This is a genomic window from Massilia psychrophila (assembly GCF_002760665.1).
Lineage (GTDB): Bacteria > Pseudomonadota > Gammaproteobacteria > Burkholderiales > Burkholderiaceae_D > JAFCUW01.
In genome coordinates this window covers 1-57,671 of record NZ_PDOB01000001.1, presented here as the reverse complement: position 1 = coordinate 57,671, position 57,671 = coordinate 1, and the positions used below count along the sequence as shown (strand labels likewise).

The following is a 57,671-nucleotide window of genomic DNA, read 5'->3' as shown; positions in this document are numbered from 1 at the left end:
GCCGCCGATGCCGGCGCCGATGCCGGCGCCTTCGGCGGCTTTGCTGCCCAGTTCGGTATCGGTATCGGCGAAATGGCTCTTGCGGGTGTCGTCCGACATCATCAAGGTGACGTCATCCTTGGTGTAGCCGCGGTCGGACAAGGAACTGTAAGCACGTTCAGCGCTGTCGCGGTCGCGAAACAGGCCGGTGACCATGCGGGAGTCTTTGGTTGGTGTTGTATTGTCGTAGTTGCTCATATCAATTTCCTTTCAAATTTTTTAATCTGCGGAACCCGTAACGTCCTGGGAATGATTGCCAGTGGAGCAACGATAAAGTGCCCCCGGAAGACGCTCTGTACGTTCGCGCACGGTATTGACAACATTCCGAATCGCAATTTTCCAGTGGCGTGCAATCGTGCGCGTACGTTCGTTGTCGCACCGACCAAGCCCATTGCAGTGACTAGACTTTTTCATAAGGTCAGCGATATTCATTGGCCTAGGGGCAATTTCAACTTAAGGAGAATCACCATGAATTTCATCATTTGGATCGTTATAGGCGGAATTTTGGGTTGGCTCGCCAGCCTTGTCATGAAAACGGACGCAGAGCAAGGCATGATCCTCAACATCGTCGTCGGGATCGTCGGTTCCTTCCTCGGTGGCTGGTTGCTTGCTCCGCTGTTCGGTACCGGCACCATCAACTCGGACGACTTCAGCGTCACTTCACTGCTGGTGTCTTTCCTTGGCGCAGTCATCTTGCTGGCAATCGTCAATCTGTTCCGCCGCGGCCGGACGCGCTGACTTATTTCACCAAATAACCAACGCTTCGGCGTTGGTTACTTTTGCCCCGAGAATCGCTGATGAGAACCAAACCAGTGAGAAGAAAATCGAGCAACAACTGGCGCGTAAATACGACCTCGAGGATCCGCAATTTCGCCGCTCCATGGATTTGCTGCCGGGACCGCCTGTCGTCAACGGCAACAAGGTACAAATCCTGCTGAACGGCGACCAGATCTTCCCGCCGATGCGAGGCGTCGGCAGCTCGCCGAGCGCCATACAATCGAGCTGTCGAATGCTCATTTCGTCCCTGGTGCGCTGACCGTCAGGGCATTGGTCGCCGCCACCAAACGTGGCGTTGCCGTGCAGATCATCACCCCGGGCGCCGACATCGACTCGGATGTGGTGCGCGCCGCACCAAGCCAGTTACCCTGGCGGCCTGGAAAGCACGGCCGTGGAGCGACAAAATCATGGGCAAGCTGGCATTGCTGATCGGCGCCCAGCTGCAAGTGCCAGCGGGCGCGGCCAGGAGGGCGCTGCGCCGGCCAAATTCCGGTTGACTATTAACGGGGCGATACGGATACTCTAGGGCGCTCCGTACGACGGAGCTTGTCCGATCACCCATCCTGAGACCCATGCGAATGAAAAAAACTCTCCTGACGCTCGCCATCCTGAGCACCTCCGCCGCTTACGCCGACGAAGGCATGTGGATGCCGCAGCAGCTGCCACAAGTAGCGAAGCAATTAAAGGCTGCCGGCCTCAAGCTGGACCCGGCAAGCCTGACCAAACTGACCGAATTCCCGATGGGCGCGATCGTCAGCCTGGGCGGCTGCTCGGCGTCGTTCGTTTCGCCTCAGGGTCTGGTTGCGACCAACCACCACTGTATTTATGGCAGCGTGGCCGTCAATTCGACGCCAGAGCGCGACCTGCTGGAAAATGGCTTCCTGGCCAAGACGTTCGCTGAGGAACTGCCGGCGTCGCCAGGCAGCCGCGTCTTCGTCACCAAGGAAGTGACGAACGTCAGCAACAATGTCATCAGCGCCGACGTGGCAAAGCTGAACGGCAAGGCCCGCATCGACGGCATCGAAAAAAATGAAAAATCCCTGGTTGCCGAGTGCGAAAAAGATCTTGGCCACCGTTGCACCGTGGCCAGCTATTACGGCGGCCTCGAGTTTTACCTGATCAAGCAGCTGGAAATTCGCGACGTGCGCCTGGTGCACGCGCCGCCGTCGGGCGTCGGCAAGTTCGGCGGCGACACCGACAACTGGATGTGGCCGCGCCACACCGGCGACTACGGCTTTTACCGCGCCTACGTCAGCCCCGATGGCAAGGCTGCCGACTTCTCGAAAGACAACGTGCCGTACGCGCCGAAGCATTTCCTGAAAATGGCCAAGGAAGGCGTCAAGGAAGGCGATTTCATCATGGCGCTGGGCTATCCGGGCCGCACCAACCGTCACCGCCTGCCGTCGGAAGTGGCGTCGACCTTCGAATGGAACTATCCGGCCTTCGTCAAGACGTCCGCTGAAACCCTGGCCATCATCGAGCGCGAGACCAAGAACGATCCGGCGCTCAAGCTGAAGTACGCAGGCCAGGTCGCCAACGTGAACAATTACTACAAGAACCGCAAGGGCATGCTTAACAGCTACGAAGGCAGCGACTTCCTGGCCCGCAAGACGCGCGAACAAGCTGAGCTGAAAGCCTGGGTCAACGCCAATCCGGCCCGCCAGAAGGAATACGCCAGCGACATCGAGCAGGTCGAAAAACTGATCGCCGAGCGCGACGCGCAAATGAAGCGCGATTTCTACTACAGCTCGTCGTCGCCGCGCCTGCTGAGCACTGCCCGTTCGCTGTACCGCCTGGCCAATGAAACCACCAAGCCTGACCCCGAGCGCAAGTCGGGCTACCAGGAACGTGACCTGAAGCGTTTCCAGTCGAGCGTGGCGGCCATCGACCGCACCTACGACGCCAAAGTCGACAAGGCGCTGGTCATGAATGGCCTGGTCAAGTACGCCGCCCAGCCGGCAGCGATGCGCAATGCCAACTTCGACGCCGCCATGGGCATCAAGGACGGCATGTCGCAAGCCGACCTGGCCGCCATGCTCGAGCGCATGTACGCCGGCACCACCCTCGGCGACGCCGCCCAGCGCAGCGCCTGGCTGAAGAAGAGCCCGGCCGACTTCAAGGCCAGCAACGACCCGTTCATCAAGGCCGCGGTCGCCATGTACGACGGCAGCCTGAAGCGCGAAGCGGAAGACGAAGAGCTGGGCGGCAAGGTGCAGCAAGCCTACGCCAACTACATGAAAGCGAAGATTGCTTACATGAACAGCAAAGGCCAGGCGGTCTACCCTGACGCCAACGGCACCTTGCGCGTCACGTTCGGCCGCATCGCCGGGCGCGACCATGGCGCCGACGGCACCGGCGCCTGGAGCGCGTTCACGACCGTCAAGGGCGTGGTGGCGAAAGCCACCGGCGAAGGCGAGTTCAACGCACCGGCGACGCAACTGGCGGCGATCAAGGCCAAGGACTTCGGCAAGTATGTCGATCCGAAGCTCAAGACGGTGCCGGTCAACTATCTCGCCACGCTCGACATCACCGGCGGCAATTCGGGTTCGGCTGCGCTCAACAGCCGAGGCGAGTTCATCGGCCTGGCCTTCGACGGCACGCTCGACTCGATCATCTCCGACTGGGATTTCAACAAGGCCAACACGCGCGACATCCAGGTCGACGTGCGCTACATCCTGTGGAACATGAAGCACGTGGACAAGGCTGACAATCTGCTCAAGGAAATGAGCGTCGAGTAATCGACGCTGTGGTGGCCTTCGGGACGCCACTGCTTGAATAAAAAAGCCACGCAACCGGAACGTTGCGTGGCTTTTTGTTTGAACGGGATATGCGCCGCGAAATCACCGCTAACCTCAGCACGTCATCCTCGCGCAAGCGGGGATCCAATGCCGTCGCTGGGCCACCGACCGTGACTGCGGGGTCTGACGGCGCCGCCGAGGACAATCGGTCAGACCCCTGCGGTCAGACCGCTGCAGAAACCTTGTTCAGCCGCGAATTGCGGATGCCGTAAATAAAATACGTCAGCACCGCCACCGTCATCCAGATGGCGAACACGCGGTAGGTCGTGATCGACAGCCCGTACATCAGGTACAGGCAGGCGGCGATGCTCAGGCCCGGCACCAGGTAGGGCCCGAACGGCACCCGAAAACCTTTGGCGGCCGACACGCCCTCTTTCTTGCGCATCACCGGCACGGCGATCGACACCACCATGAAGGCGGTCAGCGTGCCCATGCTGACCATGTCCCACAGGAAGCTCGAGTCGACCAGGCCAGCCACGACGCCGACGATGATGCAGACGATGATGGTGTTGCTGACCGGCGCCAGCGTGCGCGGGTGAACCTTCTGGAACGTCTTCGGAATCAGGCCGTCGCGGCTGATCGCGTACAGGATGCGGGTCTGGCCGTAGATCGTCACCAGGGTCACGCTGAACACCGAGATCACGGCGCCGGCCGACAGCACCAGCGCCGGCCACGCCTTGCCGGTGACGTTTTGCAGGATCACCGACAGGCCGGCTTCCTGGCCTTCGAACATGCTGGCCGGCTGGGCGCCGATCGCCGCTACCGCCACCAGCATATAGAACACGGTGACGATCACCAGCGCCGCCAGGATCGCTTTTGGCACATTGCGGGTCGGGTCGCGCACCTCTTCCCCCGCCGTGGCGACCGTATCGAGGCCGATGAAAGAGAAGAACACCGTGCCGGCCGCCGCCGTCACGCCGACCAGGCCGCCCGGTCCGTGGCTGCTGGGGCCGTTGAAGAAGGGATGAAAATTGTCGATGTCGAAGCCCCAGAACGCGATCGCCACAAAAAAGACCAGGATCGCCAGCTTGATGAGGACCATGATGGCGTTGGCGGTGGCCGACTCGCGGGTGCCGCGGATCAGCAAGGCGCCGCACAATACCACCAGCAGGATCGGCGGCAGGTTAATGTGGCCGGCGCGCAGTTCGACCCCGTGCGCGCCGGACACGATCATCGGCGAGCGCAGCGCTTCGGGGATCTTCCAGCCGATCGCATTCGACAGGAAATTGTTCAGGTAGTCGGACCAGCCGATCGCCGTCGCGCTGGCCGCCAGCCCGTATTCGAGCAGCAGGCAGAAGGCCATGATGAAGGCGGCAAATTCGCCCACCGTGGCATAGGCGAACGAGTAGGACGAGCCGGCCGCAGGAATGCGGAACGACAACTCGGCGTAGCACAGCGCGGTCAGGCCGGCGGTGATGGCGGCCATCATGAACGACAAAATCACCGACGGCCCCGCCTTCGGCACCGCTTCGACCATGGTGAAAAAGATGCCGGTACCGATGGTGGCGCCGACGCCGATCATGGTCAGCGGGAACAGGCCGATGCTGCGTCCGAGTCGGCCGGCGCCAGGGGCATGCGTGTGCTCGGCGCCGCGGTCGGTCGGCTTGGTGCGGATCAACTTCTGGCCCAATGTCAGGTTCACGGATTTTCCCTTGTGTCACACACGATAGATTCGGCAACCTGCCGTCAAAAACCTAGCGATTATATGACCATATGGTTTTACTTAACTACATCTTTTATTGCACCGTGTGTCCGTAAGCGTCGTGCCGCCGACACCGTTTTAGAGATGAATGTAAAATCCTGACATTATAGAAAGCTCGCTGAGGTGGCCGCAAACCGTCCGGTCCACCCCTGCAGCACCAGCCCGGGTCGACGGGCTTTTTTAAGTTTTTAAACATGCATATTAAATATATCAATAAATCGAGAGGAACCCCCATGATCTCAGCCGCTTCCCGCCCCTACATCGACGCCAGCGTGCCCGTGCTGCGCAAGCATGGCCTGGCCATTACCACCACGTTTTACCGCAACCTGTTCGCCGCCCATCCGGAACTGAGCAACCTGTTCAACATGGGCAACCAGGCCAGCGGCGCGCAGCAGCAGTCGCTCGCTTCCGCCGTGTTCGCGTACGCCGCCAACATCGGCGACCCGGCCGCGCTGGGCCCGGTAATTAACCGCATCGTCCACAAGCACGTCTCGATCGGCATTCGCGCCGAGCACTATCCGATCGTCGGCCAGTACCTGCTTGGCGCGATTGCCGATACGCTGGGCGAGGCCGCCACCCCACCGCTGCTGGCTGCCTGGGACGAGGCGTACACTGCGCTCGCCACGCTGTTCATCGACGCCGAAAAGACCATGTATGCCAACGCCGGCATCGAACCGGGCCAGACCCGCGCCATGCGGGTAACCGAGATCGTCCAGCAAGGCGTCGACATCGAATCGATCCGCTTGGTCCCCGTCGATGGCGCGCCGCTACCTGCGTTCGAGGCTGGCCAGTACGTCAGCGTCACGATCGACTTCGCCGACGGTCACACCCAGCTGCGCCAATACAGCCTGTCGGACGCGCCCGGCGACAGCATGCGTATTTCAGTCAAGCGCGAAGCGGCCGGCGTGAAAACCCCGGCCGGTGAAGTATCGAACTGGATCCACGATCACGTTGTAGTCGGCAGCCTGCTGCAGGTGTCGCCGCCGTTCGGCGAGTTCGCCATCGACACCGAATCGGACGCGCCGCTGGTGCTGCTGTCGGCCGGCGTCGGCATCACGCCGATGGTCGCCGCGCTGAATATAATCGCGCGTCACCGGCCGCAACGCAGCGTGATCTTCGGCCACGCCGCACGCGATGCGGCGTACCAGGCGCACGGCGCCGATATCGCCGCCGCCCAAGCGCTCATGCCGAACCTGCAGGTGGTGACGTTTCACGAAACGGTGAGCGCCGGCAGTGCGGCGCAGCAGGGCTATATGAATGTGGCGGCGCTGCCGTCGTGGCCGCGCGTTGAAGCGAATGTGTATATGTGCGGCCCGCTGCCGTTCATGCAGGCCCAGTGGCTGGCACTGCTTGGCGCCGGCGTACCGGTCACCCGGCTGCACCGCGAAGTGTTCGGACCGGACATGCTGGACCATTTGCTGTAAGCGCTGGTCGCCTGCAACTATCGCTTGCCGGCGCGCCTGGATCTGCGGCGCGCCAGTGCAATAGCGGCAAAGGCGGATCCCGACAGCAGGACCGTGCCCGGTTCCGGGATCTCCGCGGTCAGGGGCTGGTAGGTGATCAGCAGGCCTAACTCGGCCAAGGTGACACCGGACTCGAAATCACGGTAATTCATGCCCTTGGTCAATTCGCCGCCCTTGATGCCGCCAACGCTGGCGAAATGCAGGAGCGAGTTCAATTCGGCGTACTGGAACTCGATGCTGTTGCTGCCTTCATGCAGGATCGCCTGGAGCCGGTTCGCCGCACCAAGGAAGGTCGGCGGCGCATTCCGATCATACTCGTTCGACTCCCAGGTGACTATGAACTCTTGGTTGCCAGCCGTGCCTTTGGTCTGCGTATAAACGGTGCCGAACATATCGAACCAGCCTGCCACGACGGTTTGGGTAGGCGAAAACTGGTGATATGTAGCATTGCAGCAGTAAGCATCGCGTTCGTCTTCTGGATCATCTTTATCTGGCTCATCCATACTGTGGATATCAAGACCGAGCAGTCCATTGCCCGAGATCCATCCATTGCTGCCGCTGATAAATTGCTTGCCAAAAAAGGTAAATGCAAACGGAAGGGTGAACGTAAGATTTTTATCGTCCAGTTCAACACCAACCAATCCTGTGGTGCTGCGGAAGTTATAAGTGGTCGTAGCGCCGACGTACCCATCAGCTGAAATGTAGCCTGCATACGCGTTCGATGTCATCGAGAGCGCGAGGGCCGCCATTGCCGAGCACACCAGTTTTTTCATGCTGTTCATTCCGGCCACCTTGTCATGATCGTTTTATTTTAACGAGCAATTATTGCGCCTGAAAGTAAAACAATATGAAAATCAATAGCTTACCGACAGTCACATCGCCAAGGCGCCTGCAACTGTAAGCTTTTTCGACAAATGTCCCGATTGCCGGCGCCGCTGGTCAGTTCAGCACCACCACGTGCTTGCCGCTGACGCTGCGCTGGCCCGGATTGCCGTACACGGTGATCTGGCCCGAGCCAGTGCTCTGTGCGACCAGCGCGCGCTTGACCTGTGCGCTAATGTCGCCCGAGCCGCTGGTGGCTAGGTCGGCTTGCTCGCTGACCAGTGCACTGAGATCGGCGCTGCCCGAGCCATGCACGCGGGCGTTAAGGGACGTCACAACGCCACTGGCGTGCAGCGAACCGGAGCCGCTCAGGTTGACGGTCAACGCGCTGCCCTGCACCGGCCCCAGGCTCGTGCGGCCCGAGCCGCTCAGCGCCAGGTTGGCCTCGCCCGTGCGCAGCGCGCCGGCGTGGATGGCGCCGGAGCCGGAATGACGCACGTCGAGCCGGCTGACGCGGCCCGACAGGTTGGCCGCGCCCGAACCGCTTTTGGTAAAGCTGAACGGCGCGCCGTTCAATTCACTGATGGTAAGGCGGCCCGAACCGGCGGCGCTGGCCTGGGTAAGCGAAGGCACGCTGTAATTGACGCGCAGGCTGTTGGCGCTACGCACGCTGCCCTCGACCCACATGCGCAGCACGCCACCGCTGATTTCGGTGCGGATCATCGGCAGCAGGTTGCTGTCGGCGTCGACCTCCAGTGAAGCTGCGGGGCCGACCCGGACGGTCACTTCCAGCGGGCCGCTGACATCGATCGCGCTGACGCTGCCGACGACGCGCACGTCGTGCGCCAGGCGGCCGTCGCCGACCACCGCGTTGCCGATGAAGACAGACTTGACTTGCACGTCGTCGTTGCCGTTGACAATGATGGCGCAGCCGGACAGGGCCAGGAAACAGCCGATGCTGAGGATTGAACGCATGATGGACCTTTTCAATGTGGGGAAGGTGGCGCCGCGGCACCAGCGTCCGAACATTATCAAAAGGCTATCCGCGCCGCCCGCCGTATGCGACGAACTGCACGAATCGCGGTACAGGATGCCGGCGCCCGACAGCGCCAGGTGGCCGGGGTGGATCGTCCTCCGGCTCAGGAAACCCGCATCACCATCAGGGCGGCGCGCAGGCCAACCCGCACCTCGGGGTTTGGAAACACCACCAGCTCTTGGGCCGCGCCGACGCGGTAGACCGTCGCGCCGTCGGTGGCAATCACCGCGCCGGCGGCCAGGGCAGTAAAATTGTGGGTGTCGCGGCCGAACGCCATCGAAAAACCGTCGCTCAGCTTGATGATTTCCTGGGCCACCCGGAACACGTGCGGCGGTTCCTTGACGCTCGATGCTGCCACCCCGCGCAGAAGGTCGTCGAGCGCGCTGGCGGCGCCGGCAAACAGGCTCAGGTCGTTTTGCCCGAGCGCGCCGACCTGCCCCAGTTCCACCGTCGCGGCGGCGGCGCCGTGGTGCTCGGCCGAGTGATAACTGTAGGTGCCGGCCGATTGCGGGTTCATGATGATGGCGCCGATGGCAGCCTGGCCGAGCCAGCCGGCCAGCGCCGTCTTCGGTTCGTCGGCAATCAGGTCGGGCACCACGGCGAAGGTCGGATAGCTCGATGGCCGGATCGCGGTGTGCAGGTCGAGGTGCCAGCGCACGCGGCCGGCGCCGTCAAAAAAACCCGCCGTGGCGTCGATGATGGCATCGGCGCGCGCCGCTTCCGCCGTCGTCGCCAGCGCCCCGCGCCGGGGCCTGAACATGCGGTTCAGGTCAGCGTCGATGAAACGCTGGCCGGCGGCGATGGCGTCGATGTTGCCGACGCAGACCATCAGGTCCACCGCCAGCTTCGACGGCTGGTGCGACAGCGCGTCCAGCAGCTGGGCCAGCATGTCGATCGGTCCGGTCTCGTCGCCATGCACGCCGACCGACACCAGCACGCTGGCGCGGGTGGCATGGCTGGCGTGGTGCGTCAACTTGATCGTGACGATGCCGGCGGCCGGCAGCGACACGTCGAAGCCGGCCGGTTCGAAGCGAGCGGCCAGCGCGCCGAAATCGCCCGCCGCCAGCTGGCGCAGCGCCAGCGTCAAAGGCGTTGCCATCAGGCGGCCGTGGCCGTCGCTGTAGCGTCGGCGCTGCTCGCTTCCGACAACGCCCAGACGTCGAGCATCGCCTGGTCAAGGTCGGCCGGCGCCGCATGGTCGGCCCGCTTCATCGGGCCGGTCACGTCATCGACCGCTTCGAGCAGCCTGGCGCCGCCGTTCGAACGCGCCAGCACCTGCATCAGCAGGCGCTGCTGGGTGCGGCGCAGGACCTGCATCGCGTAGCTGCGCAGCTGTTCCTGCGACTTGCTGGTCGCCGTCAGTTTCAGGCCGCGCTCGAGCGTGTCGATACCGGCCTGGCCGCGCAGCGCCATCCCCACTTGCAAAAATTGCGCCAGCGACATGCTGGCAGGACGCTGCACCGACACCGCCGCGAACAGGAATGTGGCCACCGATTCGAGCGCATCGACCGCGTTCCAGGCGCAGCTGAACGCCGCCGTCAGCTCCGGATGCGCATCCGCCTCGGGGTTGACCGGTGTCAAGCGGCCCAGCATGTCGGGGGCGGCGAACAGGCGCGTGAGTTCTTCCATGCCGCCGGATTGGCCGGCGGCCACCGACAGCACGCCTTCGAGCAGCGCCTTGAACAGCACGCGGGTGCGATGGTCGACCTTGATCGACACGGCGCACGGCACGTGCAGCGCGTCGACGTCGAGCGCGTCGAAGATCGGCGCCAGGTGCAAGGCCGACCATGCCTGGCCCCACGCCTTGACGACTTCAAGGTCGTCGATTGCGTGCTCCAGCGCGACGTCGCATATCATCAACGGACCGCAGCGGTTGACCGCTTCGTTGGCCAGCACGGTGGCCAGGATTGCATTGGCCAGCGGGTGCGCCAGGGCGCTGCGGGTGGCCACCAGCTGGGCCGGGAAATAGGGCTTGAGCACCGATTCGGCCCAAGGCAGCTCAAGCAACGGCAGCGCCGCCAGCAGGCGCTTGTAACGGTTCTTGACGTTGGCGATGACCACCGCCAGTTCCGGCGCGGTGAGGCCGATGCCATTGGCCTTGCGGCGCGCAAGTTCGGCGTCGGTCGGCAGTTGTTCGAGTTCGCGCGACAGCGCGCCTTCGAGTTCGAGGCTGGTGATCAGGGCCGCGTAGCCGTCGACCACGGTGGCGTCGAGCTGGGCCTGCGCTTCGCGCACCAGCAGGTGGGTTTGCAGCATGTTGTCGCGCAGGACCAGGCGCTCGATATCGCCGGTCATCTCGCCGAGGATGCGGTTGCGGTCAAGCTCCGAAAGGGCGCCGGCATTGACTTCGGTGTCGAGCCAGATCTTGACGTTGACTTCATGGTCGGAGCAATCCACGCCGGCCGAGTTGTCGATCGCATCGGTGAAGATGCGTCCGCCAGCGAGCGCAAATTCGATGCGCCCGTTCTGGGTCGCGCCCAGGTTGCCGCCCTCGGACACCACCTTGCAGCGCAGCTGATTGCCGTCGACGCGAATGTTGTCGTTGGCGCGGTCCTTGACCTGGGCGTGGGTCTCGGTCGACGCCTTGATGTAGGTGCCGATGCCGCCGTTATAGAACAGGTCGACCGGCGCCAGCAGGATACGGTGCATCAGTTCTTCAGGCGCGAGCTGCGTCTCGGTGATGTCGAGCGCCTCGCGCACTTGCAGCGACAGCGCGATCGAGCGGGCGTGGCGCGAAAACACGCCGCCGCCAACCGAAATGAGGCGCTTGTCGTAGTCTTCCCACGACGAGCGCGGCAGCGCGAACATGCGCTCGCGTTCGGCGAACGACGCGGCCACATCCGGTTGCGGATCGAGGAAAATGTGGCGATGGTCGAACGCTGCCAGCACTTTAAGCTGACGCGACAGCAGCACGCCGTTGCCGAACACGTCGCCCGACATGTCGCCCACGCCGACCATGGTGATCGGGGTAGTGTTCATGTCGTGGTCCATTTCGTAGAAGTGGCGCTTGACCGCTTCGAACGCGCCCTTGGCGGTGATGCCCATCTTCTTGTGATCGTAGCCGTTCGAGCCGCCCGACGCAAAGGCGTCTCCCAGCCAGAAGCCGCGCTGCACGGCGATGCCGTTGGCGATGTCGGAAAACGTCGCGGTGCCCTTGTCGGCGGCGACCACCAGGTACGGGTCGTCCTGGTCGTAGCGCACGGTGTCGTTCGGCGGCACGATGGTGCCGCGCACGCGGTTGTCCGTCACTTCCAGCAGGCTGGCGATGAACAGGCGGTAGACTGCCTCGCCTTCAGCGGCAACCGTCTCGCGCACGGCGTCCTTCGGCATCTGCTTGCACACGAAACCGCCTTTCGAGCCGGCCGGCACGATGACGGCGTTTTTCACCATCTGCGCCTTGACCAGGCCGAGCACTTCGGTGCGGTAGTCTTCCATCCGGTCCGACCAGCGCAGGCCGCCGCGGGCGACCGGGCCGCCGCGCAGGTGCACGCCTTCGAAACGGCGCGAGAACACGAAGATCTCGCGGTACGGGCGCGGCTCCGGCACCAGCGCCAGTTGGCTGGTGTCGAATTTAAAAATGATCTTGTCGCCCTGTTGACCGTTCTGGAAGTAATTGGTGCGCACGGTGGCCAGCACCAGCTCGGCCAGGGCGGCGAGGATTTCCTCGGTGTCGGCGTGGTTGACGCCGGCCAGGCCCGCCTTGAGCGCGGCAATTTTTTCCAGCGCGGCCTCGTGTTCGGTCGACCCCAGCGCAGGGTCGAAGCGCTGCAAGAAAGCGTCGACCAGTTGCCTGACCAGCACCGGCTGACGGCGCAAGGTGTCGGCAATGTAGCGCACCGAAAACTTGCTGCCGGTCTGGCGCCAGTAGCTGATATAGGCGCGCACCAGCTGCACTTCGCGCATCGAGAGGCCGCCTTCGATGGACAGCCCGTTCAGGCGGCCGTCTTCGGCTTCGTCGTTGAACAGCGACTCGAACAGTTCTTCGGCAACGGCGACGATGTTCGGTTTCGCCAGTTTCGCCGCGCTGTCGGCGTCGACCGCGAGGCTGGTGACGAAATGACGGCTGCTGTCGGCCATCGTGATGGCGAACGTCTGCTCGCGGTCGATGGCGACGCCGGCGTTGTGCAGCGCCGGCAGGATGCGCGAGAGCGACGGCACGCGCCCGGCCGAATACAGGCGGATCGAGGCGCCTTTGTCGTCGCCGGAACCGTCGGCCTGGTCCACTTCAACGCGCACCGACACGTGGCCGGCCTGGCCGTTCGACAGCAGCTCGCCGAGGTCGCGCAAAGCGACCGCCGGCGCCGTGGCGGCGACGTAATTGACCGGCAGCGTGGCGCACAGCTTGCGCAGGCTGCTGCGCTGGGGCACGTTGGCGATGCTGTCGGTCAGCGCGGCGAAAGTGTCGTGCCAGCCGTCGAGCACTGCCAGCAGCGGGCGCTGAATATCGGACTCGAGATCGAGCGGGTTGCGCGCGGCATGCGCAATCAGGTAGACGCGCGCCAGCGGGCCGTCGGCCACCAGCGTCTGCGAACGCACTTCGAGCGCGCCCGAGCTTTGCCTAAGTGCGCCGGCCAGGCTGGCGGCCACGCTGGCGCTGTAGCGCTCGCGCGGCATGTAGACCAGCACGTTGAGGTGGCGCGCGTAGACGTCGCGGCGGGCGAACACGCGGGCGCGCGGCTGCTTGTAGAGCGACACCACCGAGCTGCACACGGCCGACAGCCATTCCGGCTCGGCTTCCAGCGTTTCGGTGCGCGGCAGCGACTCGAGGATCTCGAGGAATTTCTCGGCGCGGAAACCTTCCTGGCGCACGCCGGCCAGCGACAAGACCTTGGCAACGCGCCCGCGCGCGTACGGCAGGCGCGCCAGCGGGGTGGCGGTGGCGGCGCGGGTAAACAGGCCGACAAAGCAGTGCTCGCCGAGGATGTTCTGCTGCAGATCGGTATTGCGAATGCCGATGAAGTCGAGCGGCTGGTCGCGGTGCAGCGTGCCTTCGACGTCGGCCTTGACGATCGACAGCGTGTCAAAGCGGCGCGACAGGGTGTCGAAGTCGCCCGGGATGTTCGCCAGGCAGGTGCCGTAGACTGGATGCGAGGTGTCCTGCAGCACGCCGATGCGGCTCGGGAGGTCGCGTTCGAGTTCGCGCACGCCTGGCTTGGCGACGTAATAGGCATAGCCGAACGGCTCGAACCCTTCGTTCCTGGCCCATTCGAGGAAGGCGGCCACTTCCTGGCCGGTGCCGCCATGCGCGGCGGCTTGGGCGGCGACAAGGCTCAGGCGCTCGGCCATCGCTGGCGAATCGCGGCGCACCACGGCGGCGTCGCGCGCCACCATCTGCAGCCTGGCGGTGAGCGCATCCAATTCGTCAGCGGCCAGGTCTTCCGACAGCAGGCACAGGACGTACGATTCGAGCGGAGTATCGGCTGCGGCAGCGGCTTCGCCGACCGCCAGCGCGTGGCCGCCGGCGTCGCGCCGCACCGCCAGCACCGCGTTCATCACGCCGGCCACGGCCACGCGCTGCTTGCGCATCGCCATCACGATCGAATCGACCAGGTAAGGCATGTCGTCATTCGAGATGAACAGCGCGGTGGCCATGCCGCCGCGGCCGTCGCAGTAGCGCAGCCGGGCGATCTCGCAGCCGGGCGCCGGGCGCGTGGCGGCCTGGGTGAACCCGTCCCACAAGACCGGCGCAAGGCTGGCAGGCGAGGTACCGGCGAGGTCTTCTTCATCCAGCGAGCCGAGCCAGGCGCTGATCAGCGCGGCGACCTGGCTGGCGGCGGTGGACGGCTGGTTCGCATTGACCAGGTCGAGTGTCTGCGTACGCAGATCCTGTGGCATGTGCTTCATCGTAGCTTCTCCAATACGTTGTTGTTGCTATCGCCCCCGCCGCGGCTTGTGGCCATGCGAAAGCGATCTACAGGCAGACCGGGGTGGCCGGTCCAAAAATATGGTCAATAACTAAAGTTAAGAGCTAGGGTCAATCGACACTGCCGGTATTAAAACAGCTAACGGCGGCAGAATCAAACCGCCCGGGCCACGGTCACGACAAATCGTACAGCGTCGGCAAATCGAGTATGCGCATCAGTTCTTCCAGCGCCAGCGCGCATTCGATCGCCAGCTGCGGGTCGGCCAGGTCTTTCGGCTCGAGGCGGTCGCGGTAATGGCGGTCGACCCAGTCGACCAGCCGCGCGTACAAGGCCTCGGTCATGATCACGCCCTGGTGCATCGCGTTGGCCTCGGCGGCGCTCAAGGCCACGCGCAGGCGCAGGCAGGCCGGGCCGCCACCGTTGCGCATGCTCTGGTGCAGGTCGAATTCGATCAGCTCGTCGATCGCGCCTTGGTTTGCCACCAGTTGCTCGAGGAAGCGCGACACCGCCTGGTTCTCGCGGCATTCGTGCGGGATCACCAGCGCCATCGCGCCGTCCGGTTTGCTGAGGAGCTGGCTGTTGAACAGGTAGCTGGTCACCGCGTCGGCCACCGACACCGCGCGCGTATCGACCCGCACCGGCGCCAGTTGCGCGCCGACGCCGTCCATTGCCGCGCGCAACCGGTTAAGTACCGCAGCCTCGTCGGCGAACGCCTGCTCATGATAGAACAGCACGTTGGCGTTGCCGACAGCGATGACATCGTTATGAAACACGCCCTGGTCGATGATTGCGGGATTCTGCGAAGCGAACACGGTGCGGCCGGCGTCCAGGCCATGCAGCCGCGCGATCGCCTGCGACGCTTCGAGCGTCTGGCGCGCCGGATAGCGCTTCGGACTTGGTGCGGAAGGGTCGAATTCGACCCTTCCGTAGACAAACAGCTGCACGCCCTTGTCGCCATGGCTGGCGGCCAAGCGCGTATGGTTGGCGGCGCCCTCGTCGCCGAACGCCGGCGTCGACGGCAGCGCGTCGTGCACGGCGAAGTGCCGCTGGTTGCCGAACAGCGCGCGCAGCGTGCGGGTCGACTGTTCGTGTTCGCCAGAACGGTGCAGCTTGTTGTTCAGGTTCGCCGCCGTGAAGTGGACGCGGCCATCGAAGCTGTCGGCCGATGGGCTGACGGTGGCGGCGTTGGCGGTCCACATCGGCGAAGCCGACCAGGCGCAGGCGAGGATCACCGGCGCCTCGCGCCAGGCGCGCGCGAGGACGTCGGCGTCGGTGCCGGCAAAGCCGATCCGGCGCAGCAGGCGAAAGTCGGGCCGCGCCTGCGGCGGCAGCAGCGCCTGGGCGAAGCCGCGCGCGGCCAGCTCGCGCATCTTTGCCAGTCCCTGCAAGGCCGCCTGTTTCGGGTTCGAAGCGCTTTTGACGTTACCCAGCGAGGCCACGTTACCGAACGAAAGCCCGGCATAATTGTGGGACGGGCCTACCAGTCCATCAAAATTGTATTCGCGCCCGGTGTGCATGGTTGACCCCTTTTAAAAGCTCAGCCCGGGCGACAATGTGGCCGGCATCGCCAGTTCGCCCGTTTCGATCGACGCCACTGGATAGGCGCAGTAGTCGGCCGCATAATATGCGCTCGGGCGGTGGTTGCCCGACTTGCCGACGCCGCCGAACGGCGCCGAACTGGCAGCGCCCGTGGTCGGGCGATTCCAGTTGACGATGCCGGCGCGCGCCTGCACCGAAAACCGCTTCCACAATGCCTCGTCGTTCGACAGCAGTGCCGCGGCAAGGCCGAATTCGGTGGCGTTGGCGACCTCGATGGCGGCATCAAAACTGGCCACGCGGATCACTTGCAGCAGCGGGCCGAACCACTCTTCGTCCGCGATCCCTTTTGCACCGGTGACGTCGACGATACCGGCGGTCACAAAACCGGCGTTCGGGTCAAGCTGGCGCATCTGCAGCAGCGTCACGCCGCCCTTTGCCACCATGTCGGCTTGCGCCTGCACCAGCCGGGCGGCGACCGCGGCGGATACCACCGGGCCCATGAACGGCTGCGGCTGCGCGTCCGACGCGCCCACCGCCAAGCTCGCCGCCACCGCGACCAGGCGGTCGACGAAGGCGGCGCCGGCAGGCGTATCTTGCACGAGCAAACGGCGCGCGCAGGTGCAGCGCTGGCCGGCCGAGATGAACGCCGACATCACCGTATGGTGCACGGCGGCGTCGACATCGTCGACATCCCACACCACCAGCGGGTTGTTGCCGCCCATTTCCAACGCCAGCATTTTGCCGGGCTGGCCGCCGAACTGCTTGTGCAGCGCGATGCCGGTCTGGCAGCTGCCGGTAAACAGCACGCCGTCGAGCAGCGGCTCGCGGCCCAGTGCGATGCCGGTGTCGCGGCCGCCGTTGACCAGGTTGATGACGCCGGCCGGCAAGCCGGCCTGCTGCCACAGTTGCACCGTCTTGATGGCGGTGCGCGGCGCATATTCGCTCGGCTTGAACACCACCGTGTTGCCGGCGATGAGGGCCGGGACGATGTGCCCGTTGGGCAGGTGGCCGGGAAAATTATACGGTCCGAACACGCCGAACACACCGTGCGGGCGGTGGCGCAGCACCGCGGTGCCGTCGGCGACCTTCGCTTGCGTCTCGCCGGTACGCGCGCCGTAGGCCTGCACCGAGATGTCGACCTTATTGGCCATCGTCGCCACTTCGGTGCGCGCTTCCCACAGCGGCTTGCCGACTTCTTCGGCGATGATGTGGGCCAGCTCCTCGGCGTGCTGCCTGAGCAGGTCGCGAAAGCGCGCGCACATGGCGACGCGCTCATCAACCGGCGTCAACGCCCATTGCGTAAAGCTGGCGCGCGCCGCGCTGGCGGCGCGCTCGACATCGGCCGGCGTCGAGGCGTTGCTCGACCAGCTCTGGCGGCCCGTGGAAGGGTCGATCGTCACCAGCTCGGCACCGCTGCCGGCCTGCCATTGACCGTTAATGAAATTACTGAGCTTAAGCATTGGCGTTCTTCCTGACGTTAAGGGGCAAGGTGCGCAACGGGTCGCCATGAAGGCAGTGCAGCAGGTCGAGCTGGGCCGCCGACAAGGCAATCGCGCCTGCGGCCGACGTCGCGCGGGCGACGATCATGCGAAAATCCTGCAGCACCGTGTTGGAGATCAGGGTGTATTCCGATTCTTCCGACGCAGCAGCCTCGGTGGCGGCGACGATGGCGCTGTCGCGCACCGAGCGCAACTCGGCGACGCGTCCCTGCAGCACCGGGCCGGCGTCGAAGATGTCGATGTAGCCTTCGAAGTGCATGCCTTCCTGCTCGAGCAGCTTGCGCGCCGGCGCCGTGCTGAGGTGGACCTTGCCGATCACTTCCTGGGCGTCTTCCGGCAGATAGGCCACGTACAGCGGCTGGCGCGGCATCAACTCGGCGATGAAGGATTTTTTTCCGAGCGCGGTCAGGTCGTCGACGTAATCGAAATCCATCTTGAAAAAATGGCGGCCGAGGCCTTCGTAAAACGGCGAGCTGCCGTCTTCGGCCTGGAAGCCGCGCATCTCGGCGATCAGCTTTTCGGTGAACAGGTGGGGAAACTGGGCGATGAACAGGAAGCGGCTCTTCGACAGCCACTTGCCGTTGTGGCCGACCCGGTAATCCGGATGCAGGAACAGCGAACACAGTTCGGTCGACCCGGTCAGGTCGTTCGACAAATACAGCGTGTCCATGCGGGTGAAAATATCGAGCTCGCGGCTCGAATGCACCAGCGTGCCGATGCGGTAATTGTAGAACGGCTCGGTCAGGCCGACCGCAGCCTTGATCGCGCACACGCCGGCCAGGCGGCCGGTCGAGGTGTCTTCCATGACGAACATGTAGTCGCGCTGTTCGGGCGCGATGGTTTGCGCGAACGACGCCACCGCCACCGCGATGCGGGCGCCCAGCATCGTGCGGTCGGGCTTGAGGGTGGTCATGCCGGTACCGACCTGGCTGGCCATCTCGAGCAATGCATCGAGGTCCGAGGTGGTGATTGCGCGTACGACTAGCATAGAGTTGTCTTTCAGGTTCTGACGCAGATGACGCTGTCGCCGGGCGCCACCATCAGCGCGTCTTGCGCATTTTGCGTCAGGTAAACCAACTCGCCGGATTCGACCGGCGGGCAGGTGGCCGTGATGGCGCGGAAGCTCTGCTCGTTGCTGGCGGCGATGGCGTAAGTCGCCGGCGCGTCGCCGGCGGTGGCAAGTTCAGGAACGGCCAACGCCACGCGGCGCACGAGCGCGCCGGTGAACGAACGCAGCGAATTCTTGTGCGCCTGCAGGATTGGGCCGCCATCAAAAATATCGATATAGTCGTCCGCTTCGAAACCTTCGGCGGTAAGCAGGTTGAAGGCCAGTTCGCCGTCCGGATGAATCTGGCCCATCGCCGCCTGGGCGTCGCCCGGCAGCAGCGGCACGTACACCGGATAGTGCGGCATCAGCTCGACGATCAGGGTGCGGTTGCGGGCGCCGCCGATGACTTTTTCGGCGTCGAGGAAATCCATTTTAAAAAATTTGCGGCCCAAAGCATCCCAAAACGGCGACGAGCCGCGGGCATCGGTGACGCCGGCCAGCGGCACAAAGAAACGGTCGCCGAAGCGGTGCGGCGCCAGCACCGCAAACAGCAGGCGCGCACGCGACAGCAGCGCCGCCGCCAGGCCCGCGCTGCTGTCGCGCACGTAAAAGCTGGAGAGCTGCGAGTACGCTGTCAGCTCGGAGCACAGGGTCAGCGCGTGCACGCTGTGGCTGATATTAAGGTCGCGCGACACCTGTTGGATGACGTCATTGCGAAACGAAAAATAGGTGCCGTTCGAGCCGGCCGAGGCGAAAATCGCCGCGGTGCCGACGATCGCGCCGCTGACCCCGTCCTCCAGCACGAACAGGTAGGATTCCTCGCTGGGGATGTCGACATGGGCGGCGAACGAGGCGATCGAGCGCTCCACCGAGGCGGCGATTTTCTCGCGCGTTTTTGGTAGCGTATGGACACCGGGCATCGTCACGGCGGCCAGTATTTCCAGCGCCGTGATGTCGGACAGCAGGGCCGGACGGACAACATGCATGGGGATTCCCTGGGTTGAGTTCGTTGCTTGCCCTGCTTGCCTTGAGTGCCTTGCGTGCAAATGCAGGTTCGGGTTCAGGCAGCCGCCAGCACGGCGTCGGCGGCACCGCGCATGATGCGGTCGGCTTCGGCGATCTGTGCGTCGGAGACGATCAGCGCCGGCGCCAGGCGGATCACGCCGGGTCCGGCGATCAGCAGCATCAGGCCGAGGCTTTCGGCCGCCTTGGTGAAATCCTTGGCGCGGCCGGCGAAAGTTTCGGCCACCGGCAGGCCGATCAGAAGGCCGCTGCCGCGCACCTTGCCGAACAGCTGGGGATAGTCGGCCGCCAGCTTCGTCAGGTTGGCGAAGATCTGCGCGCTGGCCTGCTTCACGCGCGCCAGGAAGCTTGGGGTGTTGATCGTATCGAGCACGTTCAATGCAACGGTTGCGGCCAGCGGATTGCCGCCGTAAGTGGTGCCGTGCGAGCCGACGTTGAAGTGTTCGGCGATAGTCGCGGTGGTCAGCATGGCGCCGATCGGATAGCCGTTGCCGAGCGCCTTGGCGGACGTCAGAATGTCGGGCGTGACGCCGCACTCCATGTACGCATACAGCGCGCCGGTGCGCCCGACACCGGACTGGACTTCGTCGAATATGAGCAGCGCGCCGGTTTCGTCGCAGCGCTCGCGCAGCGCCTTCAGGAAGGCCGGATCGCCCGGGACCACGCCACCCTCGCCCTGGATCGGCTCGACGATGACGGCGGCGACGTCATCGGTGATCGCCGCGCGCGCGCAAGCGATGTCGTTGTACGGAATGTGGTTGATCTCTTGCGGCAGCGGTTCGAACCCTTCGGTGTATTTCGGCTGGCCGCCGACCGACACCGTAAACAGCGTGCGGCCGTGGAACGACGCCAGGCAGGACACGATGCGCGACTTGTGCGGGCCGAACTTGGTGTGGGCGTATTTGCGCGCCAGTTTCAAGGCCGCCTCGTTCGCTTCGGCGCCGGAATTGCAAAAGAAGGCACGGTCGGCGAACGTGGCCTCGGTCAGCGCCAGCGCCAGGCGCAGGACCGGCTCGTTGGTGTAGCCGTTACCGAGGTGCCACAGGGTGTTGATCTGCCTGGTGAGGGCGTCGACCAGCAGCGGATGGCCGTGACCGAGGCTGGTGACGGCGATGCCGGCGGTGAAATCGAGGTAATGCTTGCCTGACTGGTCCCACAGGTCCAGGCCCGACGCGCGCACCGGCACCATCGCGGCCGGGGCATAGGTCGGCACCAGCACGTCGTCGAAAGTCTGCCGTGTGACAGGCCGCGTTGTGACACCCGAATCAAGCTTAGCGTTCATGGCAAATCCTCATCCAATGTTGGTAAATCACCCGAACTCGACGGCCGGGCGTTGCACCATTATAGGAAAGCCGGCAACAAAATTCTTTTCGAACTGCGACAGTCTTTTTCATTTTTGGCCGTACCGGCAGCACGCCATCAATTTCCTTAAAACAGGGTCAGACCCGTTTTTTATCTGGCCAACGCCTATTTTTTCCACCTTTTATCTGTGCGGCCGGCCGATTTTTCGTGGCATCAAGTTGCGCCCCTGAAATTGCGCAAACTTTCCGACGAATTCGGGACTTCCGAGCGCGGTATTGCCATGAGTGGCCTTGCGTACCTGAACCAAAGCGTCGCTCCCGAGTACCTCGTCGAAAAGAGCACGATAAGCGCTTTGCCGGGACGCTGGATCAAGCCCCATCCGACTGTAGAGCTCATGCGGCGCGACGATCTTGCTTTCTCGCCCATGCGCGTTATGGCGATAACTCGACCAGCGATAGGCAGACGGTTCATTCACCAGGCACGCCCGTACCGGATTGAGCTCGACGTACCGCTGGCAAATCATCAGGTAACGCTCTGATTGCACCAGGCACGAACGATAGCGGCCCTCCCACAGCGTGCCAGTCCGGCTGTGGCGGCGGTTCACGTATTGCACGTAGCGTTCGCCAACTGACTTCATCAGCATTGCCGGCCCTTGCGCGTTAGTGGGCGACACCACCAGGTGGACATGATTGCTCATTAACACATAGGCGTGAATACGACACTCGGCGCGGATCGATGCGGCGTGCAGCAACTTGAGATAGACCAGGAAGTCGGCTTCCTCGAAAAAACACGGAAGTTTGTTATTGCCGCGCTGGGTAATGTGAAGCGGAACTTCAGGAATGACTGGACGGGATTGGCGTGGCATTGGACGCTCGCGAAAGCAGGGCAAAAGTCACACCTTATCTTGGATCCGGCCTGCCGCCCGCGAGCAATCTCAAGCGCGCCACGATCCAAGCACGTTGCCAAGAGGGGCAAAAAAACGGGGTCTGACCCGTTTATTCAACGGCATTTGCAGACTTTCGACATCAAAGAAACGGGTCAGACCCCATTTTGAAAACAAAGCGTGGAGCTTGCGCTGTCGCTCTTCGCGAGGGTTTTATGATTGCGGCATGAACCGATTTTTTGACGGCGGTTCGGAACCACCGGCGTTGAAAAAACGGGTCTGACCCCATTAAAAGTTAGCCGTTGAGCTTGCGCTGGCGCTCTTCCCGCGGGGTATTACCAAACAGGGCGCCGAAGGCCGTGGAGAAATGCGAGCCGGAGGAAAACCCGCACATCAGCCCGACCTGCACGATCGAATAGTTGGTGTCGAGCAGCAACTGGCGGGCGCGCTGCAGCCGCAGTCCGAGGTAATAGCGCGATGGCAGGCTGCCGAGGTATTGCTTGAACAGCCGTTCGAGCTGGCGCCGCGACAAGCCGACCAGCCCGGCGATATCGTCGGTCGACAGCGGCTCCTCGATGTTCGCCTCCATCAGCGTCACCGCCTCGCTCAGCTTTGGCTGCAAGGCGCCGAAGCGTGCCTGCAGGGCGACGCGTTGACGCTCGTCCATGCCGCGTACGCGGTCGACGCACAGCGTTTCCTTGATCTGGGCCTGCAGCGTGACGCCATAGACGAGCTCGACCAGGGTCAGCGCGAAGTCGATGCTGGCAGCGCCGCCGCAACAGGTCAGGCGGTTACCGTCGATCTCAAACAGGTGCGGCGTGAAGATGGCGTGATCGGCGTTGGTATCGACGTCGAGGTAAAGCGCCCACGGCAGCGCCGCGCGCACGCCGCCCAGCAGGCCCGCGTCGGCCAGCCACAGCACGCCGGCGCCGACCCCGCCCCAAAACGGCGCCGCGCGCGCGCGCTCGATGACGATCCGGCTGCTGGCCGGTTTCTGCGCAGCTTCCGATTCGTCCGCCACCAGCAGCACCAGGTGCCAGTGGCACAGCGCATCAAAGGCGAACTCGTCGGGGCCGCGCACGTCGACCAACAGGCGCTGCGGCCCGAGCAGCCTGGCGGCCAGCCGCAGCGGCTGGTACAGGCCGGACCAGGTCAGCGAGCCCGGTTCGCCGGCGTTCACCAGCAACACGCGTAGTGGCGCCTCGTGGGCCAGCTGGGCCAGGCGGGCGAGATCGGCGGGCGGCATGAGTGGCATGAGTGAAATGAGTCGAATAAGTCGAATAAGTCGAATGTTAAGCAGCGAACGCGTTTACTCGGGCGCCAGCACGGCCGCCGGGCGCGGTGCGGCGTTCCACTGGCTGACGATCATCCCGGTGATCAGCAGCGCGCCGCCAAGCCAGCCGCGCGCGGTCATCGACTCGGCCAGCCAGAAAAAGGCGAAGAAGGCGGCGGCGGCCGGTTCGAACGAGTAGATCACGGCCGCCTCATTGGCAGTGGCGCGCGCCTGGCCCCAGCTTTGCAGCGAGATGATGGCGGCGGTCGCCACCACCCCCAGGTACAGCAGGTTCACCGCGTACTGGCGCAGGCCGTGGGCGATATACGTCCAGTCATTGGCCTGGTCCAAGGCGGCGTCGATGGCGGTGCGCGGCACGTCGCGCGCCAGCAGCCAGATCGCCGCACACAGGGCTACCGTGACGATCTGCGCCGCCGTCAGCGCCATCAGGCGCGATGCGCGCCGGGTATAAAACTCCATCATCCTGATGTACAGGGCAAAAGCGACCGCGCTCATCAAAGCATAGGTATCGCCAAGGCCCCAGGGCCCGCCATCCCAGCACAGCGCCGTCAGGCCGGAAAGCGCCAGCAGCAGCGCCAGCGCGATGCGTTTTTCCGGCAGCTTGCCGCCAACCAGGCCCAGCAGCGGCACCATCAGTACCGACAGCCCGCAGATAAAGGCGTTGCGGTTGGAACTGGTCAGCGCCAGGCCTTCAACCTGGAACAGGAAGCAGAAGAAGAGCAGCACGCCGAGCAGGCCGCCGGACACCAGGTCGTCGCGCCCGGCCTTGTAGAGAAAGGGCGCGAGCAACACGGCGGCAACGAAGAAGCGGATAAAGATGATCCAGGCCGGCGCAAAATACGCGGTCAGGTCCTTCATCGCCGGGAACGTCGTGCCCCATACCAAGGTGACGAGCAGCAAGGCGAGGATGCCGCGGAACTGATGGGTCATGAAAGCTTTCGGCGACTATTTGAACAAAAATACCTGATGGACTATGCGTATGGTAACTGCCTCTGCCGTAAAAGGCGAACAGACCCCACTGGCAAATCATGCGGGCCAGCTATAATTACGGCATATGGGGGAACGATACTTACGCAGTGTCCGCTTGCTGGCGGAGTGCATGCAAGGCTTCGAGCGCTTTTCGGGCGAGTCGGTGCGCCAGTGCGGGCTGACGCATGCCCAGTTCGACATCATCGCCACCCTCGGCAAAACGACCGGAATGACCTACAAGCAACTGGGCGAACGCACCCTGATTACCAAGGGCACCCTGACCGGGGTGATCGAACGGCTGGAACAGAAGGGCCTGGTTGCGCGCGAGCGCAGCGGCGGCGACAGGCGCTCTTTTTTTGTGCGCCTGACCGCCAGCGGCGAACAATTGTTCGACCAAGTGTTCCCGACCGTCGTTGCGCACGGCAAGCAACTGTTCGCCTCCTGCAGCGACGCCGATTTCGATGCCATCGACCAAGCCCTGTGCAAGCTCAAGCAACTGATCACCGACGCCGGCGCCGGCACCCCAACCTCAACGCCACTACCAAAGGAAAAACCTTGAAAACCGCCCTGCTCGACGGCAAAACGCCGGCCAATTTTGACAAGAACATCATCGGCAACCTATTGCTCGATATCGCTTCCAGCGCCGAAGTGCGCCAGGAGAAAATGTTGATCGGCGTGCGCAACGAGGCCGGCGACATCTATCGCCTGATCGGCGCCACCAAGGTCAACAGTTTTAACAACGCAGTCGAGGAACTGGAAGACCTGGGCTTGGTCGACGAGCTGAAAGACGCCGCGGCGCCCGCGGATGGCTGCGACGCCATCTTCAGCCTGCCTTGACACACGCCTGCAGGCCGGCGAAAAAATGCTTTTGAGAACGGCTTAGACATTTCCACGTCACCATTGGGAGTATAATTTTTCCATGGACAGACTCGAAGCTTTCAAAAGCATTGCCGCCCAAGCTGGACGGGGCGAGCTCACTTTCCCGACCAACATCGACGCCACCCTTAAGCTGCAGAGGGCGCTTTGCGACCCGGAGCTGCATGCGGATAGCGCCGCCAGGCTGGTGCAGGCCGAACCGCTGCTTGCCGCGCGCACCGTGGCGATCGCCAACTCGGCTGCCTACAAGCGCTCCGGCAACGACGTCACCCATGTGCGCGCCGCGGTGCAGCGAGTCGGCGTTCGCACCCTCAACGCGCTGGCCGCCGCCGTCATCGTGCGCCAGCTCGACAGCAAGATCACCGAACCCCGCCTGCGTGCCAAAGCCGACCAGCTGTGGAAGCATTCGGCCCATGTCGCCGCGCTGTCGCAGGTGATCGCGCGGCGCGTTACCTGCATCGACCCGGAAACGGCGATGTTTGCCGGCATCGTGCACGAAGTGGGCGGATTTTATCTGCTCTCGCGCGCCGCCGAATTTCCGGGCCTGCTCGACGGCGAGCCCGAGGAATGGATCGAATATGGCGAAATGGCGATCGGGCGCGGTGTGCTCGCCAAGCTCGGCGTGCCGGCAGCGGTGATGCAGGCAATCGAAGCGATGTGGGGCGGCATGCGCGCCTTGCCGCCCGAGACGCTGGGCGACACCCTGATGCTGGCCAACGATCTTGCCCCGGTCGACTCGCCGCTGCATGTGCGGCCAGGCGCCACTTCGCGCCGGTCGGCCGCAACGGTCGACTTCATCGTCGGCGAAGGCACTCTTGCCGCGATCCTCGAAGAATCAAGCGAAGAAGTCAGCAGCCTTACCGCCGCGCTGTTCTGAGTTGTTCCGATAACAGTAAAACCATTTAGGCAAAAAAATGCCCACTCCGGTAAGGGAGTGGGCTAAGTCCAAAACTAGGGATGTCCTGAAAGAGACAGCTTCACTATAGTTCTGACCGGCGTAACGTTCTGTGCGTTGCCCCACATAACTGGAGCATTTCTCTCGTTTCCACGCCTATCTTTCTGAGCAAGCAAAAAAGGGCAGCGTGCGCTGCCCTTCAACGACTTGTTGCCTGGGTCGCCTCATACGACAGCGCCGTCGGTCTCGTCTTTTTCCTTGATCGGCTTGATCAAGTCTTCGCGCTTGACGCCGAGCCACATCGCGATCGCCGCGGCGACGAACACCGACGAGTAAATGCCGAACAAGATGCCGATCGTCAGCGCAATGGCAAAATAATGCAGCGTCTGGCCGCCGAACAGCAGCATCGACAGCACCATCATCTGGGTACAGCCGTGGGTGATGATGGTGCGCGAAATCGTGCTGGTGATGGCGTTGTCGATCACTTCGGCCACCGCCGCCTTGCGCTGCTTGCGGAAGTTCTCGCGAATCCGGTCGAAAATAACCACCGATTCATTGACCGAATAACCCAGCACGGCCAGCACCGCGGCCAGCACGGTGAGCGAAAATTCCCACTGAAAGAAGGCGAAGAAGCCGAGGATAATGATGACGTCGTGCAAATTGGCGACGATCGCCGCTACCGCAAATTTCCATTCGAATCGGATCGCCAGGTAAATCATCACGCCGACGATCACCATGATCAGCGCGTTCAAGCCGCTCTGCGCCAGCTCATCGCCCACTTGCGGGCCGACGAAATCGACCGCCTGCAGGCTGACCACTTCGGCGCCGGCAGCATTGACGCAGCCTTTCTTGGACACCGGTTGGCCAGCCGGGCTGACGCTGTCAATCTGCTTCGGCGTGCCGCCTTCAGCCGCGCACAACGCGTTGAAGGCGGCCGTCGAACCATTGCCGCCGGTCTGGCCCTTCAGGGGGGGCAGGCGCAGCATGATGTCCTGTGCGGTGCCGAAGCTGGTTACTTCGGGCTGCTCGTAGCCAAGCGTGACGAGGCTGCGGCGGATCTTTTCCTGGTCGGCCGCATGCGGATAGCGCAGCTCCATCTTGGTGCCGCCGGTGAACTCGACCGAGAAATGCAAGCCTTTGGTCACCAGGAAAAACACCGCCGCGACAAAGGTCAGTGCCGACACCACGTTGAAAATCAACGCGTGGCGCATGAAGGGAATGTCCTTCTTGATTCTGAAAAATTCCATCTTGAATCCTGTACAGGTGAGTAGCGCTATGGTTCGTTCGGGCTTACTTTCGGATGCTGGTCACGCCAGGCGTCCAGACCGTACCGATGGCAATCTTGCCCAGTTTCTTCTTGCGGCCGTACCAGAGGTTGACCACGCCACGCGAGACGAATACCGCCGAGAACATCGACGTCAAGATACCTAAGCAGTGCACCACCGCAAAACCGCGCACCGCGCCGGAACCGAACACCAGCAGCGCCAGGCCGACGATCAGTGTCGTCACGTTCGAGTCGAGAATGGTGGCCCAGGCACGGTCGAAACCGGCCGCGATCGCCGCCTGCGGCGTAGCGCCGTTTCGTAGTTCCTCGCGGATGCGCTCGTTGATCAGCACGTTGGCGTCGATCGCCATGCCGAGCGCGAGCGCGATAGCGGCAATGCCCGGCAGGGTCAAGGTCGCCTGCAGCATCGACAGCAGCGCCAGCAGGAACAGCAGGTTGCAAGCAAGTGCCAGCACGCTGAAGAAGCCGAACATCTGGTAGTACACGATCATGAAGAAGGCGATTGCGGCGAAGCCGTACACGGTCGAGAACAGTCCTTTGGCAATGTTTTCGGCGCCCAGTTGCGGCCCGATCACGCGCTCTTCGACAAACTCCATCGGCGCCGACAACGCGCCCGAGCGCAGCAGCAGCGCCAGTTCGCTGGCGCGCTCGCCGGTGCCCATGTTGGAGATCTGGAACGAGCTGCCCAGTTCGCTCTGCACGGTTGCTACCGAGGCCACCGTGTACTTGCCTTTTTCCTTGAGCAGGATCGCCATGCGCTTGCCGATGCGCTCACGCGTCGCTTCGCGCATCTTGCGCCCGCCGTCGCCGTTCAGGTCGAGGCTGACGGCTGGTTGCTGGTTCTGGTCGAGCGTCGCGGTGGCGCTGGAGATGTACTCGCCGGTCAGGATCACTTCCTTGTAGAGCACGACCGGGGCACCGGTGCCGACCAAAAACAATTCCGAGTTGAGCGGAACGGCGGCCGAGGTTTCGGTGCCCGGAGTGATCGATTCGTCGACCATGCGCATTTCGAGCGTCGCGGTGCGGCCGATGATATCTTTCGCCCGCGCCACGTCCTGCACGCCCGGCAGCTGGATCACGATCCGTTCGGCGCCCTGTTGCTGGACGATCGGCTCGGACACGCCCAGTTCGTTGATCCGCTTCGACAGCGTGACGATGTTCTGCTTGACGCCTTCCTCGACCGTGCGCTTGAGCGCATCGGGCTTGAGGGTAACGACCAGTTTCAGGTCGGCGCCGTCGGCGCTGTCGGCAAACGCGAGCTCGGCCAGCTGGCCAGACAGCACATCGCGCGCGCGCGAGCGGGTTTCGGCGTCGCGGAACCTGATTTCGAGGCTGTTGCCGATGCGTTCGATACCGGCGTGGCGGACATTTTTGTCGCGCAAGATGCCGCGCGCGCTCGACTGCAAGCCCTTGATCTTGTTTTCCAGCACGCCCTTGGCGTCGACCTGCATCAGGAAGTGGACGCCGCCGCGCAAGTCGAGGCCGAGGTTCATCGGCAGCGCGCGCACCGCCTGCATCCACGCCGGCGTGTTCTTGACCAGGTTGACGGTGACGATGTAGTCCGGGTCGGTCTGGTCGCGGTTCATGTCGCGCTCGAGCGCCAGCTTGGCTTTGAACTGGGCATCCGTGGTCGAAAAGCGTACCCGCACCGAGGTATGGCTGCCGGCTTCCTCGAGGCTGATGCGGTCAGGCGCGATGCCCTCCTTCTTGAGCGCCTGGGCGACCTGGTCCGTGGTCGCGCTGGTCACCTTGACGGCTGTCTTGCCAGTCGTCACTTGCAACGCCGGTGATTCGCCAAAATAATTCGGCACCGTGTACAGCGCGCCGAGCAGCAGCGTGACGACGATCAGGATATATTTCCAGAGGGGATAGCGATTCATAATCTTCCAGCGTTCAAGGGTGAGCAGGCGTAGGCGGCACGCGGCCGCCCGGCAGGCTTACAGCGACTTCAGGGTGCCCTTCGGCAGCAAGGTGGTGATCGAATTCTTCTGCACCACGATGTCGGTGTTGGCAGCGATTTCGACCGTCACGTAGGTGTCGCTCACTTTCGATACCCGGCCGAGAATGCCGCCCGAGGTGATGATTTCGTCGCCCTTGGCGAGCGCGTCCATCATCGTTTTTTGTTCTTTGGCGCGTTTTTGCTGCGGACGGATCATCAGGAAATACATGACTACAAACATCAAGACCAGCGGCGCGAAAGTCGTCAGGTTACCCATCATGCCGACATCGGCTGCGGTGCCGGCCGATTGCGCATAAGCGTTAGAAATGAACACGTTTACTCCAGTTATTGGTTCTTACTTGGTTAAAAAAAGCAGCGCTGTATTCTAGCACTGGCAGGACAGGCCGAGTCACTTCCGGCTATCTGAGAGCCTTAATTCTTTTTTGCAAGGTGTTGCCAAGATTTAAAATGGGGTCAGACCCGTTTTTTCTTTGGAACTGGGACCATACCCCAAATAACAAACGGGTCAGACCCGTTTATTATTTGGTGGGTGCCATGCTTCGGAGCGGCTAGACGCCGCGCGCGCGGTCGGCGTTGAACTGCAGGCGGAACGCATGAAACCGGTCCGCGTCGATCGCATCGCGCATCTCCTGCATCAGTTTCAGGTAATAGTGCAGGTTATGAATGGTATTGAGGCGCGCCCCCAGGATTTCTTTCGAGCGGTGCAGGTGGTGCAGGTAAGCGCGCGAAAAATTCTTGCAGCAGTAGCAATCGCAGCTTTCGTCGAGCGGCCCCGACTCGTCCTTGTAGCGCGCGTTCTTGATTTTTACGTCGCCGAAGCGCGTAAACAACCAGCCGTTGCGGGCATTCCTGGTCGGCATCACGCAGTCGAACATGTCGATGCCGTTGGCAACGCCCGCCACCAGGTCTTCCGGCGTGCCCACGCCCATCAGGTAGTGCGGCTTGTTGGCCGGCAGGCGCGGGCCGACGTGCGCCAGCATGCGCATCATGTCTTCCTTCGGCTCGCCCACCGACAGACCGCCGATGGCAATGCCCGGAAAGTCGATGTCCTCTAGTTTAGCCAGCGACTCGTCGCGCAGGTGTTCGAACATGCCGCCCTGGACGATGCCGAACAGCGCGTTCGGGTTCTCGCCGCCCTTGAACTCGTTCATCGAGCGCTGGGCCCAGCGTAGCGACATACGCATCGACGTCGCCGCTTCGTCAATCGTCGCGGGACGGCCGTCGATCTCGTACGGTGTGCATTCGTCGAACTGCATCACGATGTCGGAGTTCAAAGAGCGCTGGATCTGCATCGAAATTTCCGGCGACAGGAACAGTTTGCTGCCGTCGATCGGCGAGGAAAACTTGACGCCCTCTTCGGTGATCTTGCGCATGGCGCCGAGCGAAAACACCTGGAACCCGCCCGAATCGGTCAGGATCGGCCCGTTCCAGCCCATGAAGCCGTGCAAGCCGCCGAACTTGTTGAGCACCTCGGTGCCGGGGCGCAGCCACAAGTGAAAAGTATTGCCGAGGATGATCTGCGAGCCGACCGCCACCAGCTCGTCCGGGTCCATCGCCTTGACCGAACCGTAGGTCCCGACCGGCATGAAAATCGGCGTTTCGATGGTGCCGTGGTTGACCTTGAGGCGGCCGCGGCGCGCGTGCGACAAGCCGCTCGTATCGGTTTTTAGGAGGCTAAATTCAAGCATCAGGATTCTTATGTTGACCGGTCGTCAGCAGCATGGCGTCGCCATAACTGAAGAAGCGGTATTGGCTGGCAATCGCGTGGGCGTAGGCGCGCCGGATCGGTTGATAGCCGGCAAACGCCGACACCAGCATCAGCAAGGTGGATTTGGGCAGGTGGAAATTGGTGATCAGCCGCGTCACCGTTTTAAACGTATAACCTGGCGTGATGAACAGCGCGGTGTCGGCGCTGCCGGCCGCCAGCACCCCCGACTGCGACGCCGATTCGAGCGCGCGCAGGCTGGTGGTGCCGACGGCGACAACCGCGCGGCCCGCGGCTTTGGCAGCGCCCACCGCGTCGACGGTTGCTTGCGGCACGGTGTACCACTCGGTATGCATATTGTGCTCGGCCAGCACCTCGACCCGCACCGGCTGGAACGTACCGGCGCCGACGTGCAGCGTGACGTAGGCGAAATCGACCCCTTTCGCGGCCAATTTCGCCAGCAGCGCATCGTCGAAATGCAAGCCGGCGGTCGGCGCGGCGACGGCGCCCGGCTGCTTCGCATAGACGGTCTGGTAGCGCCGTTCGTCGAAGGCGTCGGCGGCGTGATCGATGTACGGCGGCAGCGGCAGGCGCCCGTGCGCTTCGATCAGCGCGAACACGTCGGCGTCGAACGTCAAGGTAAAAAACTCGCCGGCGCGTTCGCCGACAACGACGTCGAAGGCATCGGCCAGGCGCATCCGGTTGCCCGGTTTTGGCGACTTCGACGCGCGCACCTGCGCCAGCACCGTGCGGCTGTCGAGCACGCGTTCAACCAGCACCTCGACATTGCCGCCGGTTTGCTTGACGCCGAAAAAGCGCGCCTTCAGTACGCGCGTGTCGTTCATCACCAACAGGTCACCGGGCGCGAGCAGATCGACGATGTCGCCGAACTGGCGGTCGACGATGGCGTCGCCGTCGAGCTGCAGCAGGCGCGAGGCGCTGCGCTGGGCAAGCGGAATCTGCGCGATACGTTCGGGCGGCAGGTCGAAATCGAAATCGGAAAGCGAATACATAGGCGGACACATAAGCGGAGACATTGTGGTAATTCTGTGAAAATTGGAGTCAAGGGCCGTACAATACGGCTCACTCACGCAAGGCAACCCTCTATTTTACGCCACTTGCCCTGCAAAAACCGCGACATGCCTTCATCCAAACTAAAACCGGCGCCAAAAACCAACGAAACCAAGCTCGCCAGGCTGGGCCTGCACACCGACATGGACCTGGTGCTGCACCTGCCGATGCGCTATGAGGACGAGACGCAGGTGGTGTCGATCCACGAGGCTTGCCTGCGCGGCGGCCACGTGTCGCAGGTCGAGGGCGTCGTCACCAAGAACGAGATCAGCCTGCGCCCGCGCCGCCAGCTGCTGGTGACGATCGCCGACCAGACGGGCGACATGGTGCTGCGCTTCATGAATTTCTACGGCAGCCAGGTCAAGCAGCTGGCCGAGGGCACGCGGGTACGCGCCCGCGGCGAGCTCAAGCACGGCTTTTTTGGCGCCGAGATGGTCCATCCGGCCTATAAAGTCATTGTCCAGGGCGCGCCGCTGCCGACCGTGCTCACGCCCGTTTATCCGTCCGGCGAAGGGCTGTCGCAGGCGATTTTGCGACGCGCCATCAATGCGGCGATGGCGCGCGTCGACTGGCACGACACGCTGCCGGCCAGCCTGCTGCGCACGATGAACCTGGCGCAGTTCGAGCCGTCGGTGCGGCTGCTGCACTCGCCGCCGCAGGAAATCGACGAGAACGCGCTGATGGACCGCTCGCACCCGGCATGGGTGCGCATGAAGTTCGACGAACTGCTGGCGCAGCAGCTCTCGCTCAAGCGCGCGCAGCGGGCGCGCCGCGCCAAGGGTGCGCCGGTGATCCAGACCGTCGGCGCCTTGACCTCCGCGTTCACCGCCGTGCTGCCGTTTAAACTGACCGGCGCCCAGGCCCGCGTGCTGGCGGAAATTCGCACCGACCTGCGCCATCCCTATCCGATGCAGCGCCTGCTGCAGGGCGACGTCGGCAGCGGCAAGACCGTCGTCGCCGCGCTGGCCGCTGCCCAGGCAATCGACAACGGCTATCAGGCGGCGCTGATGGCGCCCACCGGCATCCTCGCCGACCAGCACTTCCGCAAAATCGCCGGCTGGATGGAGCCGCTCGGCGTCAAGGTCGCGTGGCTGACCGGCAGCCTGAAGAAAAAAGACAAGGTCGCCACTACCGCGCTGGTCGAATCGGGCGAAGCGCAACTGGTGATCGGCACCCATGCGCTGATCCAGGACACGGTGCAATTTGCCAGGCTCGGCCTGGTGATCGTCGACGAGCAGCACCGTTTCGGCGTCGGCCAGCGCCTCAGCCTGCGCAACAAGGGCAGCAACGGCAAGACCCCGCACCAGCTGATGATGTCGGCCACGCCGATACCGCGCACGCTGGCGATGACGTATTACGCCGACCTGGAGGTGTCGGTGATCGACGAACTACCGCCCGGACGCAGTCCGATCGTCACGCGCGCCATCGACCAGAACCGCCGCGATGAAGTCATCGAACGGGTGCACGCGGCCGCGCTCGAAGGTCGCCAGGTGTACTGGGTCTGCCCTTTGATCGAGGAATCCGAAGCGCTGCAACTGCAGACCGCGACCGACACTCACGCCATGCTGGCCGAGGCGCTGCCCGATTTGCAGGTCGGCCTGGTGCACGGGCGCCTGAAACCGGCTGAAAAACAAGACGTGATGGATGCATTCACGGCGGGCGCGGTGCAGGTGCTGGTGGCCACCACCGTGATCGAAGTCGGCGTCGACGTGCCGAATGCGTCGCTGATGGTGATCGAGCACGCCGAGCGCTTCGGCCTGTCGCAGCTGCACCAGTTGCGTGGCCGGGTCGGCCGCGGCTCGGCGGCATCGGTCTGCCTGCTGCTGTACCAAAGCCCGCTCGGCGGTATCGCCAAGCAGCGCTTGATGACGATGCGTGAAACCACCGACGGTTTCGAGATCGCGCGGCGCGACCTCGAGATCCGCGGGCCCGGCGAATTCCTCGGCGCGCGCCAGTCCGGCCAGGCCATGCTACGCTTCGCCGATCTCGAAACCGACCAGTGGCTAGTCGAGCAGGCGCGCGAAGTGGCGCACGACCTGCTGCATGCAACCGGCGCCGAACAAGCCGCCACCGTCGAAGCGCACCTGGCGCGCTGGCTGGGCGGCAAAGAAGAGTTTCTCAAGGTCTAAGGCAAGGCTTGAGCCCGGTAAGCGCAAGCTTTCCGTGGGCGGTGGCACCGAACAGTCACCGGGCCAGCCGCCGAGCAAAAACCCTGATCGGCACCGGCGCGATCAGTACGCGTTGCGAGGGTTGAACATAATCAGTTCACTCCTTTTACAACGATCAGATGTGTCAGTGCCAGGGACAGCTATGGCGGAGTAGCTGGATTTAATCGATATGTCAGCCGACGACTGCGCACCTCTCGACAAACCAGCCGCCGGCTACTTCGATATTGATTTATTAAAGATGATAGCCAGTCCGTTTCGGGCGAAACACGCTGGCGTCGGCATAAAACGCCTGATCCTGTTGCGGCCACCATCCCGGCACGCCGAGCACCGGCAGCGGTGTGAAGCCGGCCGTGCTGAGCGGCTCGGCCGCGAGCATGGCGCAAACGTGTCCGTCGATCCAGGCGCGCCGCGCATCCGGCGCCAGCGCAAAATAGGCGTCGCCGGCAGTGACGACACGGGTATGGGCGGTGATCGCCTTGCGCGGCGCGACCAGCTTTTCCATCAGCGCGTGGCCGAACAGCCAGACCTGGGCTTCGCCGCCGAAGACGGCGCGGCGGTCGCAGAAGGCCTCACACCACTGGTGGCCGCGCAAGGCGGCCACCAGTGCGCGGCTATCTGCCGAGTCGCGCACTACCAGCAGCGCCGAATTTTCGTCGAAAATGGTGGCGGCGTCGCGCGCCGGTCCGCGCGACTTGCCGACGCCGGCTAGCGCGATCTGCGCCGACTGCAAGGCGTTGAGCTGCTGCTTGATCCGCGGGAAAGTGAGCCACACCAGCGCGTTGAAAAAATCGTGCAGGTTATCGCGCGTCGGCACGCAGCCGGTGGCGCCGATGAATTGTTCGTACGCTTGCCCTTCCGGCAGTGCGGCCTGCGGTACGAAGCGCAGTGGCTGGCCGCCGGCGTTGTGCAGGCCGAGCTCGCCTGCGCGGGCATTGAAGGCGGCGATCCAGTCGTCGTCGTCCAGCTTCAGGCGCGCAACCGCGGGCCGCACCGAGTCGTACCACGGCTGGCTCCAGTCAATCTTCGGCAGCATGTGCGCTCTAGAGCAGCTTCCAGTTGATCTGCTCGCCGGCGTTCAGCGGCGCCAGGGTGGCGTCGCCCAGCGGCACCGTTTGCGGCAAGGTCCAGGTTTCGCGCTTGAGCGTGACGGTCGTCTGGTTGCGCGGCAGTTCGTAAAAATCGGCGCCATGGAAGCTGGCAAAACCTTCAAGCTTGTCGAGCGCGCCGGCGCGCTCGAACGCCTCGCAATACATCTCCATCGCGTGCAGCGCGGTGTAGCAGCCGGCGCAGCCGCACGCGGTTTCCTTGGCGCCAACGGCGTGCGGCGCCGAATCGGTGCCGAGAAAGAAGCGCTCGTCGCCGCTGGTGGCCGCCGTCATGAGCGCCAGCCGGTGTTCTTCGCGCTTGAGCACCGGCAGGCAGTAGAAATGCGGCCGAATGCCGCCCTTGAACATCTCGTTGCGGTTGTACAGCAGGTGGTGGGCGGTGATGGTGGCGGCGATCGGGCCTTCGGCCTCGGCGACGTACTGGGCCGCGTCGCGGGTGGTGATGTGCTCGAAGACGATTTTAAGCGCCGGCATGTCACGCCGCAGCGGGCGCATCACGCGCTCGATGAAGACGGCTTCGCGGTCGAACAGGTCGATGTCCTGGTCGGTGACTTCGCCGTGCACCAGCAACGGCATGCCGACCTGCTGCATCACTTCCAGCGTCTTGTAGCAGCGCGCGAGGTCGGTGACGCCGGCGGCCGAATTGGTCGTGGCGCCGGCCGGGTACAGCTTGACGGCGTGAACGAAACCGCTGTCCTGCGCGCGGCGGATCTCGTCGGGTTCGGTCGCGTCGGTCAGGTACAGCGTCATCAAGGGTTCAAATTGCATGCCGGCCGGCAGCGCTGCCAGGATGCGCTCGCGGTAGGCCCCGGCCATCGCGGTGGTGGTGATGGGAGGTTTGAGGTTCGGCATCACGATGGCGCGGGCAAACTGGCGCGCGCTGTGCGGCAGCACGCTGGCCAGCGCCGCGCCGTCGCGCAGGTGCAGGTGCCAGTCGTCGGGACGGGTGATGGTCAGGGTTTGGGGGGTATCGATGAGGGACATGGCGGCTTTCGGAGAGCGATTGGCATCATTTTACCTGCTGCCCCGGCGCAAAGGCAGATGTCGGCCGCGTTAAACCGAACGCGGCCGGGCATTTTGCGAAAATCATCAAATTTCATGTCGTCCCCGCGCAGCGCTCATTCATGCACTGCATGAATGAGCTCCATACTGAGCTTGGTTTGCCATTTAGCGCACTCGGCATGGATTGCCGCTAGCGCGAGGATGACGGTGAGATGTTTAGCGGCCAGCGAGGCTAATGAATAATCCGCGCCAAAAATTCGCGCGCCCGTTCCGAGCGCGGCGTGGCGAAAAATTCTTTTTTCGGGCTGTCTTCGACGATCTTGCCGTGGTCCATGAAGATGATGCGGTCGGCCACCTTGCGCGCAAAACCCATTTCGTGCGTCACTACCATCATCGTCATGCCGTCCTGGGCCAGGCCGACCATCACGTCGAGCACTTCGGTGATCATTTCCGGGTCGAGCGCGGAGGTCGGTTCGTCGAACAGCATCGCAATCGGGTCCATCGCCAGCGCCCGCGCAATCGCCACACGCTGCTGCTGGCCGCCCGACAACTGGCTGGGAAATTTGTCTTGCTGGGCCAGCAGCCCGACCCGGTCCAAATACTTCAACGCTTTTTCCGTCGCCTCGCCGGCGCTGCGCTTGAGCACCTTGACCTGGCCGAGCGTCAGGTTCTGGCGCACCGTCAGGTGCGGAAACAGCTCGAAGTTCTGGAACACCATGCCGATGCGCGCGCGCAGCGTCGACAGCGTCGTTTTCGGGTCGCCCACCGACACGCCGTCGACCGTGATTGCGCCCTGCTGGAACGGCTCGAGCCCGTTGACGGTCTTGATCAAGGTCGACTTGCCGGAACCGGACGGACCGCAAATGACGACGACGTCGCCCTTGTCGACGTGGGTGCTGCAGCCATCGAGTACCTGGAAGGCGCCATACCACTTGCTGACATTGTTCAATTCGATCATATTGTCCGTTGTTCGTGGGGCCAAGCATGCTTGACAGCATCGGAAATGCTCAGGATACTGCGGAACTTGCTAATAGCATCAGCATATTCCGCCGTCGCGCTCGCAAAAGAACCGTATTTTGCCCGAGAACGCAAGGCGGGAATAGGGAATCTCCAGCCTCTTCGAAGCACGGATCGACTCAATCACAGGAAGCGCCGCATATGAATAAACGAAATCGCCTGACCGTCTACATCCTGATCGGCTTAGCGCTCGGGATCGTGGTTGGCTACTTCGCCAACACCAGCCTGGCCAATCCGGCCGCGTTTGCCGACATGCTGTCGCTGGTGACGACCGTGTTCCTGCGCTTGATTAAGATGATCATCGCGCCGCTGGTGTTTTCGACGCTGGTGGTCGGTATCGCCAGGATGGGCGACACCCGCGAAGTGGGGCGCATCGGCATCAAGGCGCTCGGCTGGTTCGTCATCGCCTCGGTCATTTCGCTCTCGCTCGGCCTGATCCTGGTGAACCTGTTCCGCCCGGGCGACGCGCTGGCGCTGTCGAACCTGGTGCCGGCCGCCGGCACCGCGTCGGGCATCACCACGTCGAGCCTGACGCTCAAGGAATTCATCACTCACCTGGTGCCGGCCTCGATCGTCGATGGCATGGCCAAAAACGAGATCCTGCAAATCGTCATCTTCTCGATCTTCTTCGGCACCGGCGCCGCCGCGGTAGGCGAGCGCGCCAAGCCGCTGGTCGACGCCATCGACGGTATCGCCCACATCATGCTCAAGGTCACCGGCTACGTCATGAACCTGGCGCCATTGGCCGTGTTTGCGGCGGTCTGCGCCATCATCGCCAAGAGCGGCTTAGGCGTGCTCAAGACCTACGGCATGTTCATGGCGCAGTTCTACTTCGGCATCGTGCTGCTGTGGATCGTGCTCATTTTCATCGGCTTCCTGTTCCTCGGCCCGCGCGTGCTGCGCCTGCTCGCTGAACTGCGCGAGCCGACCTTGCTGGCGTTTTCGACCGCCTCGTCGGAAGCGGCATTCCCGAAAACGCTCGAAGGCCTGGAGCGCTTCGGCGTGCGCAACCGTATCGCCGCATTCGTGCTGCCGATTGGTTACTCGTTCAACCTCGACGGCTCGATGATGTACTGCACCTTCGCTGTCGTGTTCATCGCCCAGGCCTACGGCATCGAGATGTCGCTCGGCGCACAGCTGACGATGATGCTGGTGCTGATGCTGACCTCGAAAGGCATGGCCGGCGTGCCGCGCGCTTCGCTGGTGGTGATTGCCGCCACGCTGGCCCAGTTCAACATCCCGGAAGCGGGCCTGCTGCTGCTGCTCGGGATCGACCATTTCCTCGATATGGGGCGTTCGGCCACCAACGTCATCGGCAACGGCATCGCCACCGCCGTCGTCGCCAAGTGGGAAAACGAGCTCGTTCCACCGGTGCAAAAGGAATGGGAGACGGCCGAGCTGCCATAAGGCGCCGGCGCTTGCTCGCACTCACCAGCACCCAGGCTTTCCAGCGACGGAAAGCCTTTTTTTCGATACCCCACCTTTCAGGAGCACTTCGATGCACAGACTTCCCTTGCTTGGCTTGTTGATGGCAGCCGGCGTCGCTTCAGCGGCGCCCGTCACGGTCGATTGCGGCCGGCTGCTCGACGTCAAGGCCGGCGCCTGGCGCGAGCGCGTCAGCATCACGATCGACAATGGCAAGGTGCTGTCGATCGCGCCGCTGGAGCCCAAGCCCGGCCATATCGACCTGTCGGCCTACTCGTGCCTGCCCGGCTTGATCGACATGCACGTGCACCTGACGAGCGAAACGCAGAAGGAAGCCGCTTCGCTGGCTGATGATCTGCGCGGCAATCCGGCCGATTTCGCTTACCGGTCGGTACCGCATGCCGAGCGCACGCTCAAGGCCGGCTTCACCACGGTGCGCGACCTGGGAGCGAGCGACGGGCTGGGCATCGCCCTCAAGAACGCGATCGCCAACGGCACAATCGCCGGCCCGCGCATGTTCACTTCTGGCACCTCGATCGCCACCACCGGCGGCCATGCCGATCCGACCAACGGCCTGTCGCAACAGTTCAGCCACGCGGTGGGAACCCCCGGTCCCGTCCAGGGCGTGATCAACAGTCCCGAGCAGGCACGCGAAGCGGTGCGGGCCCGCTACAAGGAGGGCGCGGACCTGATCAAGGTGACTGCCACCGGCGGGGTGCTGAGCCAGGCGCGCGGCGGTCAGAACGCCCAGTTCACCGAAGACGAACTGCGCGCGATCGTCAGTACCGCCAAGGACTACGGCTTCCGGGTCGCGGCCCACGCGCATGGCGCCGAAGGCATGAAGCGCGCGCTGCGCGCCGGCGTCGACTCGATCGAACATGGCTCGCTGATGGACGACGAGGCGATCGCCCTGTTCAAGAAACACGGCGCCTGGTACGTTCCAACCATTTCCGCCGGCCGCTACGTGGCCGACAAGGCCAAGGAAGACGGCTACTTTTCGCCGATGGTGCGCCCGAAGGCGGCGGCGATCGGCCCGCTGATCCAGGCCACGTTCGGGCGTGCTTATCGGGCCGGAGTAAAAATTGCGTTCGGCACCGATGCGGCCGTCTACCCGCACGGCGAAAACGCCAGGGAGTTCGCGTTCATGGTGGAAGCGGGCATGCCGGCGCTGGAGGCAATCCGCGCCGCCACCCTCGGCGCGGCCAGCCTGCTCGACCAGTCGGCCAACCTGGGCTCGGTGGAACCGGGCTATGCCGCCGACATCTTGGCCGTCAGCGGCGATCCGCTGCGCGACGTTACCGTCCTCCAGCAGGTCAGGTTCGTCATGAAGGCCGGCGTCGTCTACAAGCAGCCGTGACGCATTCAATTTTCGATTTCAGAATTTAGAATTTAGAATTTAGATAAGGAGTTCTCATGCCGCACCACCAGAGCCGCCGTTCCATTATCGCCGCTTTCAGTTTCATGTTCATTGTCGCCGCCGGCGCGCACGCCGAGGCCGTCGTGTCCGTCTCGCCACGGCTTGCCAACGTCAGCATCCTGGCCACCGGCGGCACCATCGCCGGCACCGGCGCCACCAGCACCACGACGGTCGGCTACACTGCCGCCACCGTCGGCGTGCAAAACCTGATCAAGGCGGTGCCGGAACTGGCCAAGGTGGCCAACGTCACCGGCGAACAGGTGTTCCAGATCGCCAGCGAGAACATGAGCAACGAACACTGGCTGGTGCTGGCCAAGCGGGTCAACGTCCTGCTGGCGCAGGCAAACGTCGACGGCGTCGTCATTACCCACGGCACCGATACGCTCGAAGAAACGGCGTATTTCCTCAACCTGGTCGTCAAGAGCCGCAAGCCGGTGGTGCTGGTGGGGGCGATGCGCCCGTCGACGGCCTTGTCGGCCGACGGCCCGATCAACCTGTACAACGCGGTGCTGCTTGCCGCCAGCGTTGAAGCCGCCGGCAAGGGCGTGCTGGTGGCAATGAACGACCAGATCCAGGCCGCGCGCGACATCACCAAGACCAACACCTCGACCTTGGACTCATTCCGCACGCCGGAACTGGGCATGCTCGGCTACATCCAGGGTGGCAAACCGTTCTTTTATCGCCAGTCGAGCCGCAGGCATACGCAGGACACCGAGTTCGACGTCAGCGCGCTGGCGTCGCTGCCGCAGGTCGACATCGTCTACGGCCACGCCAACGTCGGGCCGGCGGCGGTCGACGCCTTCGTCGCCGCCGGTGCCAGGGGCATCATCCATGCGGGCGTGGGCAATGGCAGCCTGGCGGCGAAAGTGAAGCCGGCGTTGACGTCGGCGCGCCAGAAGGGCGTGCTGGTGGTGCGCGCCAGCCGGGTCGGCCAAGGCATCGTGGCGCGCAACGGCGAGGCCAATGACGATGAACTGGACTTCGTGGTGGCCGATACGCTGAACCCGCAGAAGGCGCGCATCCTGTTGATGCTGGCGCTGACCAAAACCGACAGCAGCAAGGACATCCAGCGGATGTTCTACACCTACTGATTTTGTCGACCGGTTACTCCTGCTCCAGCGCGACCGCCGGCGAGGCCAGCGCCTCGTCCGGGCGCGCCTGCTGGCGCTCCCACATCTGGGCGTACAAGCCATTTGCGGCCAGCAGCATCTGGTGGTTGCCGCGCTCGACGATGCGGCCGTGATCGAGTACTAAAATCTGCTGGGCGTCGGCCACCGTCGACAGGCGGTGCGCGATCACCAGCGTGGTGCGGTTTTTCGCGATCTCCTTTAACTGGGCCTGGATCGCCTGCTCGGCCTTCGAGTCGAGCGCCGACGTCGCCTCGTCAAAAATCAGAATCACTGGATCCTTGAGCAGGGTGCGCGCAATCGCCACCCGCTGCTTCTCGCCGCCCGACAGTTTTAAACCGCGTTCGCCGACCATCGTCGCGTAGCCGTCCGGCAGGCTGTCGATGAAGTCGTGGATCGACGCCGCGCGCGCCGCCGCGACGATGTCGGCCTTGCTGGCGCCCGGCTTGCCGTAGGCAATGTTGTATTCGATGGTGTCGTTGAACAGCACCGTATCCTGCGGCACGATGCCGATCGCCGCGCGCAGCGACTGCTGCGTCACCGCACGCACGTCCTGGCCGTCGATGGTGATCGCCCCGGCATTGGCGTCGTAGAAGCGAAACAGCAGGCGCGACATGGTCGACTTGCCCGAGCCGCTGTGCCCGACGACGGCGGTGGTGGTGCCGGCCGCGATGGTGAAGTCGACGTCGAACAGGATCTGGCGCTTCGCTTCGTAGCTGAAGCCGACGTGGTTGAACGTCACCCGCGCGCCGTGGGTGACGAGCGGCGTGGCGCCGGCGCTGTCGGCCACCTCGCGGTTCTGGTCGAGCAGCGCGAACAGGCGCTCCATGTCGGCCAGGCTCTGCTTGATCTCGCGGTAGATCACGCCGAGGAAGTTGAGCGGAATGTAGAGCTGGATCATGAATGAATTGACCAGCACCAGGTCGCCCAGGCTCATCGACTTGTCGATCACGCCCAGCATGGCGCGCCACAGGATCAAGGTCACCGCAGTGGCGATGATCAGCGATTGCCCGGTGTTGAGTACCGACAGCGACGTCTGCGACGTGACGGCGGCGTCTTCGAAGTGGCGCAAGCCGTCATCGTAGCGCTTGGCCTCAAAGCTCTCGTTGCCGAAGTACTTGACCGTTTCGTAGTTGATCAGCGAGTCGATGGCACGGGTGTTGGCCTTCGAATCGAGGTCGTTCATGGTGCGCCGGAAATGGGTGCGCCAGTTCGTCACCAGCACCGTGAACGTAATGTAGATCACCAGCGCGGCGGCAGTGATGATGCTGAACCAGATTTCGTAGTGAAGCACCAGGTAACCCAGCACCAGCGTCATCTCGATCAGCGTCGGCAAGATGCTGAACAGCGTGTAGGAAATGAGCGAACTGACGCCGCGCGTGCCGCGTTCGATATCGCGCGTCATGCCGCCGGTCTGGCGGTTCAGGTGAAAGCGCAGCGACAGCGCGTGCAGGTGGCGAAACACCTGCAGCGCGATGGTGCGCACGGCGCGCTGGGTGACGCGGGCGAACAAAAATTCGCGCAGCTCGGTAAACACCGTCGTCGACAGCCGCAGCGCCCCGTACGCCGCCAGAGCGCCGACCGGCAGCACCAGCAGCGCCTGCGGATTGGATGGACTCACGCCCAGCGCGTCGATCAACTGCTTAAGCACCAGCGGCACACCGACGTTGGCTATCTTGGCGCCGATCAGGCAGGCCAGCGCGGCCAGCACGCGCCACTTGTAGACCCACAAATAGGGCAACAGGGTTTGCAACGTGGCCCAGTCGCCTCGGCTGGCAACTTTGGGGTTGGTGGCGTCGCTTGACGAGGGCGGAGGATTGGGGGGATGACGGCGCATGGCGGAGCTCAGTGATTTATGGTTCAATTCTGGACGATTGTAGCCTTTCATGGAAATTCACAATGACCACGCCAGAAAATGCCTTTAGTAACACCATCGCCAATGCTGGCCTTCCACCAGGCAAAATGCCCCAGTTACGGGTAATGCCGGCGCCGTCGGACGCCAACGTCTATGGCGACGTGTTCGGCGGCTGGATCATGGCCCAGGTCGATATTGCCGGCTCGCTGCCGGCCACCCGCCGCGCCAACGGCCGCGTCGCCACCATCGCCGTAAACTCCTTCCTGTTCAAGCACCCGGTGTTCGTCGGCGACCTGCTGTCGTTCTACGCCGATATCGTCAAGGTCGGCAAAACGTCGGTCACCGTCTACGTCGAAGTGTATGCCGAGCGCAACCGCCTGCAGGCCGACACCGTCAAGGTCACCGAAGCAACGCTGACTTATGTTGCCACCGGCTCCGACCGCAAGCCGCGCCTGCTGCCGCCGTTCGAGTCGCTGATGGCGGCCCAGGACCGCTGACATGGACCGGCAGCGCCGCGTTTTCCTGCAGGGTGCGGCGCAGCTGGCGGCCCTGGCTGCCGGGGGCGTGGCCTGCGCGCGGTCCGATGGCGGCGCCTATCCGTTCAGCCTGGGCGTCGCGTCCGGTTCGCCGCTGCCGCATTCGGTCATCTTGTGGACCCGCGTCTTGGCAAATCCGTTAGCCGACCCGCTGAACGCCGCCACGGTCGCGGTCGCCTTCAGCGTGCGCTGGGAAGTGGCCGAGGACCAGGCCTTTCGCCACATCGTCGCCAAGGGAGCGGCGCAGGCCCTGCCGGCGCTGGGACACAGCGTGCACGTCGACGTCACAGGTCTCGCGCCCGGCCGCTGGTACTGGTATCGCTTCATGCTGGGCGACGCGGTCAGCCCGGTCGGGCGCACCCGCACCGCGCCGGCGGCCGGCGACTTGCCGTCGATGCTCAGGCTGGCCGTCGCATCCTGCCAGCACTGGGAGTTCGGCAGCTACGGCGCGCACCGCCACATCGCCGCCGCCGCGCCCGACCTGGTGGCGTTTTTGGGCGACTATATCTACGAGTGGGGACCGTATCGGTTGAAGCATCCGGACCAAGCGGTACGCAGCAACGAGTCGCTCACCCTGGCCGACTACCGCGCCCGCTACGCCCAGTACAAGAGCGACGCTCACTTGCAGGCGGCGCACCAGGCGGCGCCGTGGATCGTGACCTGGGACGACCATGAAGTAGCGAACGATTACGCGGGCGAGCGCGACCGGCAAGGGGCGCCCGCCTTCCTGGCACGGCGCGCGGCCGCCTACCAGGCGTTCTACGAACACATGCCGCTGCGCCTGGCGCAGCAGGGCCAACCCGTTTTCGCGGCATTTCGCCTGTTCCAGCGCTACGACTGGGGCCGGCTGGCGCGCATCCACATGCTCGACGACCGCCAGTACCGCGCCACCCACGCCTGCCACCCCGCCGGCTCGGTGCTGCGGCGCGACTGCGCCGAATTGCGCGACCCCGGGCGTACGATGCTGGGCGGCGAACAGGAGGCGTGGCTGGCGGCGGGCCTCGGTTCGTCGAACGCGCGCTGGAACCTGATCGGACAGCAGACGCTGATGGCGCAGTCGACCCAGACCAGGATCGTCAAGCCTGACGACGGCCGCTTCTGGACCGATGGCTGGGATGGTTACCCGGCGGCGCGCCGGCGCCTGCTGGACGCCATGCAAAAGAGCGGCGCGGCCAATCCGCTGGTGCTGTCGGGCGACGTCCACACGTTTTATGCGGCCGAGCTGCGCTGCGACTTCGACAAGCCCGCTTCAAGCGCCAATCCGGTCATTGCAACCGAGTTTTGCGGCACCTCGGTGACGTCGTCGTCGCGGCCGCAACAGCGCACGCTCGACTACGTCGACATGAATCCGCACATCAAGTATGGCCGCAGCGACAAGCGCGGCTTCATGCTGATGGAAGTGACTCCGGCGACAACGACGGCGCATTTCGTCGGGCTCGATGATGTGCGCGATGCGGGGACGGCAGCGGCGGCGGTGGCCAGTTTTGTGGTGAATGCGGGACGGCCCGGTGTGACTCGGACATGATGGGGTCCGCGCGCGCGCGGACGGCGCTAAATGCCTTACGCCTGCGCCCCATCGCGCAACTCGCGCCGCAAGATCTTGCCGACGTTCGTCTTCGGCAAATCATCGCGGAACTCGATGTACTTCGGCTTCTTGTACGCCGTCAGCTGCTCCTTGCAGTAGTCCAGCAACTGTTGCTTCGTCAATGCCGGATCCCTGCGCACCACAAACAGCTTGACCGCTTCGCCCGAACCGGCATCGGGCACGCCGACACAGGCGCATTCGAGTACGCCCGGATGGTTTGAGATGACCGCCTCCACCTCGTTCGGATAGACGTTAAAGCCCGACACCAGGATCATGTCCTTCTTGCGGTCGACGATGCGCGTATTGCCGCTGGCGTCCATGACGCCGATGTCGCCGGTCTTGAAGAAGCCGTCGGACGTCATCGACCTCGCGGTTTCATCTGGCCGGTTCCAGTAACCGGCCATTACCTGCGGGCCGCGGATGGCTATTTCGCCGCGCTCGCCCAGCGCCACCGGCTCGCCGTCGTCATCGACGATCATGACGTCGGTCGACGGCAGCGGCAGCCCGATGGTGCCGGAAAACGCGTGGATGTCGCAGCGGTTGGCGGTGGCCACCGGCGACGTCTCGGACAGGCCGTAGCCTTCGATGATCGGCGTGCCGGTCAGCTTGAGCCACTTGTCGGCTACCACCTGCTGCACCGCCATGCCGCCGCCGTTGCACACCCGGTAGCTGGAGAAATCGAGGTTGGCGAAGTCCTTGTTGTTGAGCAGGCCGTTGTACAGCGTGTTCACGGCCGGGAAGATGTTGATGCGGTACTTGGCCAGCTCCTTGACAAAGCCGGTCATGTCGCGCGGATTGGGGATCAGCAGGTTCATGCCGCCCAGGCGCATGGCCAACAGCGCGCATACTGTCAGCGCGTAAATGTGATACAGCGGCAGCGCGCAGACGAATTGCAGCTGCTCGCCTGGCGGCAGTGTGGCCAGCGTCGGCTTGAGCCACGCTTCGTTTTGCAGCACGTTGGCGATCACGTTGCGGTGCAGCAGCACAGCGCCCTTCGACACGCCGGTGGTGCCGCCGGTGTACTGCAAAAAGGCGATGTCGTCGTGGCCGATGGTGACCGGCTTGAACGTCTCGCGAGCGCCCGCCACCATCATTCGATTAAAAGTGATCGCACCCGGCAGCGAATAGGCCGGCACCAGTTTTTTCACCTTGCGCACCACCAGGTTGACGATCGTGCCCTTCAACACGCCGAGCATGTCGCCCATGCTGGCGACGACGACGTGCGCAACTTGCGTCTTGTCGATCACCTTCTCGAGCGTGGTGGCGAAGTTTTCGAGCACGATGATCGCTTCGGCGCCGGAGTCGATCAACTGGTGCTGCAGCTCGCGCGGCGTGTACAGCGGATTGACGTTGACGATGGTGTAGCCGGCGCGCAGGGCGGCGGCCAGCGCCACCGGATACTGCAGCACGTTGGGCATCATCAACGCGACCCGTGCGCCTTGTTTCAGGCCCTTCGACTGCAGCCAGGCGGCCATCTGCTGCGACATGCGGTCGAGCTGGGCATACGAGATCGCCTTGTCCATGCAGACAAAAGCGGTGCGGTCGGCGTACTGGCGGAAGGCCTCTTCCAAAAGATGCGTGAGCGAGCGGTACTGCGTCCAGTCGATCTCCGCCGGTACCCCGGGCTGATACGACTTGAGCCAAAACTTGTCCATCTAAATCAACCTCGCCTGTGTGCAAATTACTCATGAAAAACGAAAAACGCCCGGCTGGCGGGCGTTTTGGCTTGCCGCCATGCCGAGCCTGCAGCTATGCCGCCTGCTTCTCGTCGCGCAGCACGCGCCGCAAGATCTTGCCGACGTTGGTCTTTGGCAGCTCGTCGCGGAACTCGACGTACTTCGGCTTCTTGTAGCCGGTCAACTGCAGCTTGCAGTAGTCCATCAGCTGGTCGGCGGTCAGGTTTGGATCGCGGCGCACCACGAACACCTTGACCGCTTCGCCGGAGTGCTCGTCCGGCACGCCGATCACCGCGCATTCGAGCACGCCCGGGTGCGCCGCGATCACGCCTTCGAGTTCGTTCGGGTAGACGTTAAAGCCGGACACCAAAATCATGTCCTTCTTGCGGTCGACGATCTTGACGTAACCGTTAGCGTCCATCACACCGACGTCGCCCGACTTGAAGAAGCCGTCCGGCGTCATCACATTCGCCGTTTCGTCCGGGCGGTTCCAATAACCGACCATGACCTGCGGGCCGCGGATGGCGATCTCGCCGCGCTCGCCAAACGGCACCGGCTGGCCGTCGTCGTCGAGAATGGCGATGTCGGTGGATGGCACCGGCAAGCCGATATTGCCGGTGAAATGGTCCATGTCGGCGCGGTTGCAGGTGGCCACCGGCGCCGTTTCGGACAGCCCGTAACCTTCGATGATGTTGGTGCCGGTGGCAGCCTTCCACTTGTCGTTGACGATTTGCTGCACCGCCATGCCGCCGCCGTTGGAGATTTTCAGGGCGGAGAAGTCGACCGAGCCGAAATCGGGATGATTGAGCAGCGCGTTGTAGAGCGTGTTCACCGCCGGCAGCATGTTGATCTGGTACTTGCGCAGTTCCTTGATGAAGCCGCCGATGTCGCGCGGGTTCGGGATCAGGATGTTGAGCGCGCCGACCCGCATGCCCCACATTGCGCAGCAGGTCAGCGCGAAGATGTGATACAGCGGCAGTGCGCAGACGATGGTCATCTGCTCGGCCAGCGGCGGTTTCTGGATCGCCGGCAGCGACCAGGCTTCGCTTTGCAGCACGTTGGCGATGACGTTGCGGTGGGTCAGGGTGGCGCCCTTCGACACGCCGGTGGTGCCGCCGGTGTACTGCAGGAAGGCGACGTCGCGCGACGTCGCGGCGACCGCGGTGAACGACATCTTGGCGCCCTGCGAGAGCATGTCCTTGAAGCGCACCGCGTTCGGCAGCGAGTACGACGGCACCATTTTTTTCACGTTGCGGACCACGAAATTGACGATCACGCCCTTGGCCCCGCCGAGCATTTCGCCCATGCTGGCAACCACGATATGCTTGACCTGGGTCCTCGGCAGCACCTGTTCGAGCGTGGTGGCGAAATTTTCCAGCACGATGATCGCTTCGCTGCCGGAGTCAATCAACTGGTGCTCCAGTTCGCGCGGGGTGTACAGCGGATTGACGTTGACGACCGTGTAGCCGGCGCGCAAGATCGCGGCGATCGCGATCGGATACTGCAGCACGTTGGGCATCATGATGGCGACGCGCGCGCCTTTCTTCATGCCGCGGCTTTGCAGCCAGGCCGCGGTGCGGCGCGAATACTCGTCGAGCTCGGCATAGGTGAGGAATTTGTCCATGCAGACAAAAGCATTGCGGTCGGCGAACTTTACAAACGACTCCTCGAGCAATTGCACCAACGAGACGTACTGGTCGGGATCTATTTCCGCCGGGACGCTGTCGGGGTAGGATTTCAGCCAAATCTTTTCCATCGGATGCCTCTGTCTCAATAGTTATCGTTATGGGTAACGTCAGGCGATGCCAACATGAATGCCCCATAGATGCTATCGGTCAGGGCGCTCCGATGCAAGCAGTTTTGCTGTTATTCGAGCAAGCATTCTATTGTGAATTAATGGTGCACCGCAACAACGGTACCCGCGGCCTCGGCCAGCATCTTCAGGCGGCGGTGGCGTTCAGCCGGTTCGAGCTCGCCGATGCGGCGCGCTTGCGCATAAAAGCTGCGGAAGCTGCGTTCGCGCGCGAGCAGGGCGCGAAACGCCGGCACGAAATCGGTGTAAGTGGCGATCGCCGCCAGGTGCGCGTTCGAGGTCGGTTCAGCGAAGAAGCGGTCGTAGCCGGCGTAGCCGCCCCAGCTTTGCTTGAGCACCACGTAGTCGTCCTGCAGCCGGCGCAGCAGGAGCGCTTTTTCCGCCCGTTTCGCCGCCACGCCGGCGTGCGAGGCGTAGTTCCGTTCGAGCGCGCGGCGGCAGTTCAGCAGCAGTTGCAGAAATTGCTGCTTGCGCGCGGTGTAGGTGACGTAGTTGGCGCGCATCGCCTGATTGCCGAACTGTTCCAGCCACCGTTCGACGCCGGCCTCCTCGACCGCGCTGGCGAACGATTCGTTAAACTGCGAGTCGCCCGCCACGTACACCACCTGGTGCGACAGTTCGTGGAAAATCAGGCGCGCCAGTTCGGCGTCCGGGTAATTGATGAAGGTCGAGATCAACGGATCGTTGAACCAGCCCAGCGTCGAATACGCGCTGACGCCGCCGACCTGGACGTCGTTGCCTTCGGCGCGCAGCTGGTAGGCGTAATCCTGGGCGGCCTGCTTGCTGTAATAGCCGCGGTAGTCGACGCAGCCGGCTACCGGGAAGCACCACTGCAGCGGCTTGAACGACAGTTCCGGCGTGGCCACCACGTTCCACACCACGTACGGCCGGTTCAAGGCGGCGTAGTTCTTGTAGCTCTGGTTGTCCGGCAGGCCCAGATGCTGCACTGCGTACTGGCGGATCTGGCGCGCGGCGGCGAGGCGGTTGCGCAGCTTCGGATTGGTGGCCGGGTCGGCCAGCCAGTCGTCGACCGGGCGCGCGTCGGCCAGCAGCGCGAGTTGGCCTTGCGCTGCCTGGGTGTAGTAATTCAGGTTGGTACAGCTGGCCAGCAGGGCGGCGCCGAGACCGGCGAGCAGCAAGCTGCGGGGGATGCGGGACATGCGGGAAAAATTAAACTGTTTCATGGCTTTCTTCTGCGGGCGCGGCTTTTTCGACCTGCACCAGGGTGTCGTAAAACGTCGGCGCGCGGCCCATGTCGGTCAGGCGCTGGCTGGTCACTTCGTTGACGTTCTTGCCGTCGCTGGCGAGTTTTTTCCACCACACCGACAGGCCGACCACCAGGCCGGGCCTGGCCTTGTCGGTGACGCGCGCCTTGGCGACGAACGAGCCGCGGTCGTTAAAAATACGCACCATGTCGCCGTGTGCGACGTCGCGCTGCGCGCTGTCGGCTGGGTGGATGTCGAGGTAGGGCTGGTCTTCGCTGCCGCGTAAGCTCTTGACGTTCACAAAACTGGAATTGAGAAAATTGCGCGCCGGCGGCGAGATCATCGCCAGCGGGTATTTGCGCGCCAGTTCCGGATTGTCAAAGGCCGACTCGTACGGCGCGGTATAGGTCGGCAGCGGGTCGTGACCGTCGTGCAGCATCGCCGCCGAATAGAACTCGCATTTGCCCGAGGGCGTGGGGAAGCCGCCGTTGGCGAACGGCGCGTCCGGCATGTTCAGCTTTTGCCAGCCGCGCTGCTTGAGCGACTCCCAGTCGAAATGCACGGCGCGCGCATCCTTGCTGTCGAACGCCTGCGCCGCCAGTTCGTCGTCGCTGTGGCGAAAGCCCGGTTCGTCAAAGCCCATGCGCGCGGCCAGCAGGCGGAAAATCTCGGTATTGGGCTTGGCTTCGCCCATCGGCGCAATCGCCGCATTATTGGCCATCATGTACAGGTGGCCGTAGGCGAGGTGGGCGTCGACGTGTTCGAGCTGGGTGGTGGCCGGCAGTAGGATGTCGGCGTAATCGGCGCTGTCGGTCTGGAAGTGCTCCAACACCACGGTGAACAGGTCGTCGCGCAAAAAACCCTGCATCACCTTGCCTGAATCGGGCGCGATTGCCAGCGGGTTGGCGTTGTAGACGATGACCGCTTCGATCTGCGGGCCGAACGCGGGCGAACTCTCGCGCAGCAGGTCGTCGCCGATGGTGGTCATGTTGATGGTGCGCGCAGGCTGCTTGCGCAAATCGGGCAGCTGCAGCGCAATTCGATTGGCCGGAAACGAGCCGGAGCTCGACAGCTGGACGCCGCCGGCGGCATGGCGCCACGCTCCTACCAGTGCCGGCAGGCAGGCGATGGTGCGCACCGACATGCCGCCGCCACGCACGCGCTGGACGCCGTAGTTCAGGCGGATCGCCACCGGCTCGCCGCGCCGCGCGGCCTGGCCGTACTCGCGCGCCAGCGCGACTACTTCGGCAGCGCTGATGCCGCACGTCTCGGCGGCGCGTTCCGGGTTCCATTCCGCCGCGCGCGCCTTGAGCTGTTCGAAGCCGAGCGTGTGGCGGGCGATGTAGTCGTCGTCGAGCAGGTTCTCGCCGATCAGCACGTGCATCATGCCGAGCGCCAGCGCGGCGTCGGTGCCGGGCAGCAGGGCGATATGCTGGTGGCATTTTTCGGCCGTCAGCGAGCGGTACGGATCGATCGCGATCAGCTTGGCGCCGCGCCGCTTCGCTTCCTGCGCGCGGGTCCAGAAATGCAGGTTCGAGGCGATCGGGTTGCCGCCCCAGATGATAATCAGCTTGGCGTCCTGGAACTGTTCGAGGTCGGTGCCGACGGAGGCGCCGATGGTGTACTTGTACCCGGTGGCGCCGGCCATCGCGCAAATGGTGCGGTCCAGCAGCGAGGCGCCGAGGCGGTTGAAAAAGCGCGTTGACATCGACTCGCCCTGCACCAGCCCCATCGTGCCGCAATAGCTATACGGCAGGATGGCCTGGGGCGCGCGCGCGGCGATGGCGCCGAGGCGCGCGGCGATCTCGCCGATTGCCTCATCCCAGCTGATGCGCTCGAACTTGCCTTCTCCTTTCTTGCCGACCCGGCGCATCGGATACAGCAGGCGCTCCGGATGATAAGTGCGCTCGGCGTAACGCGCGACCTTGGTGCACAGCACACCGGCAGTGGTCGGATGGTCCGGGTCGCCCTTGACCTGTGTGGCAATGCCGTCTTCCACGGTGATCAACAGGGCGCACGTATCGGGGCAGTCGTGCGGGCAGGTTGCGCGCACTTGTTTGGTCGTCATCGAAGTAGCCAACGCAAGGAAATAAACCCCTACTTTATACGATTTCCAGCGCAGAAGAGGGCTCTTCGTTATTGGCTCGCACGCCAATGACGAGTAGGGCTACAATAGTAAAACGTTAGCCTTGGCAACCACGCAAGCACTGGAGAATCAGATGAACCTCGTCGAACCCATTATCGCGTTCCAGTCGGAGCTGCAGCAAATCCGGCGCGACCTGCACGCCCATCCGGAACTCTGTTATGAGGAACAACGCACCGCCGACGTCGTTTGCGCCCGCCTGACCGAATGGGGCATTCCGGTGGTGCGCGGACTAGGCGTCACCGGCGTGGTCGGTATCATCAAACACGGCAGTTCCAGCCGCGCGATCGGCCTGCGCGCCGACATGGACGCGCTGCCGATGCACGAAGTGAACAGCTTCGCCCACGCGTCGCGCCACGCGGGAAAAATGCACGCCTGCGGCCATGACGGCCATACCGCGATGCTGCTTGGCGCCGCCCACCATCTGGCCACCAACCGCAACTTCGACGGCACCGTGTACCTGGTGTTCCAGCCGGCCGAAGAAGGCGGCGCCGGCGCGCGCCGGATGATCGACGACGGCTTGTTCGAGCAGTTTCCAATGGATGCGATTTATGGCATGCACAACTGGCCCGGCATGGAAGCGGGCGCCTTCGGCGTGGTGGCAGGTCCCATGATGGCGTCCAGTAATGAATTTCGCGTTGTCGTCAAAGGCAAGGGCGCGCACGCGGCGCAACCGCACAAGGGCGTCGACCCGGTGATGGTGGCGGTGCAGATCGCGCAGGCCTGGCAGACCATTATTTCGCGCGAAAAAAATCCGCTCGACACTGCCGTGCTGTCGATCACGCAGATCCACGCCGGCAGCGCGACCAACGTGATACCGGACGAAGCAGTCATGATCGGCACCGTACGCACGTTTACCACTGGCGTACTCGACCTGATAGAGGCCCGCATGGAAGAGATCGCGGTGCATACGGCGGCGGCCTTCCGGGCCAGCGTCCAGTTCGGGTTCAAACGCAATTATCCGCCGCTGGTCAACCATCCCGAGCAGACCGAGTTCGCGGTGGCGGCAATGACGGCGGTGGCCGGGCCTGACAAGGTCGACACGAACGTCGAGCCGACCATGGGAGCCGAAGATTTCGCCTTCATGCTGCAAGCCAAGCCGGGCTGCTACGTATTCATCGGCAACGGCGAAGGCGCCCACCGCGCCGGCGGCCACGGGCTCGGCCCATGCCAGTTGCACAACGCCAGCTACGATTTTAATGACGACTTGCTGGCGATCGGCGCCAGCTACTGGGTGCGGCTGGCGGAGATGCGTTTGGCGCTGGCGATAGGGCTCGATAGGGCCGGATCAAGGTAACTGATCCGGCCCGTTGCCCAGGCGCTGTCCCGGATTAAGCTTTTCTAGCGCGAGCAGCGCGGCGCTCTGGTCGGCTGCCGGATAATCATCGGCAATCGAGCGGTAGTGCTCCGTCACCAGCGCGCTGATCGGCAACACCACGCCGGCATCAAACGCCGCCACCAGCACATTTTGCATGTCCTTGAGCTGGCTTTTTACTTGCCCGCCCGGCATGAAGTTACGCTCGAGCATGCGCTGGCCATGGACGTCGAGGATGCGGCTCTCGGCGAAGCCACCGCGGATCGCCGCGCGCACCGCGGCCGGATCGGCGCCGGCGGCGTGCGCCAGCAGCAGCGCTTCGGCGACGATGTCGAGGGTGCCGCCGACGATGAGCTGGTTGCACAGCTTGGCGACCTGGCCGCTGCCGGCCGGGCCCACCAGGGTCGGCCGCCCCATCGCCCGCAATACCGGCTCGGCCAGCGCAAAGTCAATCACGCTGGCGCCTGCCATGATCGCCAGCGTACCGGCTTCGGCGCCGACGACGCCGCCCGACACCGGCGCGTCGATAAAATTGATGGCGTGCGCCCGCAGTGTGGCATGAAAGGCCAGCGCCTCGCCTTTTTGGGTCGAACTCATGTCGATCCACAGCGCACCGGGTTTCAGCGGGGTCAGCGCGGCGTCGATCAGCTGCGCCACTACCGCCCCGCTCTCGAGCATCGAGATGACGATGTCGGCGCCGCCCACCGCGCCGGCGAGCGTGGTGTGCGGCTCGGCGCCGATTGCGCGCAACGCTTCGGCCTTTGCCGGCGTGCGGTTCCAGGCGCGCACGGTGTAGCCGGCTTGGGCCAGCCGGGTTGCCATCGGTTTTCCCATCAGGCCGATGCCGAGAAATGCGAGGGTGGGGGTGGTCATGTAAGCTCCTTGTCGAATCGGTCACACTACCCGATTGTACCGTGGCTGGCGCCGCCATCGATCCCTGAAACCGTTACAATACAACTTATCGATATTGCACTCATTTCTATGAAAGTGGCTATGTTACCTAACCAGACAATATGGAAACCGGTCTGCGCGCTGGCCGCGCTGCTGGCCTTGCAGCCGGCCTTCGCGGCCGAACCGCTGGCCGACTCGGCGGCGGTGGAGTTCGGCACCGGCAGCAAAGTGCAAATGCTGCGCTTGAGCGTGCAAAAAAACTGGGAGCGTAGCTGGTTGGCGTCGAACGGCACCCATCTGTCCGGCTACTGGGATGCCAACCTGGCGCAATGGCGCGGCAATGCCTATCAAAACAGGCCCGGCCAGCACCAGAACATCACGGTCGTCAACCTGACCCCGGTGTTTCGCTTCGAGCGCACCGACAAGAAGGGGTGGTATGGCGAAGCCGGCATCGGCGTGAGCCTGCTCTCGAAGCTGTACGATAACGACGACAACCGGCTGTCGACGCACTTCCAGTTTGCCGACCACATCGGCGCCGGCTACGTTTTCGACAACAAATGGGAGCTTGGCGCCAAGATCCAGCATTACTCGAATGGCGGCTACAAAAAGCCCAACAACGGCGTCAACTGGCTGGTGGTCAAGGTCGCCCGTCCTTTCTGAGCACCTGTCCGGTTGACTTCGCGATCATAAGTTTTATGCAACAATCCGGTTCGGCTCGCATTGGTACGCAGGCCGCCACACCCGAGGACCGATGACCAGCTCCGCCATCAAGAGGTACCTGCCGTGGGTCGTCGCCACCGCGCTGTTTATGGAGCAGCTCGATACGACCATCGTCAACACGGCCATTCCGAGCATCGCCGCGAGCCTGAATGTCACGCCACTGAGCCTGAAGTCCGTGGTCACCAGTTACATTCTCAGCCTGGCGGTCGGCATCCCGATCAGCGGCTGGATGGCCGACCGCTTTGGCACCCGGCGCGTGTTCGGCATCGCCATTGCGCTCTTTACGTTCGCGTCGGTGCTGTGCGGCCTGTCGCTCAATGCGCCGATGCTGACAGCGGCGCGCCTGCTGCAAGGCATTGGCGGCGCCATGATGATGCCGGTCGGCCGCCTGGCCATCATCCGCACCTTCCCCAAGTCCGAGCTGCTCGGCGCGATGAATTTCGTCATCATTCCCGCCCTGATCGGGCCGCTGCTCGGGCCGACCATCGGCGGGCTGATCGTCCACTGGGTATCGTGGCGGGCCATCTTTTTTGTCAACGTGCCGGTCGGGCTGGTGGCTTTGTACCTGGTGTATCGCTACATGCCGGACTACCGGGCGACCGAGCGCCGGCCGCTCGACGTCATCGGCTTTATTTTATTTAGCTGTGGTACCGCCCTGCTGTCGTGGCTGTTGGAAATTTTCGGCGAGCACACCCTCGATCCGACCACGGCCGTGCTCATGCTGGGGCTGTCGGTTGCGCTGCTGGTGGCCTACGGCTGGCATGCCAGCGGAATCGAATTTCCGCTGCTGCGGCTGGCGCTGTTCCGCATCCGCACCTTCCGTATCGCGGTGCTCGGCGGATTCGTTACCCGCCTGGGCGTCGGCGGCCTGCCATTCCTGCTGCCCTTGCTGTACCAGATCGGGCTGGGCTTGCCGGTGTGGAAGTCGGGTCTGTTGATGATGCCGGCTGCCTTGGCGGCAATGTTCATGAAGCTGTTTGCGCCGCGCCTGCTCGCCCGCTTCGGCTATCGCCAGGTGTTGATCGTCAACACCGTCTGCATCGGCGTGACGATCGGCATGTTTGCACTGGTGAAGGCCGGCACCCCGCTGGCGATGATCGTCGTCTTCGGCCTGATGCAGGGCTTTTTCAATTCGCTGCAGTTTTCCAGCATAAATACGCTGGCGTATGCCGACGTCAGCCAAACGGACTCCAGCATGGCCAGCACTATTTCGAGTTCATTTCAACAATTGTCGATGAGCTTCGGGCTGGCCATTGGCACCCTGGTGACCGCCTGGTTCCTCGGCGACGTGCCGCAGAGCGACCGTGCAATGGTCACCGGCGCGCTGCACAACGCCTTCGTCGCGCTGTCGATGGTCACTATCCTGTCGTCGCTGGCGTTCTGGTCGCTGCGGCGCGAGGATGGCGAGAGCATCAGCAAAGGGGCGAACGTAAAGCCGCCTGCGCCTGAGCCGGCCAGTACGTTATGAACCGCAACGCAAATTCTCTGATTACCCCTGAAAGGACTCGCATGGCAAACCGTAATTTCAAGCAAGTCGATGTGTTTACTAACTCGCCGTTCAAAGGCAATCCGGTTGCGGTCGTGCTTGACGCCGACGGCTTGTCGACCGAACAGATGCAGCAGGTCGCCAACTGGACAAACCTGTCGGAAACGACGTTTGTCGTCGCCGTCACGGACCCCGGCGCCGATTATCATGTGCGCATTTTCACTCCACGGGCGGAACTGCCGTTTGCCGGCCACCCGACGATCGGCACCGCCCATGCATTGCTGGAAGCGGGACTCATCGAAGCGAAAGACGGCGCCCTGGTGCAGCAATGCCGCGCCGGCTTGGTCAAGCTGGAAGTGACAAAGGACGCGCATGGCGCGCAATGGATCGCCTTTGCCCTGCCGGAACCGGCGATGACGGTCTTGAATCCGCGCCAGGTCGATGCGTTGGAAGAGGTGCTGGGCCTCCCCCTGCAGCGGCAATTGCCGCCATGGCTGGTCGATGTCGGGCCGCGCTGGGTCGTCGCGCAACTGCGAAATGCGCACAACGTGCTGGCGGCCCGGCCGGACATGCAGCGCCTGAAGGCGCACGACCTGCAGGCGAAGTACACCGGTGTCGTCATCTTTGGCGAGCATGAGGCTGAAGCAGCGGCGAAGATTGAAATCCGCGCCTTTGCACCGGCGCACGGCATCGAGGAAGATCCCGTCTGCGGCAGCGGTACAGGATGCGTCGGCGCCTTCATCCGGCACAGCGGGCAAATCGCGCACTTCGGCAGCAAATTCCTGGCCGCGCAAGGGGCCGTCCTCGGCCGCGCCGGCGTGTTGAGGCTTGCCTTAAGCGAGCAAACCATTCAGGTCGGCGGTAATGCCGTCACTTGCGTTGACGGCACAATAGCAATCTGAGTTGAACCTCAGCGCTTTTCTTAAAAGGCGTGCATATCTTGAGACGAAAAAAAACCCCCACATTTCTGCGGGGGTTTTTTCCTTATAACTAGCCTGACGATGACCTACTTTCACACTGGTTGCAGCACTATCATCGGCGTAATATCGTTTCACGGTCCTGTTCGGGATGGGAAGGGGTGGTACCGATTTACTATGGTCATCAGGCATAACTTGTACAGGTGCGTGCTCCCAACTGGGCAGCATGACCTTGAATCTGGAAGAAGTATTGTTTCGTTTTACTTAGGTAGTGATTGTACATTACAACGAGCACAACGCGTTCTCTTATTCTCTATACCTGCTAAGGTTATAGGGACAAGCCGTACGGGCAATTAGTACTGGTTAGCTTAATGCATTACTGCACTTCCACACCCAGCCTATCAACGTCCTGGTCTC

45 protein-coding genes and 2 rRNA genes (1 of these 47 running past the window's edge) are annotated in these 57,671 nt (G+C 63.5%); 17 read left to right on the top strand and 30 right to left on the bottom strand.

Translation table 11 applies throughout. The features are described from left to right. Positions 1–237, bottom strand: partial view of a hypothetical protein gene (locus CR103_RS00230; protein ID WP_099914011.1) — the start only. The gene continues 1,059 nt to the left of window position 1, outside the view; only the first 237 of its 1,296 coding nucleotides appear in the window; its start codon is at positions 235–237; its stop codon lies beyond the left edge, outside the window. Between the two features lie 270 nt (positions 238–507). Here CR103_RS00230 and CR103_RS00225 point away from each other — a divergent pair, with 270 nt between their 5' ends. The 3 genes from CR103_RS00225 (at position 508) to CR103_RS00220 (ending at position 3,554) form a co-directional block, all read left to right on the top strand. Further along, a complete protein-coding gene (locus CR103_RS00225; protein WP_099914010.1) occupies positions 508–777 on the top strand; it encodes a GlsB/YeaQ/YmgE family stress response membrane protein in 270 nt (89 codons plus the stop codon). 31 nt (positions 778–808) lie between these two features. After that, positions 809–1,075 (top strand): hypothetical protein, encoded by a 267-nt coding sequence (locus tag CR103_RS21875; protein WP_188827284.1) that lies wholly within the window; start codon positions 809–811, stop codon positions 1,073–1,075. A 319-nt stretch (positions 1,076–1,394) separates the two neighbouring features. Beyond that, a complete protein-coding gene (locus tag CR103_RS00220; RefSeq protein WP_099914009.1) occupies positions 1,395–3,554 on the top strand; it encodes a S46 family peptidase in 2,160 nt (719 codons plus the stop codon). Between the two features lie 223 nt (positions 3,555–3,777). Here CR103_RS00220 and CR103_RS00215 read toward each other — a convergent pair whose 3' ends face one another. Continuing rightward, positions 3,778–5,256: an amino acid permease gene (locus tag CR103_RS00215; protein WP_099914008.1), complete on the bottom strand. Its 1,479-nt coding sequence runs from the start codon at positions 5,254–5,256 to the stop codon at positions 3,778–3,780. Positions 5,257–5,549: 293 nt separating this feature from the next. Between CR103_RS00215 and CR103_RS00210 the strand changes: the two genes are divergently transcribed. Continuing rightward, on the top strand, positions 5,550–6,740 hold the full coding sequence (locus tag CR103_RS00210) for a globin domain-containing protein (RefSeq protein ID WP_099914007.1): 1,191 nt from the start codon (positions 5,550–5,552) through the stop codon (positions 6,738–6,740). A 17-nt stretch (positions 6,741–6,757) separates the two neighbouring features. Here CR103_RS00210 and CR103_RS00205 read toward each other — a convergent pair whose 3' ends face one another. The 12 genes from CR103_RS00205 to CR103_RS00150 form a co-directional block, all read right to left on the bottom strand. Beyond that, a complete protein-coding gene (locus CR103_RS00205; RefSeq protein ID WP_143752481.1) occupies positions 6,758–7,552 on the bottom strand; it encodes an NIDO-like domain-containing protein in 795 nt (264 codons plus the stop codon). 166 nt (positions 7,553–7,718) lie between these two features. Continuing rightward, a complete protein-coding gene (locus CR103_RS00200) occupies positions 7,719–8,576 on the bottom strand; it encodes a GIN domain-containing protein (RefSeq protein WP_099914005.1) in 858 nt (285 codons plus the stop codon). 164 nt (positions 8,577–8,740) lie between these two features. Further along, a complete protein-coding gene (locus CR103_RS00195; RefSeq protein ID WP_099914004.1) occupies positions 8,741–9,736 on the bottom strand; it encodes a succinylglutamate desuccinylase in 996 nt (331 codons plus the stop codon). Beyond that, on the bottom strand, positions 9,736–14,481 hold the full coding sequence (locus CR103_RS00190; RefSeq protein ID WP_099914003.1) for an NAD-glutamate dehydrogenase domain-containing protein: 4,746 nt from the start codon (positions 14,479–14,481) through the stop codon (positions 9,736–9,738). Before CR103_RS00190 ends, CR103_RS00195 begins: the two co-directional genes overlap by 1 nt. Positions 14,482–14,674: 193 nt before the next feature. Then, positions 14,675–16,018, bottom strand: coding sequence for an N-succinylarginine dihydrolase (gene astB, locus CR103_RS00185; protein ID WP_099914002.1), 1,344 nt, complete (start codon positions 16,016–16,018; stop codon positions 14,675–14,677). Positions 16,019–16,030: 12 nt separating this feature from the next. Beyond that, on the bottom strand, positions 16,031–17,500 hold the full coding sequence (gene astD / locus CR103_RS00180; RefSeq protein ID WP_099914001.1) for a succinylglutamate-semialdehyde dehydrogenase: 1,470 nt from the start codon (positions 17,498–17,500) through the stop codon (positions 16,031–16,033). Then, the gene (astA, locus tag CR103_RS00175) at positions 17,493–18,527 is read right to left on the bottom strand and encodes an arginine N-succinyltransferase (RefSeq protein WP_099914000.1); all 1,035 of its coding nucleotides are present in this window, start codon (positions 18,525–18,527) and stop codon (positions 17,493–17,495) included. Before astA ends, astD begins: the two co-directional genes overlap by 8 nt. A gap of 11 nt (positions 18,528–18,538) precedes the next feature. After that, entirely contained in the window at positions 18,539–19,573 is a 1,035-nt protein-coding gene (locus CR103_RS00170; protein ID WP_099913999.1) for an arginine N-succinyltransferase, read from the bottom strand. Between the two features lie 74 nt (positions 19,574–19,647). Continuing rightward, entirely contained in the window at positions 19,648–20,892 is a 1,245-nt protein-coding gene (gene astC / locus CR103_RS00165; protein ID WP_099913998.1) for an acetylornithine/succinylornithine family transaminase, read from the bottom strand. Positions 20,893–21,093: 201 nt separating this feature from the next. Next, on the bottom strand, positions 21,094–21,777 hold the full coding sequence (locus CR103_RS00160; RefSeq protein WP_099913997.1) for a transposase: 684 nt from the start codon (positions 21,775–21,777) through the stop codon (positions 21,094–21,096). 313 nt (positions 21,778–22,090) lie between these two features. Continuing rightward, positions 22,091–23,041, bottom strand: coding sequence for a GlxA family transcriptional regulator (locus CR103_RS00155; protein WP_099913996.1), 951 nt, complete (start codon positions 23,039–23,041; stop codon positions 22,091–22,093). A gap of 63 nt (positions 23,042–23,104) precedes the next feature. Further along, positions 23,105–24,019 (bottom strand): DMT family transporter, encoded by a 915-nt coding sequence (locus CR103_RS00150; protein WP_099913995.1) that lies wholly within the window; start codon positions 24,017–24,019, stop codon positions 23,105–23,107. Positions 24,020–24,188: 169 nt separating this feature from the next. On the opposite strand from CR103_RS00150, the gene CR103_RS00145 reads away from it, so the two are divergent. The 3 genes from CR103_RS00145 to CR103_RS00135 all read left to right on the top strand — a co-directional run bounded on the left by CR103_RS00145 (position 24,189) and on the right by CR103_RS00135 (position 25,811). Then, a complete protein-coding gene (locus CR103_RS00145; protein ID WP_229442543.1) occupies positions 24,189–24,617 on the top strand; it encodes a MarR family winged helix-turn-helix transcriptional regulator in 429 nt (142 codons plus the stop codon). Further along, entirely contained in the window at positions 24,614–24,895 is a 282-nt protein-coding gene (locus CR103_RS00140) for a hypothetical protein (RefSeq protein ID WP_099913993.1), read from the top strand. Before CR103_RS00145 ends, CR103_RS00140 begins: the two co-directional genes overlap by 4 nt. Before the next feature lie 82 nt (positions 24,896–24,977). Continuing rightward, positions 24,978–25,811 (top strand): HDOD domain-containing protein, encoded by an 834-nt coding sequence (locus CR103_RS00135; protein ID WP_099913992.1) that lies wholly within the window; start codon positions 24,978–24,980, stop codon positions 25,809–25,811. 242 nt (positions 25,812–26,053) lie between these two features. Here the strand turns inward: CR103_RS00135 and secF are convergent, their stop codons facing one another. From secF to queA, 5 genes are all read right to left on the bottom strand, one after another. Continuing rightward, on the bottom strand, positions 26,054–27,076 hold the full coding sequence (secF, locus tag CR103_RS00130; protein WP_099913991.1) for a protein translocase subunit SecF: 1,023 nt from the start codon (positions 27,074–27,076) through the stop codon (positions 26,054–26,056). A gap of 43 nt (positions 27,077–27,119) precedes the next feature. Next, positions 27,120–28,994, bottom strand: coding sequence for a protein translocase subunit SecD (gene secD / locus CR103_RS00125; protein ID WP_099913990.1), 1,875 nt, complete (start codon positions 28,992–28,994; stop codon positions 27,120–27,122). 57 nt (positions 28,995–29,051) lie between these two features. After that, a complete protein-coding gene (gene yajC / locus CR103_RS00120; RefSeq protein ID WP_099913989.1) occupies positions 29,052–29,387 on the bottom strand; it encodes a preprotein translocase subunit YajC in 336 nt (111 codons plus the stop codon). A gap of 235 nt (positions 29,388–29,622) precedes the next feature. Then, a complete protein-coding gene (tgt, locus tag CR103_RS00115) occupies positions 29,623–30,762 on the bottom strand; it encodes a tRNA guanosine(34) transglycosylase Tgt (RefSeq protein WP_099913988.1) in 1,140 nt (379 codons plus the stop codon). Next, a complete protein-coding gene (gene queA, locus CR103_RS00110; protein ID WP_099913987.1) occupies positions 30,755–31,792 on the bottom strand; it encodes a tRNA preQ1(34) S-adenosylmethionine ribosyltransferase-isomerase QueA in 1,038 nt (345 codons plus the stop codon). The genes tgt and queA overlap by 8 nt, the downstream gene beginning before the upstream one ends. 42 nt (positions 31,793–31,834) lie before the next feature. Between queA and recG the strand changes: the two genes are divergently transcribed. Beyond that, positions 31,835–33,979 carry an ATP-dependent DNA helicase RecG gene (gene recG / locus CR103_RS00105; RefSeq protein WP_180279244.1) on the top strand — a complete coding sequence of 715 codons (2,145 nt, stop codon included), beginning with the start codon at positions 31,835–31,837 and terminating at the stop codon, positions 33,977–33,979. Between the two features lie 271 nt (positions 33,980–34,250). On the opposite strand, the gene CR103_RS00100 is transcribed toward recG, so the two are convergent. From CR103_RS00100 to CR103_RS00090, 3 genes are all read right to left on the bottom strand, one after another. After that, a complete protein-coding gene (locus CR103_RS00100; protein WP_099913986.1) occupies positions 34,251–35,051 on the bottom strand; it encodes a DUF3025 domain-containing protein in 801 nt (266 codons plus the stop codon). Positions 35,052–35,058: 7 nt separating this feature from the next. After that, positions 35,059–36,108, bottom strand: coding sequence for a dihydroorotase (pyrC, locus tag CR103_RS00095; protein WP_099913985.1), 1,050 nt, complete (start codon positions 36,106–36,108; stop codon positions 35,059–35,061). A gap of 250 nt (positions 36,109–36,358) precedes the next feature. Then, positions 36,359–37,084, bottom strand: a complete 726-nt coding sequence (locus CR103_RS00090) for an amino acid ABC transporter ATP-binding protein (protein ID WP_099913984.1) — start codon at positions 37,082–37,084, stop codon at positions 36,359–36,361. Between the two features lie 200 nt (positions 37,085–37,284). Here CR103_RS00090 and CR103_RS00085 point away from each other — a divergent pair, with 200 nt between their 5' ends. The 3 genes from CR103_RS00085 (at position 37,285) to CR103_RS00075 (ending at position 41,076) form a co-directional block, all read left to right on the top strand. Beyond that, positions 37,285–38,550, top strand: coding sequence for a dicarboxylate/amino acid:cation symporter (locus CR103_RS00085; protein WP_099913983.1), 1,266 nt, complete (start codon positions 37,285–37,287; stop codon positions 38,548–38,550). A gap of 91 nt (positions 38,551–38,641) precedes the next feature. Further along, the gene (locus CR103_RS00080) at positions 38,642–39,925 is read left to right on the top strand and encodes a metal-dependent hydrolase family protein (RefSeq protein ID WP_099913982.1); all 1,284 of its coding nucleotides are present in this window, start codon (positions 38,642–38,644) and stop codon (positions 39,923–39,925) included. Positions 39,926–40,029: 104 nt separating this feature from the next. Further along, positions 40,030–41,076: a type II asparaginase gene (locus tag CR103_RS00075; RefSeq protein ID WP_229442605.1), complete on the top strand. Its 1,047-nt coding sequence runs from the start codon at positions 40,030–40,032 to the stop codon at positions 41,074–41,076. A 13-nt stretch (positions 41,077–41,089) separates the two neighbouring features. Here CR103_RS00075 and CR103_RS00070 read toward each other — a convergent pair whose 3' ends face one another. After that, positions 41,090–42,949, bottom strand: a complete 1,860-nt coding sequence (locus tag CR103_RS00070) for an ABCB family ABC transporter ATP-binding protein/permease (protein WP_099914288.1) — start codon at positions 42,947–42,949, stop codon at positions 41,090–41,092. A gap of 62 nt (positions 42,950–43,011) precedes the next feature. On the opposite strand from CR103_RS00070, the gene CR103_RS00065 reads away from it, so the two are divergent. Both CR103_RS00065 and CR103_RS00060 read left to right on the top strand, forming a co-directional pair. Beyond that, positions 43,012–43,464, top strand: a complete 453-nt coding sequence (locus tag CR103_RS00065) for an acyl-CoA thioesterase (RefSeq protein ID WP_099913980.1) — start codon at positions 43,012–43,014, stop codon at positions 43,462–43,464. A gap of 1 nt (position 43,465) precedes the next feature. After that, positions 43,466–45,028 (top strand): alkaline phosphatase D family protein, encoded by a 1,563-nt coding sequence (locus CR103_RS00060; protein ID WP_099913979.1) that lies wholly within the window; start codon positions 43,466–43,468, stop codon positions 45,026–45,028. 35 nt (positions 45,029–45,063) lie between these two features. On the opposite strand, the gene CR103_RS00055 is transcribed toward CR103_RS00060, so the two are convergent. The 4 genes from CR103_RS00055 to CR103_RS00040 form a co-directional block, all read right to left on the bottom strand. Continuing rightward, entirely contained in the window at positions 45,064–46,743 is a 1,680-nt protein-coding gene (locus tag CR103_RS00055; protein ID WP_099913978.1) for a long-chain-fatty-acid--CoA ligase, read from the bottom strand. Positions 46,744–46,837: 94 nt separating this feature from the next. Further along, positions 46,838–48,520: a long-chain-fatty-acid--CoA ligase gene (locus CR103_RS00050; protein ID WP_099913977.1), complete on the bottom strand. Its 1,683-nt coding sequence runs from the start codon at positions 48,518–48,520 to the stop codon at positions 46,838–46,840. Between the two features lie 137 nt (positions 48,521–48,657). Next, positions 48,658–49,761, bottom strand: coding sequence for an aminopeptidase (locus CR103_RS00045; RefSeq protein WP_099913976.1), 1,104 nt, complete (start codon positions 49,759–49,761; stop codon positions 48,658–48,660). After that, positions 49,748–51,850 carry a molybdopterin-containing oxidoreductase family protein gene (locus CR103_RS00040; RefSeq protein WP_099913975.1) on the bottom strand — a complete coding sequence of 701 codons (2,103 nt, stop codon included), beginning with the start codon at positions 51,848–51,850 and terminating at the stop codon, positions 49,748–49,750. The genes CR103_RS00045 and CR103_RS00040 overlap by 14 nt, the downstream gene beginning before the upstream one ends. A 151-nt stretch (positions 51,851–52,001) precedes the next feature. Here CR103_RS00040 and CR103_RS00035 point away from each other — a divergent pair, with 151 nt between their 5' ends. Further along, entirely contained in the window at positions 52,002–53,222 is a 1,221-nt protein-coding gene (locus CR103_RS00035; protein ID WP_099913974.1) for a M20 aminoacylase family protein, read from the top strand. Here the strand turns inward: CR103_RS00035 and CR103_RS00030 are convergent. After that, positions 53,214–54,113 carry an NAD(P)-dependent oxidoreductase gene (locus CR103_RS00030; RefSeq protein ID WP_099913973.1) on the bottom strand — a complete coding sequence of 300 codons (900 nt, stop codon included), beginning with the start codon at positions 54,111–54,113 and terminating at the stop codon, positions 53,214–53,216. The genes CR103_RS00035 and CR103_RS00030 overlap by 9 nt on opposite strands. Before the next feature lie 120 nt (positions 54,114–54,233). On the opposite strand from CR103_RS00030, the gene CR103_RS00025 reads away from it, so the two are divergent. The 3 genes from CR103_RS00025 to CR103_RS00015 all read left to right on the top strand — a co-directional run bounded on the left by CR103_RS00025 (position 54,234) and on the right by CR103_RS00015 (position 57,239). After that, positions 54,234–54,791 (top strand): acyloxyacyl hydrolase, encoded by a 558-nt coding sequence (locus tag CR103_RS00025; RefSeq protein ID WP_099914287.1) that lies wholly within the window; start codon positions 54,234–54,236, stop codon positions 54,789–54,791. A gap of 91 nt (positions 54,792–54,882) precedes the next feature. Then, positions 54,883–56,319, top strand: a complete 1,437-nt coding sequence (locus tag CR103_RS00020) for a DHA2 family efflux MFS transporter permease subunit (protein WP_099913972.1) — start codon at positions 54,883–54,885, stop codon at positions 56,317–56,319. A gap of 41 nt (positions 56,320–56,360) precedes the next feature. Next, the gene (locus tag CR103_RS00015; RefSeq protein ID WP_099913971.1) at positions 56,361–57,239 is read left to right on the top strand and encodes a PhzF family phenazine biosynthesis protein; all 879 of its coding nucleotides are present in this window, start codon (positions 56,361–56,363) and stop codon (positions 57,237–57,239) included. Positions 57,240–57,330: 91 nt separating this feature from the next. On the opposite strand, the gene rrf is transcribed toward CR103_RS00015, so the two are convergent. Together rrf and CR103_RS00005 are read right to left on the bottom strand one after the other, a co-directional pair. Further along, a 5S ribosomal RNA gene (gene rrf / locus CR103_RS00010) occupies positions 57,331–57,443 on the bottom strand. A 143-nt stretch (positions 57,444–57,586) separates the two neighbouring features. Next, positions 57,587–57,671: ribosomal RNA gene (locus tag CR103_RS00005) — 23S ribosomal RNA — on the bottom strand; the annotation flags it as partial.

Excerpts from the sequence above, each read along its gene's own strand:
- CR103_RS00225 (WP_099914010.1), top strand. The coding sequence starts at position 508 with ATGAATTTCATCATTTGGATCGTTATAGGCGGAATTTTGGGTTGGCTC.
- CR103_RS00220 (WP_099914009.1), top strand. The coding sequence starts at position 1,395 with ATGAAAAAAACTCTCCTGACGCTCGCCATCCTGAGCACCTCCGCCGCT.
- CR103_RS00210 (WP_099914007.1), top strand. The coding sequence starts at position 5,550 with ATGATCTCAGCCGCTTCCCGCCCCTACATCGACGCCAGCGTGCCCGTG.
- CR103_RS00205 (WP_143752481.1), bottom strand. The coding sequence starts at position 7,552 with ATGAAAAAACTGGTGTGCTCGGCAATGGCGGCCCTCGCGCTCTCGATG.
- CR103_RS00200 (WP_099914005.1), bottom strand. The coding sequence starts at position 8,576 with ATGCGTTCAATCCTCAGCATCGGCTGTTTCCTGGCCCTGTCCGGCTGC.
- CR103_RS00195 (WP_099914004.1), bottom strand. The coding sequence starts at position 9,736 with ATGGCAACGCCTTTGACGCTGGCGCTGCGCCAGCTGGCGGCGGGCGAT.
- CR103_RS00190 (WP_099914003.1), bottom strand. The coding sequence starts at position 14,481 with ATGAAGCACATGCCACAGGATCTGCGTACGCAGACACTCGACCTGGTC.
- astB (WP_099914002.1), bottom strand. The coding sequence starts at position 16,018 with ATGCACACCGGGCGCGAATACAATTTTGATGGACTGGTAGGCCCGTCC.
- astD (WP_099914001.1), bottom strand. The coding sequence starts at position 17,500 with ATGCTTAAGCTCAGTAATTTCATTAACGGTCAATGGCAGGCCGGCAGC.
- astA (WP_099914000.1), bottom strand. The coding sequence starts at position 18,527 with ATGCTAGTCGTACGCGCAATCACCACCTCGGACCTCGATGCATTGCTC.
- CR103_RS00170 (WP_099913999.1), bottom strand. The coding sequence starts at position 19,573 with ATGCATGTTGTCCGTCCGGCCCTGCTGTCCGACATCACGGCGCTGGAA.
- astC (WP_099913998.1), bottom strand. The coding sequence starts at position 20,892 with ATGAACGCTAAGCTTGATTCGGGTGTCACAACGCGGCCTGTCACACGG.
- CR103_RS00160 (WP_099913997.1), bottom strand. The coding sequence starts at position 21,777 with ATGCCACGCCAATCCCGTCCAGTCATTCCTGAAGTTCCGCTTCACATT.
- CR103_RS00155 (WP_099913996.1), bottom strand. The coding sequence starts at position 23,041 with ATGCCGCCCGCCGATCTCGCCCGCCTGGCCCAGCTGGCCCACGAGGCG.
- CR103_RS00150 (WP_099913995.1), bottom strand. The coding sequence starts at position 24,019 with ATGACCCATCAGTTCCGCGGCATCCTCGCCTTGCTGCTCGTCACCTTG.
- CR103_RS00145 (WP_229442543.1), top strand. The coding sequence starts at position 24,189 with ATGCAAGGCTTCGAGCGCTTTTCGGGCGAGTCGGTGCGCCAGTGCGGG.
- CR103_RS00135 (WP_099913992.1), top strand. The coding sequence starts at position 24,978 with ATGGACAGACTCGAAGCTTTCAAAAGCATTGCCGCCCAAGCTGGACGG.
- secF (WP_099913991.1), bottom strand. The coding sequence starts at position 27,076 with ATGGAATTTTTCAGAATCAAGAAGGACATTCCCTTCATGCGCCACGCG.
- secD (WP_099913990.1), bottom strand. The coding sequence starts at position 28,994 with ATGAATCGCTATCCCCTCTGGAAATATATCCTGATCGTCGTCACGCTG.
- tgt (WP_099913988.1), bottom strand. The coding sequence starts at position 30,762 with ATGCTTGAATTTAGCCTCCTAAAAACCGATACGAGCGGCTTGTCGCAC.
- queA (WP_099913987.1), bottom strand. The coding sequence starts at position 31,792 with ATGTATTCGCTTTCCGATTTCGATTTCGACCTGCCGCCCGAACGTATC.
- CR103_RS00100 (WP_099913986.1), bottom strand. The coding sequence starts at position 35,051 with ATGCTGCCGAAGATTGACTGGAGCCAGCCGTGGTACGACTCGGTGCGG.
- pyrC (WP_099913985.1), bottom strand. The coding sequence starts at position 36,108 with ATGTCCCTCATCGATACCCCCCAAACCCTGACCATCACCCGTCCCGAC.
- CR103_RS00090 (WP_099913984.1), bottom strand. The coding sequence starts at position 37,084 with ATGATCGAATTGAACAATGTCAGCAAGTGGTATGGCGCCTTCCAGGTA.
- CR103_RS00085 (WP_099913983.1), top strand. The coding sequence starts at position 37,285 with ATGAATAAACGAAATCGCCTGACCGTCTACATCCTGATCGGCTTAGCG.
- CR103_RS00080 (WP_099913982.1), top strand. The coding sequence starts at position 38,642 with ATGCACAGACTTCCCTTGCTTGGCTTGTTGATGGCAGCCGGCGTCGCT.
- CR103_RS00075 (WP_229442605.1), top strand. The coding sequence starts at position 40,030 with ATGTTCATTGTCGCCGCCGGCGCGCACGCCGAGGCCGTCGTGTCCGTC.
- CR103_RS00070 (WP_099914288.1), bottom strand. The coding sequence starts at position 42,949 with ATGCGCCGTCATCCCCCCAATCCTCCGCCCTCGTCAAGCGACGCCACC.
- CR103_RS00065 (WP_099913980.1), top strand. The coding sequence starts at position 43,012 with ATGACCACGCCAGAAAATGCCTTTAGTAACACCATCGCCAATGCTGGC.
- CR103_RS00060 (WP_099913979.1), top strand. The coding sequence starts at position 43,466 with ATGGACCGGCAGCGCCGCGTTTTCCTGCAGGGTGCGGCGCAGCTGGCG.
- CR103_RS00055 (WP_099913978.1), bottom strand. The coding sequence starts at position 46,743 with ATGGACAAGTTTTGGCTCAAGTCGTATCAGCCCGGGGTACCGGCGGAG.
- CR103_RS00050 (WP_099913977.1), bottom strand. The coding sequence starts at position 48,520 with ATGGAAAAGATTTGGCTGAAATCCTACCCCGACAGCGTCCCGGCGGAA.
- CR103_RS00045 (WP_099913976.1), bottom strand. The coding sequence starts at position 49,761 with ATGAAACAGTTTAATTTTTCCCGCATGTCCCGCATCCCCCGCAGCTTG.
- CR103_RS00040 (WP_099913975.1), bottom strand. The coding sequence starts at position 51,850 with ATGACGACCAAACAAGTGCGCGCAACCTGCCCGCACGACTGCCCCGAT.
- CR103_RS00035 (WP_099913974.1), top strand. The coding sequence starts at position 52,002 with ATGAACCTCGTCGAACCCATTATCGCGTTCCAGTCGGAGCTGCAGCAA.
- CR103_RS00030 (WP_099913973.1), bottom strand. The coding sequence starts at position 54,113 with ATGACCACCCCCACCCTCGCATTTCTCGGCATCGGCCTGATGGGAAAA.
- CR103_RS00025 (WP_099914287.1), top strand. The coding sequence starts at position 54,234 with ATGTTACCTAACCAGACAATATGGAAACCGGTCTGCGCGCTGGCCGCG.
- CR103_RS00020 (WP_099913972.1), top strand. The coding sequence starts at position 54,883 with ATGACCAGCTCCGCCATCAAGAGGTACCTGCCGTGGGTCGTCGCCACC.
- CR103_RS00015 (WP_099913971.1), top strand. The coding sequence starts at position 56,361 with ATGGCAAACCGTAATTTCAAGCAAGTCGATGTGTTTACTAACTCGCCG.